Source organism: Delftia sp. WSY_7 (assembly GCF_043104845.1).
In the GTDB taxonomy this organism is placed as follows: domain Bacteria; phylum Pseudomonadota; class Gammaproteobacteria; order Burkholderiales; family Burkholderiaceae_C; genus Comamonas; species Comamonas tsuruhatensis.
Genome location: NZ_JBICLB010000017.1, coordinates 1 through 54,627, shown reverse-complemented (window position 1 = coordinate 54,627; position 54,627 = coordinate 1). Strand labels below are relative to the sequence as shown.

At 67.9% G+C, this 54,627-nt stretch carries 55 protein-coding genes (1 of these 55 only partly in view); 28 read left to right on the top strand and 27 right to left on the bottom strand.

Translation table 11 applies throughout. The features are described from left to right. On the top strand, positions 1–401 hold the 3' portion of the coding sequence (locus tag ACF8ME_RS08555; protein WP_012202277.1) for an NAD(P)(+) transhydrogenase (Re/Si-specific) subunit beta. 1,024 nt of this gene lie to the left of the window's left edge; 401 of the gene's 1,425 nt are visible here — the last part of the coding sequence; its start codon lies off the left edge, out of view; the stop codon is at positions 399–401. Between the two features lie 70 nt (positions 402–471). Here ACF8ME_RS08555 and ACF8ME_RS08550 read toward each other — a convergent pair whose 3' ends face one another. The 3 genes from ACF8ME_RS08550 to ACF8ME_RS08540 all read right to left on the bottom strand — a co-directional run bounded on the left by ACF8ME_RS08550 (position 472) and on the right by ACF8ME_RS08540 (position 1,804). Continuing rightward, a complete protein-coding gene (locus tag ACF8ME_RS08550) occupies positions 472–636 on the bottom strand; it encodes a CcdB family protein (protein ID WP_016448564.1) in 165 nt (54 codons plus the stop codon). Next, positions 633–908: a type II toxin-antitoxin system CcdA family antitoxin gene (locus ACF8ME_RS08545; protein ID WP_392416054.1), complete on the bottom strand. Its 276-nt coding sequence runs from the start codon at positions 906–908 to the stop codon at positions 633–635. Before ACF8ME_RS08545 ends, ACF8ME_RS08550 begins: the two co-directional genes overlap by 4 nt. Before the next feature lie 92 nt (positions 909–1,000). Further along, positions 1,001–1,804, bottom strand: a complete 804-nt coding sequence (locus tag ACF8ME_RS08540; RefSeq protein ID WP_016448562.1) for an exodeoxyribonuclease III — start codon at positions 1,802–1,804, stop codon at positions 1,001–1,003. 10 nt (positions 1,805–1,814) lie between these two features. Between ACF8ME_RS08540 and pyrE the strand changes: the two genes are divergently transcribed. The 3 genes from pyrE to ACF8ME_RS08525 all read left to right on the top strand — a co-directional run bounded on the left by pyrE (position 1,815) and on the right by ACF8ME_RS08525 (position 5,957). Further along, positions 1,815–2,516, top strand: coding sequence for an orotate phosphoribosyltransferase (pyrE, locus tag ACF8ME_RS08535; protein WP_026062245.1), 702 nt, complete (start codon positions 1,815–1,817; stop codon positions 2,514–2,516). 46 nt (positions 2,517–2,562) lie between these two features. Beyond that, positions 2,563–3,177 (top strand): DUF4124 domain-containing protein, encoded by a 615-nt coding sequence (locus ACF8ME_RS08530; protein WP_392416081.1) that lies wholly within the window; start codon positions 2,563–2,565, stop codon positions 3,175–3,177. A gap of 170 nt (positions 3,178–3,347) precedes the next feature. Next, the gene (locus ACF8ME_RS08525) at positions 3,348–5,957 is read left to right on the top strand and encodes a membrane-bound PQQ-dependent dehydrogenase, glucose/quinate/shikimate family (RefSeq protein ID WP_392416053.1); all 2,610 of its coding nucleotides are present in this window, start codon (positions 3,348–3,350) and stop codon (positions 5,955–5,957) included. Positions 5,958–5,972: 15 nt separating this feature from the next. On the opposite strand, the gene ACF8ME_RS08520 is transcribed toward ACF8ME_RS08525, so the two are convergent. The 4 genes from ACF8ME_RS08520 to ACF8ME_RS08505 form a co-directional block, all read right to left on the bottom strand. Continuing rightward, on the bottom strand, positions 5,973–6,326 hold the full coding sequence (locus tag ACF8ME_RS08520) for a hypothetical protein (protein WP_016448558.1): 354 nt from the start codon (positions 6,324–6,326) through the stop codon (positions 5,973–5,975). Positions 6,327–6,402: 76 nt separating this feature from the next. Then, positions 6,403–6,639: a hypothetical protein gene (locus tag ACF8ME_RS08515; protein WP_016448557.1), complete on the bottom strand. Its 237-nt coding sequence runs from the start codon at positions 6,637–6,639 to the stop codon at positions 6,403–6,405. A 121-nt stretch (positions 6,640–6,760) separates the two neighbouring features. Then, the gene (locus ACF8ME_RS08510) at positions 6,761–7,324 is read right to left on the bottom strand and encodes a nitroreductase family protein (protein ID WP_043791108.1); all 564 of its coding nucleotides are present in this window, start codon (positions 7,322–7,324) and stop codon (positions 6,761–6,763) included. Positions 7,325–7,373: 49 nt separating this feature from the next. Further along, positions 7,374–8,366, bottom strand: coding sequence for a hypothetical protein (locus ACF8ME_RS08505; RefSeq protein ID WP_392416051.1), 993 nt, complete (start codon positions 8,364–8,366; stop codon positions 7,374–7,376). 358 nt (positions 8,367–8,724) lie between these two features. On the opposite strand from ACF8ME_RS08505, the gene serA reads away from it, so the two are divergent. Beyond that, positions 8,725–9,954, top strand: a complete 1,230-nt coding sequence (gene serA / locus ACF8ME_RS08500) for a phosphoglycerate dehydrogenase (RefSeq protein WP_012202286.1) — start codon at positions 8,725–8,727, stop codon at positions 9,952–9,954. 64 nt (positions 9,955–10,018) lie between these two features. Here serA and ACF8ME_RS08495 read toward each other — a convergent pair whose 3' ends face one another. The 5 genes from ACF8ME_RS08495 to gatC all read right to left on the bottom strand — a co-directional run bounded on the left by ACF8ME_RS08495 (position 10,019) and on the right by gatC (position 16,014). Further along, positions 10,019–11,155: an HPP family protein gene (locus tag ACF8ME_RS08495; RefSeq protein WP_392416049.1), complete on the bottom strand. Its 1,137-nt coding sequence runs from the start codon at positions 11,153–11,155 to the stop codon at positions 10,019–10,021. A 163-nt stretch (positions 11,156–11,318) separates the two neighbouring features. Continuing rightward, entirely contained in the window at positions 11,319–12,542 is a 1,224-nt protein-coding gene (locus tag ACF8ME_RS08490) for a serine hydrolase domain-containing protein (protein WP_392416047.1), read from the bottom strand. A 157-nt stretch (positions 12,543–12,699) separates the two neighbouring features. After that, complete coding sequence (gatB, locus tag ACF8ME_RS08485) at positions 12,700–14,145, bottom strand: Asp-tRNA(Asn)/Glu-tRNA(Gln) amidotransferase subunit GatB (protein WP_373764064.1); 1,446 nt, start codon at positions 14,143–14,145, stop codon at positions 12,700–12,702. A 6-nt stretch (positions 14,146–14,151) separates the two neighbouring features. Beyond that, positions 14,152–15,648, bottom strand: coding sequence for an Asp-tRNA(Asn)/Glu-tRNA(Gln) amidotransferase subunit GatA (gene gatA / locus ACF8ME_RS08480; protein ID WP_016448551.1), 1,497 nt, complete (start codon positions 15,646–15,648; stop codon positions 14,152–14,154). Between the two features lie 66 nt (positions 15,649–15,714). Next, positions 15,715–16,014, bottom strand: coding sequence for an Asp-tRNA(Asn)/Glu-tRNA(Gln) amidotransferase subunit GatC (gatC, locus tag ACF8ME_RS08475; protein WP_016448550.1), 300 nt, complete (start codon positions 16,012–16,014; stop codon positions 15,715–15,717). Positions 16,015–16,226: 212 nt separating this feature from the next. On the opposite strand from gatC, the gene ACF8ME_RS08470 reads away from it, so the two are divergent. The 4 genes from ACF8ME_RS08470 (at position 16,227) to mrdA (ending at position 21,125) form a co-directional block, all read left to right on the top strand. After that, positions 16,227–17,270, top strand: coding sequence for a rod shape-determining protein (locus tag ACF8ME_RS08470; protein WP_012202293.1), 1,044 nt, complete (start codon positions 16,227–16,229; stop codon positions 17,268–17,270). A 183-nt stretch (positions 17,271–17,453) separates the two neighbouring features. Next, positions 17,454–18,551 (top strand): rod shape-determining protein MreC, encoded by a 1,098-nt coding sequence (gene mreC, locus ACF8ME_RS08465; RefSeq protein WP_392416044.1) that lies wholly within the window; start codon positions 17,454–17,456, stop codon positions 18,549–18,551. Then, on the top strand, positions 18,548–19,066 hold the full coding sequence (gene mreD / locus ACF8ME_RS08460) for a rod shape-determining protein MreD (RefSeq protein ID WP_016448548.1): 519 nt from the start codon (positions 18,548–18,550) through the stop codon (positions 19,064–19,066). Before mreC ends, mreD begins: the two co-directional genes overlap by 4 nt. A gap of 13 nt (positions 19,067–19,079) precedes the next feature. Continuing rightward, positions 19,080–21,125, top strand: coding sequence for a penicillin-binding protein 2 (gene mrdA, locus ACF8ME_RS08455; protein ID WP_392416042.1), 2,046 nt, complete (start codon positions 19,080–19,082; stop codon positions 21,123–21,125). 49 nt (positions 21,126–21,174) lie between these two features. Here mrdA and ACF8ME_RS08450 read toward each other — a convergent pair whose 3' ends face one another. From ACF8ME_RS08450 to ACF8ME_RS08420, 7 genes are all read right to left on the bottom strand, one after another. Beyond that, positions 21,175–21,594: a type II toxin-antitoxin system VapC family toxin gene (locus tag ACF8ME_RS08450; protein ID WP_016453587.1), complete on the bottom strand. Its 420-nt coding sequence runs from the start codon at positions 21,592–21,594 to the stop codon at positions 21,175–21,177. Further along, positions 21,591–21,839 (bottom strand): hypothetical protein, encoded by a 249-nt coding sequence (locus ACF8ME_RS08445; RefSeq protein WP_016453586.1) that lies wholly within the window; start codon positions 21,837–21,839, stop codon positions 21,591–21,593. Before ACF8ME_RS08445 ends, ACF8ME_RS08450 begins: the two co-directional genes overlap by 4 nt. A gap of 111 nt (positions 21,840–21,950) precedes the next feature. Then, entirely contained in the window at positions 21,951–22,709 is a 759-nt protein-coding gene (locus ACF8ME_RS08440; RefSeq protein ID WP_016448544.1) for an amino acid ABC transporter ATP-binding protein, read from the bottom strand. Further along, positions 22,706–23,488 (bottom strand): amino acid ABC transporter permease, encoded by a 783-nt coding sequence (locus tag ACF8ME_RS08435; protein ID WP_016448543.1) that lies wholly within the window; start codon positions 23,486–23,488, stop codon positions 22,706–22,708. The genes ACF8ME_RS08440 and ACF8ME_RS08435 overlap by 4 nt, the downstream gene beginning before the upstream one ends. 65 nt (positions 23,489–23,553) lie before the next feature. After that, complete coding sequence (locus ACF8ME_RS08430; protein ID WP_392416040.1) at positions 23,554–24,324, bottom strand: ABC transporter substrate-binding protein; 771 nt, start codon at positions 24,322–24,324, stop codon at positions 23,554–23,556. Positions 24,325–24,578: 254 nt separating this feature from the next. After that, positions 24,579–25,337, bottom strand: a complete 759-nt coding sequence (locus ACF8ME_RS08425; RefSeq protein WP_016448541.1) for a TSUP family transporter — start codon at positions 25,335–25,337, stop codon at positions 24,579–24,581. A 297-nt stretch (positions 25,338–25,634) separates the two neighbouring features. After that, complete coding sequence (locus ACF8ME_RS08420; protein ID WP_392416038.1) at positions 25,635–26,663, bottom strand: NAD(P)-dependent alcohol dehydrogenase; 1,029 nt, start codon at positions 26,661–26,663, stop codon at positions 25,635–25,637. A gap of 99 nt (positions 26,664–26,762) precedes the next feature. On the opposite strand from ACF8ME_RS08420, the gene ACF8ME_RS08415 reads away from it, so the two are divergent. Continuing rightward, positions 26,763–27,686, top strand: a complete 924-nt coding sequence (locus ACF8ME_RS08415) for a LysR family transcriptional regulator (RefSeq protein ID WP_279493990.1) — start codon at positions 26,763–26,765, stop codon at positions 27,684–27,686. Here ACF8ME_RS08415 and ACF8ME_RS08410 read toward each other — a convergent pair. Further along, complete coding sequence (locus ACF8ME_RS08410) at positions 27,683–29,410, bottom strand: GMC family oxidoreductase (RefSeq protein ID WP_016448538.1); 1,728 nt, start codon at positions 29,408–29,410, stop codon at positions 27,683–27,685. The two genes, ACF8ME_RS08415 and ACF8ME_RS08410, sit on opposite strands and share 4 nt — an antisense overlap. 326 nt (positions 29,411–29,736) lie before the next feature. Here ACF8ME_RS08410 and ACF8ME_RS08405 point away from each other — a divergent pair, with 326 nt between their 5' ends. From ACF8ME_RS08405 to ACF8ME_RS08375, 7 genes are all read left to right on the top strand, one after another. Further along, the gene (locus tag ACF8ME_RS08405) at positions 29,737–30,867 is read left to right on the top strand and encodes an ABC transporter permease (protein WP_016448537.1); all 1,131 of its coding nucleotides are present in this window, start codon (positions 29,737–29,739) and stop codon (positions 30,865–30,867) included. Continuing rightward, positions 30,867–31,670 carry an ABC transporter ATP-binding protein gene (locus ACF8ME_RS08400; protein WP_012202305.1) on the top strand — a complete coding sequence of 268 codons (804 nt, stop codon included), beginning with the start codon at positions 30,867–30,869 and terminating at the stop codon, positions 31,668–31,670. Before ACF8ME_RS08405 ends, ACF8ME_RS08400 begins: the two co-directional genes overlap by 1 nt. A 199-nt stretch (positions 31,671–31,869) precedes the next feature. Further along, positions 31,870–32,832: an MlaD family protein gene (locus ACF8ME_RS08395; protein WP_016448535.1), complete on the top strand. Its 963-nt coding sequence runs from the start codon at positions 31,870–31,872 to the stop codon at positions 32,830–32,832. A 13-nt stretch (positions 32,833–32,845) separates the two neighbouring features. Next, positions 32,846–33,514, top strand: coding sequence for an ABC-type transport auxiliary lipoprotein family protein (locus ACF8ME_RS08390; protein ID WP_016453581.1), 669 nt, complete (start codon positions 32,846–32,848; stop codon positions 33,512–33,514). A 523-nt stretch (positions 33,515–34,037) separates the two neighbouring features. Further along, positions 34,038–34,256: a CsbD family protein gene (locus ACF8ME_RS08385; protein WP_012202308.1), complete on the top strand. Its 219-nt coding sequence runs from the start codon at positions 34,038–34,040 to the stop codon at positions 34,254–34,256. A 146-nt stretch (positions 34,257–34,402) separates the two neighbouring features. Beyond that, entirely contained in the window at positions 34,403–34,990 is a 588-nt protein-coding gene (locus ACF8ME_RS08380; protein ID WP_016448533.1) for a hypothetical protein, read from the top strand. Between the two features lie 268 nt (positions 34,991–35,258). Continuing rightward, entirely contained in the window at positions 35,259–35,759 is a 501-nt protein-coding gene (locus ACF8ME_RS08375) for a hemerythrin domain-containing protein (RefSeq protein WP_392416036.1), read from the top strand. Between the two features lie 33 nt (positions 35,760–35,792). Here the strand turns inward: ACF8ME_RS08375 and ACF8ME_RS08370 are convergent, their stop codons facing one another. After that, positions 35,793–36,440: a MarC family protein gene (locus ACF8ME_RS08370; RefSeq protein ID WP_016448531.1), complete on the bottom strand. Its 648-nt coding sequence runs from the start codon at positions 36,438–36,440 to the stop codon at positions 35,793–35,795. A gap of 13 nt (positions 36,441–36,453) precedes the next feature. Next, entirely contained in the window at positions 36,454–37,206 is a 753-nt protein-coding gene (locus ACF8ME_RS08365; protein WP_017405497.1) for an SDR family oxidoreductase, read from the bottom strand. A 118-nt stretch (positions 37,207–37,324) separates the two neighbouring features. Between ACF8ME_RS08365 and ACF8ME_RS08360 the strand changes: the two genes are divergently transcribed. Then, on the top strand, positions 37,325–38,017 hold the full coding sequence (locus tag ACF8ME_RS08360) for a dienelactone hydrolase family protein (RefSeq protein ID WP_016448529.1): 693 nt from the start codon (positions 37,325–37,327) through the stop codon (positions 38,015–38,017). On the opposite strand, the gene ACF8ME_RS08355 is transcribed toward ACF8ME_RS08360, so the two are convergent. The 3 genes from ACF8ME_RS08355 to ACF8ME_RS08345 all read right to left on the bottom strand — a co-directional run bounded on the left by ACF8ME_RS08355 (position 38,018) and on the right by ACF8ME_RS08345 (position 41,752). Beyond that, on the bottom strand, positions 38,018–38,335 hold the full coding sequence (locus ACF8ME_RS08355; protein WP_160854770.1) for a hypothetical protein: 318 nt from the start codon (positions 38,333–38,335) through the stop codon (positions 38,018–38,020). A 154-nt stretch (positions 38,336–38,489) separates the two neighbouring features. Then, positions 38,490–39,134, bottom strand: coding sequence for a molybdopterin-dependent oxidoreductase (locus ACF8ME_RS08350; protein WP_392416033.1), 645 nt, complete (start codon positions 39,132–39,134; stop codon positions 38,490–38,492). Beyond that, the gene (locus ACF8ME_RS08345; RefSeq protein ID WP_392416031.1) at positions 39,131–41,752 is read right to left on the bottom strand and encodes a choice-of-anchor Q domain-containing protein; all 2,622 of its coding nucleotides are present in this window, start codon (positions 41,750–41,752) and stop codon (positions 39,131–39,133) included. The genes ACF8ME_RS08350 and ACF8ME_RS08345 overlap by 4 nt, the downstream gene beginning before the upstream one ends. Positions 41,753–41,970: 218 nt before the next feature. On the opposite strand from ACF8ME_RS08345, the gene ACF8ME_RS08340 reads away from it, so the two are divergent. Together ACF8ME_RS08340 and ACF8ME_RS08335 are read left to right on the top strand one after the other, a co-directional pair. Then, the gene (locus tag ACF8ME_RS08340) at positions 41,971–42,708 is read left to right on the top strand and encodes a response regulator transcription factor (RefSeq protein WP_043791103.1); all 738 of its coding nucleotides are present in this window, start codon (positions 41,971–41,973) and stop codon (positions 42,706–42,708) included. A gap of 19 nt (positions 42,709–42,727) precedes the next feature. Then, complete coding sequence (locus tag ACF8ME_RS08335; protein ID WP_392416029.1) at positions 42,728–44,686, top strand: ATP-binding protein; 1,959 nt, start codon at positions 42,728–42,730, stop codon at positions 44,684–44,686. Here ACF8ME_RS08335 and ACF8ME_RS08330 read toward each other — a convergent pair. Beyond that, entirely contained in the window at positions 44,683–45,900 is a 1,218-nt protein-coding gene (locus tag ACF8ME_RS08330) for a magnesium transporter CorA family protein (protein ID WP_392416027.1), read from the bottom strand. The genes ACF8ME_RS08335 and ACF8ME_RS08330 overlap by 4 nt on opposite strands. 4 nt (positions 45,901–45,904) lie before the next feature. Beyond that, the gene (gene hemB, locus ACF8ME_RS08325; protein ID WP_017405507.1) at positions 45,905–46,912 is read right to left on the bottom strand and encodes a porphobilinogen synthase; all 1,008 of its coding nucleotides are present in this window, start codon (positions 46,910–46,912) and stop codon (positions 45,905–45,907) included. Positions 46,913–47,035: 123 nt separating this feature from the next. Here hemB and ACF8ME_RS08320 point away from each other — a divergent pair, with 123 nt between their 5' ends. The 8 genes from ACF8ME_RS08320 (at position 47,036) to fusA (ending at position 54,442) form a co-directional block, all read left to right on the top strand. Beyond that, complete coding sequence (locus ACF8ME_RS08320) at positions 47,036–47,464, top strand: CopD family protein (RefSeq protein ID WP_016453572.1); 429 nt, start codon at positions 47,036–47,038, stop codon at positions 47,462–47,464. 31 nt (positions 47,465–47,495) lie between these two features. After that, the gene (locus tag ACF8ME_RS08315; RefSeq protein ID WP_016448520.1) at positions 47,496–48,650 is read left to right on the top strand and encodes a VanZ family protein; all 1,155 of its coding nucleotides are present in this window, start codon (positions 47,496–47,498) and stop codon (positions 48,648–48,650) included. A 10-nt stretch (positions 48,651–48,660) separates the two neighbouring features. Beyond that, on the top strand, positions 48,661–49,035 hold the full coding sequence (locus ACF8ME_RS08310) for a ferredoxin (RefSeq protein ID WP_016448519.1): 375 nt from the start codon (positions 48,661–48,663) through the stop codon (positions 49,033–49,035). Positions 49,036–49,115: 80 nt separating this feature from the next. Next, on the top strand, positions 49,116–49,751 hold the full coding sequence (locus ACF8ME_RS08305) for an alpha/beta hydrolase (protein ID WP_017405508.1): 636 nt from the start codon (positions 49,116–49,118) through the stop codon (positions 49,749–49,751). A 91-nt stretch (positions 49,752–49,842) separates the two neighbouring features. Continuing rightward, positions 49,843–51,012 carry a D-alanyl-D-alanine carboxypeptidase family protein gene (locus ACF8ME_RS08300; protein WP_016453570.1) on the top strand — a complete coding sequence of 390 codons (1,170 nt, stop codon included), beginning with the start codon at positions 49,843–49,845 and terminating at the stop codon, positions 51,010–51,012. A gap of 157 nt (positions 51,013–51,169) precedes the next feature. Continuing rightward, positions 51,170–51,547: a 30S ribosomal protein S12 gene (gene rpsL, locus ACF8ME_RS08295; RefSeq protein WP_003059441.1), complete on the top strand. Its 378-nt coding sequence runs from the start codon at positions 51,170–51,172 to the stop codon at positions 51,545–51,547. A gap of 160 nt (positions 51,548–51,707) precedes the next feature. Then, entirely contained in the window at positions 51,708–52,181 is a 474-nt protein-coding gene (rpsG, locus tag ACF8ME_RS08290; RefSeq protein ID WP_016448516.1) for a 30S ribosomal protein S7, read from the top strand. Between the two features lie 152 nt (positions 52,182–52,333). Beyond that, positions 52,334–54,442 carry an elongation factor G gene (gene fusA, locus ACF8ME_RS08285; RefSeq protein WP_016448515.1) on the top strand — a complete coding sequence of 703 codons (2,109 nt, stop codon included), beginning with the start codon at positions 52,334–52,336 and terminating at the stop codon, positions 54,440–54,442. The last annotated feature ends 185 nt before the right edge of the window (positions 54,443–54,627 follow it).

The following is a 54,627-nucleotide window of genomic DNA, read 5'->3' as shown; positions in this document are numbered from 1 at the left end:
CCGACAAGCTCACCGAGCGCGGCGTGACCGTGAAGTACGCCATCCACCCGGTGGCCGGCCGCATGCCCGGCCACATGAACGTGCTGCTGGCCGAGGCCGAGGTCCCCTACGACCAGGTCTTCGAGATGGAGGACATCAACAGCGAGTTCGGCCAGGCCGACGTGGCCATCATCCTGGGCGCCAACGACGTGGTGAACCCCGCCGCACACGTCAAGGGCAGCCCCATCTACGGCATGCCCATCCTGGAGGCCTACAAGGCCAAGACGGTGATCGTGAACAAGCGCTCCATGGCGGCCGGCTATGCGGGCCTGGACAACGAGCTGTTCTACATGGACAAGACCATGATGGTCTTCGGCGACGCCAAGAAGGTGGTGGAGGACATGGGCAAGGCGCTGGAGTGAGGCATGCGCCCGGGCTGAAGTCCGAGGAGGGCAGGGCCCAAGCCCTGGCCTCCTTGAAAACGATCTTGGGTCAGCCCCCGGACCGGGTCAGCAATTCGTCCAGCGCATCGGCGATGGCTTGGCCTTCATGCTCCAGTGAGGCCACCACTTCACCCAATTGATCCAGGGCGACTGAAACCATGTCCAGGGCATGCAGGACGACCGGCACGCCTTCAATGACAAACACGGGATTCATCCTCGCACCCACGGTTGGAGTGCCGCGCGGCAGCAGAGCTCGTCTGCGAACGAACCCACCGCGATGTTGACCGCGTTCCAGTCGCTGGCGCAGGCGTCGGCAAGCCGTTGGCGCTCACGCTGTGCGCCCTCCTGCCTGGCAACGTATTCGGCCAGCAGGGATTCCATGGTGGCCGAGAGATTGTCGGTATAGGCCTTGGCCTGCGTCACCAGATCTGCATTGATCGTGAGATGGATTGGCCGCTTGGCGCTGGAGACAGCAATGGATTTCATCTCGGAACCCTCAGATAAAGATCATGCGCACAGTGTCTGTATGAGAGCGCGACGAGTCAAACCGCCGCGACCCAAGGCCCTGCTTGAACGTCTCACAGCTTCATGTCGTAGCCGATGGTCACCGGCGCATGGTCCGAGAACTTCACATCCTTGTAGATGTTCTCGGTGCGGGCCAGCGCGGCGGTAGCGGGGGTGGCCAGGTGGTAGTCCAGGCGCCATCCCACGTTGTTGGCGTAGGCCTGGCCGCGGTTGCTCCACCATGTGTAGCAGGTGTCGGTGGTGTCGGGCTGGAGCAGGCGATAAACGTCCACCAGGCCGCCAGTCGGCTCAGTTTTGTTCAACAATTTTGTCATCCACTCGCGTTCCTCGGGCGTGAAACCGCTGTTTTTCTGGTTGCTGCGCCAGTTCTTGAGGTCGATCTGCTGGTGGGCGATGTTGATGTCGCCGCAGAGGATGAACTCGCGTTCGCCCTTCATGCGCATCAGGTGGGCGTGCATTTCGGCCAGGAAGCGGAACTTGGCCGTCTGGCGCAGTTCGCCGGAGCTGCCGCTGGGAAAGTAGGCGCTGATGATGGACAGCTTGCGCGATGGCGTGTCGAAGCGCGCCTCCACGTAGCGGCCTTCGGCGTCGAATTCGTGCGAGCCGAAGCCGACCACGACGTCGCTGGGCTCGTGGCGGCTGTAGACGCCCACGCCCGAGTAGCCCTTTTTCTCGGCGTAGTGGAAGTGGCCGCGCAGGCCGGCCAGCAGCTCGAAGCGTCCGGTCATGTCGGCGGCCTGGGCCTTGATTTCCTGCACGCAAATACAATCCGGCGCAGTGGCCTCGATCCAGGCTTCGACGCCCTTGGTCGAGGCCGAGCGGATGCCGTTGAGGTTGAGGCTGGTCAATTTGAACAAGGATGAATCCATGGTGGTGAGTAATCTGCAGGCCGAGGACGCAGGCCGTCTGGCGCAGGAATTTGTGCAATTCGCCGTTGACGCAGGGGTGCTGCGTTTCGGCGAGTTCAAGACCAAGGCCGGGCGCATGAGCCCGTACTTCTTCAATGCCGGCCTGTTCGATGACGGCGGCAAGATGGGCCGTCTCGCCGAATTCTATGCAAAAGCCATTGCGGCCAGCGGCATCGAGTTCGACATGATCTTCGGCCCGGCCTACAAGGGCATCCCGCTGGCGGCCACCGTGGCGGTGGAGCTGGCCCGCATGGGCATCAACAAGCCCTTTGCGTACAACCGCAAGGAAGCCAAGGACCACGGCGAGGGCGGCACCCTGGTGGGCGCGCCCCTCAAGGGCCGCGTGCTGATCGTGGACGACGTGATGAGCGCCGGCACGGCCGCGCGCGAGTCCATCGCCATCATCCGCGCCGCCGGTGCCACGCCGCATGCCGTGGCCATCGCGCTGGACCGCCAGGAAATGGCCACGGAAAATGGCCAGGACGTGCCCCACAGCGCCGTGCAGTACGTGCGCAACCAGCTGGGCATGCAGGTCTGCACTATTGCAAAACTGGCAGACTTATTGCTTTATCTTGAGATTCAAGGTGGCAGCGCAGGCAGCGGCCACCATGAGCGCGTGCTGGCCTACCGCCAGCGTTATGGAGTCAACGACAAGGGGTAAGCGGTTGATGAAGCGGGCGATGCATGCACGATCCTTGCTGTGTGCCATGGGCTTGGCCACGCTGGGCTGCGCCGTGCTCGCCCAGGATGTGCCCCTGGGGCCGGGCATCTATTCATGCACCGACGCCCGTGGCCGCCGCCTGACGGCCGACCGCCCGATTGCCGAATGCGTGGACCGCGACCAGCGCGTGCTGGGCAACTCCGGCGTGGAGCTGCGCCGCGTGGGCCCCACGCTGACCGACAACGAACGCGCCGAGCTGGACGCCCAGCGCCGCCGCGACCAGGCAGAGCAGCGCCGCATGCGCGAGGAGCGCTCGCGCGACAAGGCGTTGATCACGCGCTACCCCAACCAGGCCGCCCACGATGCCGAGCGTGCCGAGGCCATCTCCCAGGTCGATCAGGTCATCTCCGTGGCGCGCCAGCGCCAGCAGGAACTGCAGACGCGGCGCGCGGCCCTGAATGCCGAGATGGAGTTCTACAGGAAAGACCCCGCCAAGGCGCCGGCATCGCTGCGCCGCCAGCTCGACGAGAACACGGCCTCGCAGGAGGAACAGCAGCGCTTCGTCCAGCAGCAGGACCAGGAAAAGCGCCGCCTCCAGGAGCGCTTCGATGCCGAGCTGCAGCAGCTGCGCCAGCTGTGGGCTGCGAGCGCACGCCGCTGAGGCTGGCCCAACGCCGCGCCCGCCGCCGCGTTCTTTCTCCTTCCTGCCCCTCCTTTCCTTCCTCCTTCTCGTTGCACGCTTGCTGAGTCGAATTCGTCCTGCATGCGGCGCCCGCATGCAGGGCTAGGCTTTGCGCATCGAGTCTGCGGGCTGACATCAAGGGAGGCAGCATGACGGTGTGGCGTTGGTTGATGGCCTTGCTGCTGTGGGCAGCCGGGGCCTGGCTGTCCTGGGGCGGCGCCCAGCTCCTGCTGGCCGGCGGCAGCGGCTACTACGTGATCGCCGGCCTGCTGCTGCTGGTGGTGGGGTGGGGCGTGGCGCGCCGTTCGGCCATGGCGCTGTGGCTGTTTGCGCTGTGGCTGCTGGGCACCGCGCTGTGGGCGGTCTGGGAGATAGGGTTGGACTGGTGGCCGCTGGCGGGGCGCCTGGGGCTGCCCTGGTTGATGGGCCTGCTGCTGGTGCTGCCCTGGTCGGTGCGTGCGCTGCGCCATGAGCCCGACATGGGCCAGAACCGGGGCCTGGCCCCGGCCCATGCGGCGCTGGCGCTGGTGGTGCTGGGCACGGCCATTCTTGCGGGCCTGTCCTTCGGGCGCCAGCGCGATGCCCATGAAACCCAGGGCCAGTTTGCGGGCGCGGCCGCCGCTGCGTCGGACCTGCCTGCCGACGGCCAGGTCACGGCCGTGCAGAACATGTCCATGGTGGCCTCCGAGGCCGGCGGCCTGCGCAGCCCGCCGGTGCTGCAGGGCGATGCCACCGATGCCGTGCCCGATGGCGAATGGCATGCCTACGGCCGCACCGGAGCGGGCCAGCGCTATTCGCCGCTGCGCCAGATCGGCCCGCACAACGTGCGGCTGCTGCAATTGGCCTGGGAGTTCCGCACGGGCGATGTGCGCGGCAAGCCCGGCGATCCCGAAGAAACCACGTTCGAGGTCACGCCGCTGAAGATCGGCGAGCGCCTGTTCCTGTGCACGCCCCACCAGTCGGTGATTGCGCTCGATGCCACCACGGGCAAGCAGCTGTGGCGGCGCGACCTGCCCATGCCCAAGGGGCTGGCGCTGCAGCACCTGACCTGCCGGGGCCTGTCCTACCAGTCGGCGCAGGCGGCCGCGCAGTTCGATGCGGCGGCAGGGCAGACGCATTCGGCGGTGGCGCCGGCTGCAAGGAAGGCCGGCGCACAGGCGGCACAGGCGGTACAGGCTGATCCGGCTTCCTCGGTCTCCCCGGCCCCTTCCTCCGATGATGGCCGCTGTACCGCCAAGCTGTTCATGGCCACGGCCGACGGCAAGGTGGTCGCCCTCAATCCCGCCGACGGCCAGACCTGCGGCAACGTGGCGGGCGGCCAGGGCCAGATCGACCTCTGGCAGGGCATGCCCGAGCGCAAGCCGGGCTCGTACTACTCGACCTCGCCGGTGGTGGTGGCGCGCGACCGCATCATCGTGGGCGGCACGGTGCTGGACAACCATTCCACGCGCGAGCCTTCGGGGGTGATCCGTGCGTTCGACATCCGCTCGGGCGCGCTGCTGTGGGCCTGGGACCCGGGGCGGCCAGCGACCAGCACGCCGCTGCCCGAAGGGCAGACCTATGTGCCCAGCTCGCCCAACAGCTGGTCCATCTCCAGCGTGGACGAGACGCTGGGCCTCGTCTTCGTGCCCATGGGCAATGCGCCGCCCGACCAATGGGGCGGGCGGCGCAGCGCCGAGGCCGAGCGGTATTCGTCCTCCGTGGTGGCGCTGGACATCGCCACGGGCGCCGTGCGCTGGGTGTTCCAGACCGTGCACCACGATCTCTGGGACTACGACGTGCCCTCGCAGCCCAGCCTGATCGACCTGGAGATCGGCGGCCACAGCGTGCCCGCCCTGGTGCAGCCCACCAAGCAGGGCGAGCTGTTCGTGCTGGACCGGCGCACGGGCCAGCCGCTGCTGCCCGTCACCGAGGTGGCTGCGCCGCAGGGCGCGGCACGCGGCGACCGCACGGCGCCCACGCAGCCGCATTCGCAGCTGAGCTTCAATCCCCCGGCCCTGACCGAACGCGACATGTGGGGTGCCACGCCCTTCGAGCAGCTGTGGTGCCGGCTGGCCTTCCACCGGCTGCGCTACGAGGGGCGCTTCACGCCGCCCTCGGAGCAGGGCTCGCTGATCTATCCGGGCAACTTCGGCGTCTTCAACTGGGGCGGCGTGGCCGTGGATCCGCGCCGGCAGGTGGTGTTTGCCACGCCCACGCGGCTGGCCTTCGTCTCCACCCTGGTGCCGCGTGCGGACGATACCTCGCTGCTGGTGCAGGATGGCGGCCCGCCCAAGGACGGCCTGCCCGCGCTCAACGAAAACTTCGGCGCACCGTTTGCGGTGCGGCTCAAGCCCTTTGTCTCGCCGCTGGGCATTCCCTGCCAGGCGCCGCCCTGGGGCTTTGTGGCGGGCGCCGACCTGCGCACGGGCCAGATCGTCTGGCAGCGCCGCAACGGCACGCCGCGCGACCTGAGCCCGCTGCCGCTGGGCTTTCGCATGGGCGTGCCTGGCATTGGCGGCCCGGTGGTGACCGCTGGCGGCGTGGCCTTCTACTCGGGGGCACTGGACAACTATGTGCGCGCCTATGACGTGGACAGCGGCCGCCAGCTCTGGCAGGACCGCCTGCCTGCTGGCGGCCAGGCCACGCCCATGACCTACCTGGGCACGGACCAGCGCCAGTACCTGGTGGTGGTGGCGGGTGGCCATGGTTCGACCGGCACCAAGGCTGGCGACAGCGTGCGTGCCTATGTGCTGCCCAAGGAGGTGGCGGCGCCCTGAGCGCTCAGCGCCGGCTCATGCCGATCCGGCCCGGCCCAGCATGCGCAGCACGCGCGTGACCAGCAGCGCGGCCACCCAGGCCAGTCCGCCGATCAGCAGCGGCAGGCGCAGCAGCGCGCCTTGCTGGGCGAACAGCATCAGCGCGTCTGCCTTCCATAGCGCGGCATAGCCCGTGTACAGGCCGTAGGCCAGCCAGGCCAGCGCCCCCAGGGCGAACAGGGCCGCCATGCGCCGGGCGCTGCGGCCATCGCGCGAATCCGCGGGCAGGGCGCGCGTGCCGTGCCAGACCCAGCCGATGGAGGCGAGCACCAGCAAGGCACTGGCTGCCACGGACAGCTGCAGCCAGGTATGGGGGGAGAGTGAGGACATCAAAAGGAAACTGCGCGCCGACACCGTGCCGGCCGCAGCGAGTGTAGCGGCGCCGTGCTCTGCGCCGCCTGCGCGCTCAGGCCGGTTGCCAGACGGTGGCGCCGTGGCCCTGGCCGCCGCTGCCGGGGACGGAATGGATGCCCAGCACGGCTGCATGGCGCTGCAGCAGGGCGTCGAACTGCTCGATGCTTTCCGCCGTGGCCGGGGCGTCGTCGTATTCGCTGGCCACCTGGTCCGTGGTGAAGGAGCTGGCGCCGAACTTCTGGACGATGTTGCGCAGCTTGTCGAGGTTGGGGCTGGAGGATGGTGTCATGGCAACTCCTTGGGTCATGGACGCCTGCTGCGCCGCAGGCCTGTGGGCCAGTGTAGCCCCGGGGCCTGGAGCGGCCATCCGGGGCATCCCCGCAAAGCGGCGTAGGACTTGGAACCCGCCGTCAGCCGCCCGTGGCCACGGGGCCGGCGCTCAGCACTTCGGCCAGCGGCTTGCGCGGCGTGGGCACCTCGCGCTCGCGCAGATCGTCGGGCAGGGCGGCTGCATCGCCGCGCCAGCCCACGGCGATCACCACCTCGGGCTCCAGGTGCTCGGGCAGGCGCAGCACCTCGCGTGCGGCCTCGGCCGAGAAGCCGCCCATGGCGTGCGTGGCCAGGCCCATGGCGTGGGCCTCCAGCGCCAGGTAGCCCCAGGCGCAGCCCGCGTCGAAGCTGTGCTTGCCGGGCGAGGCCTGGCGGTCGGACATCAGCACGATCAGCGCGCCCGCCTCCAGGCACCAGCGGCGGTTGAACTCGTTGGGAATGGTGCTGAAGGCCTGCCAGTTCGCATCGCCGCGCAGCGCATAGGCAAAGTGCCAGGGCTGCTTGTTGCTGGCCGAAGGCGCCCAGCGCGCGGCGTCGGCCAACTGCTCGACCTGGGCCTGGCTCAGTGCCTCGGGCCTGAAGGCGCGCGGCGACATGCGGCCCAGGAACTGCGGATGGATGGGGGTGGTGGTGTTGCGTGTCATGCGGATAGGCGGCAAGCAGAAAGGAAAGCGGCAACGATAGCGCAAGGCCTCAGGGCTGGCGCGGTGCCTGGCCATGCTGTTGGCTGATCACGCGCAGGTGGCGCTCCATGCGGATGAAGACCAGCACCATCACCACCAGCACGAGGAATGACATCAGCATGCTCCAGAAGGCCGTCTCCACGGCGCCGAAGCGTTCCTTCCAGGAGCTGCTGCCGTGGCTGTCCTCGCCGCGCAGCGCGCGCGCCGCATTGTCCAGGGACAGCGTGTAGTTCAGCAGCACCGTGGACAGGATCTGCTGGGCCGTCTGCGCCTGCAGCCGCGGCTCCAGCGCGGCATTGCCGAAGACCTGCTCCAGCGCGGCGGGCAAGCCCTGCACATAGGCCGCATAGGCGCCCTTGCCGTGTTCCAGCTCGGCGGCCTGGGCACGCTCGTGGATGGCGGCGGCGGTATCCACGGGATCGACCATCCAGCTGTCTTCCTCGTCGGCGGAGGCGGCTGCGGCAGCCGCTGCGTCGGCAGCCGCTGCATCGGCAGCCGCTGCATCGGCCGCCGCATCCACGGCCCCGGCATCGCCTTCGCGATGGCCGCGCTCCTGGATGCGGCGCTGCACATCGGCCTCGGTCGGCAGGGCGTCGCCTTGCAGCAGCGGGTGCAGCGGTGCCAGGCCCCGGGCCTGGTGGTCCCGCTCGGTGCGCTCGCGCCGCGCAGGATCTTTGTTCACGAAGGCGCGCACCAGGGCGTCGGCCTTCTGGAAGGCGGGGCGCAGCGCCGGATCGGCCAGGCGCTTTTCCATGGCGGGTTCGCTGCCGCCCGCGCCCAGGTCGCGGCTGGTTTCGTCCACGACGAACTGCAGGTCGGGCCTGGCGTCCTTCCAGTTCAATTCCTGGGCCACGGCCTGGGGCGCCTCGGCCTTGCCGGGCCTGAAGCTCTCCCAGGTCCACAGTGCCATGCCCACCAGCACGAGCAGGGAGAACACCAGCAGCACCACGCGCACCACCTGCACCAGCAGGTCCTCGATCCTGCGCAGCATGTTTGTAATCATCGGATTCCTCGGTTGGTTCGTAAAACAAGGGCGCGTCCGGCCCGCCTGCAGGCCTGTTCTGTTGCTATTGATTTGAAAGCACCGGACGCAGACGCGCGAATTCTAGGAAGGCTGCCGCGCACGCGCGCACCGGTTCTCAATGTTTTACATTTCGCGCCAAACTCGAAGTGTGCATGTGCTCCCGTGGCATGCGCCGTCCTGCAATGGGTGTCTGCCGGATGGCGGGATGTTCATGGCCGCAGGGCGCATGGTTCTCCCGCTTGCGGGCGCGCTGGCTTTGGGCCTACCGGCTGTAGCGGCTTCCCGAATCCGCTGTAATGCTCGCTTTGATTTCTGACTGACTAGAGAGGGCTCGCCCATGACCAAAACGTCGCTGGATAAATCGAAGATCAAGTTCCTGCTGCTCGAAGGCATCCATCCTTCCGCACTCGAAGTGCTGCGCAATGCGGGCTACACCAATGTGGAGACCGTGACGGGCGCGCTGGAAGGCGAGGAGCTCAAGCGCAAGATCGCCGACGTGCACTTCGTCGGCATCCGTTCGCGCACGCAGCTGACGGCCGACGTGTTCGCTGCCGCGCAAAAGCTCGTGGCCGTGGGCTGCTTTTGCATCGGCACCAACCAGGTGGACCTGGACGCGGCGCGCGAGCGCGGCGTGGTGGTCTTCAACGCGCCTTACTCCAACACGCGCTCGGTGGCCGAGCTGGTGCTGGCCGAAGCCATCCTGCTGCTGCGCGGCGTGCCTGCCAAGAACGCCTCCGCCCACCGCGGCGGCTGGCTCAAGAGCGCCGAGAACTCCTACGAAATCCGCGGCAAGACGCTGGGCATCGTGGGCTACGGCTCCATCGGCACCCAGCTGTCGGTGATGGCCGAGTCGGTGGGCATGCAGGTGCTCTTCCATGACGTGTCCACCAAGCTGCCGCTGGGCAATGCGCGCCAGGCCGCATCGCTGGCCGATCTGCTGGCCGGCAGCGACATCGTCACCCTGCACGTGCCCGAGCTGCCCTCCACCCAGTGGATGATCGGCGCCAAGGAAATCGCGGCCATGAAGCCCGGCGCCATCCTGATCAATGCCTCGCGCGGCACCGTGGTGGAAATCGAGCCGCTGGCCGAGGCCCTGAAGGCCGGCAAGCTGCTGGGCGCCGCCATCGACGTGTTCCCCACCGAGCCGCGCAGCAACAAGGATGAATTCGTCTCGCCCCTGCGCGGCCTGGACAACGTCATCCTGACACCGCACGTGGGCGGCTCCACCATGGAAGCCCAGGCCAACATCGGCCTGGAAGTGGCCGAGAAGCTGGTCAAGTACAGCGACAACGGCACCACCACCTCGGCGGTGAACTTCCCCGAAGTGGCCCTGCCCGCCCACCCCGGCCAGAACCGCATCCTGCACGTGCACCACAACCAGCCCGGCGTGCTGTCGGCCATCAACCAAGTGTTTGCCGAGAACGGCATCAACATCGCCGGCCAGTACCTGCGCACCGACGAGAAGGTGGGCTATGTGGTGATCGACCTGGCGGCCCAGTCCTCGGGTCTGGCGGTCGAGAAACTGACCCAGGTTCCGGGCACCATCCGCTGCCGCGTGCTGTTCTGATGGCCAGGTTTCAGGATGCTGCGCTTGGGCGCACTTCCTGAAACTGGCGCATTGCCGGGTGGCCCTACCTGCCCGGCTGCAGCAGCAGCCGCATCAGATCCGTGCGCGTGATCAGGCCGGTCAGCCGGCCTTCGCGCATCACGGGAATGCAGGGCACGCTGTGCCGGGCCAGAGCGTCCAGCAACTGGCCCACGGGCGTGTCTTCGTCCACGCTGAGTTCCGGCGCATGAACCAGCTGGGGCAGCTCCGACAGGCGGGGCGCGGCCCGGGTCTTGCCGGGCAGGCGCTGGCCCAGCCAGTTCAACAAAGAAGGTTTTGCCGCAGATTCGGCCGGGCGCACGGGGCTCATCCACAGCCACTCGTACAGCTCGGCACGGGAGACCGTGCCGGCCAGGCCGCCATCGGCGTCCAGCACCGGCAGGCTCTTGGCCGGGTGTGCGCGAAAGCGTGCGGCCACGGCGTGCACGTCGTCGTCCATGGAGCAGCTCACGGGATCGCGCGTCATCAGCTGGGCGCAGCGCACGCCGCCCAGCCGGTGCTCGATGGCGGTTTCCTCGGCGGCGGCCAGCAGCTCGGCCAGGTCATCGGCTTCCAGGTTGTTTTCCTGGCCGAAGCGCAGCAGCAGCCCCTCCAGATCGGCATGGGACAGGCCCAGGCGCGAGGCATGGCGGTGGGCCGCATCGGCGGGCGATGCCTTGGGCGCCGTGTCGGCATGGTGGGGATAGCGCCGGCCCGTGGCGCGGTGGAGCGCCGTGGCCGCCAGGACCAGCGCCAGCGTCAGCGCGCCCACGGGCACGAAGGGCAGCATCCAGCCGGCGGCCAGCGAGGCCTTGGCGTTGAGCACCGTCAGCAGGGCCATGGCGCCACCCGGCGGGTGCAGCGAGCGCGTCAGCAGCATGCAGCCTATGGCGCCGCCCACGGCCAGCGCAGGGGCCAGCTGGGGAGGGCTCCACTGCAGCACGAACAGGGCCCAGAGCGCAGACACCGTATTGCCCACCACGCAGGACCAGGGCTGGGCCAGCGGGCTGGTGGGCACGGCGAACAGCAGCACAGCCGTGGCGCCCAGCGGCGCGAACAGGCGCAGGGGAAGATCCCAGGTGCCCGCATGCGCCAGCCAGACCAGGGCCGTGGCCATTCCCATGCCCACGATGGAGCCCATGGCCACGCGCCACATGTCCGCAGGCGCGGGGCGTGGCACCACCGGCCCCCATGCTTTTCTGTTCCAGCCCATGGCCTTGTTGTCTTGTTGTCTTTGCCTGCGCGGCCCTGGGGCAGGGCTGCAAAAGCGCGTCATTTTAGGAAGGGACGCCGCTCTTGCTGGCAGCATGGGCTTTGCACCCTTTCGGTGCAGCGCGCCTGCCGGCTCAGTCCACCACGGACTGGTACACGCCCTCGCGCATCACCCAGCGGTAGGGAATGCGCTGGGCCATGGACTGCATCATGAGGATGGCGAACAGGTCCTCCTGCGGATCGATCCAGAAGAAGGTGCCGTAGATGCCGCTCCATGAAAAGTCGCCCACGCTGCCCGGCAGCGGGTTGAGGCCCGGCGCCGTGCGCACCGCAAACCCCAGGCCGAAGCCCTGGCCCACCTCGGGCGAGGGCAGCTGGGCGCCGAAATACGCCATGTCCGGCCCCATGCGCACGCTGGCGGGCAGGTGGTTGGAGGTCATCAGCTCCACGGTCTTGCGCGAGACCAGGCGCACGCCGTCCAGCGTGCCGCCGTTGCGCCAGAACAGGCACAGCCGCGCGTAGTCGGCCATGGTCGAGACCATGCCGCCGCCGCCCGACTCGAACATCATGGCACGCGTGACCGGGGGGATGGGCGGCATCTGTTTCTGCGGCCCTTCGGGCTGGGGCCGCGCGGCGCGTGCGATCTCGCTGTCGGGCGCATGAAAGCCCGTGTCGGCCATGCCCAGCGGCCCGGTGATGTGCTCGCGCACGAAGGCGGCCAGCGTCTGGCCGCTGACCACCTCGACCACGCGGCCCAGCACGTCGGTGGACATGCCGTATTCCCAGGTCTCGCCGGGCTGGGCCACCAGCGGCAGCTGCGCGAGCCTGGTGATGAACTGCGCATTGGTGAACTTGCCGCTGAACAGGCCCGCATCCAGGTACATCTTCTTGACGGGGTGCTCGGTGCCGGCGAATCCATAGGGAATGCCGGAGGTGTGGCGCAGCAGGTCCTGCAGCGTGATGGGCCGCGCCAGCGGCGCGCGCTCCAGGCCCACGCGCAGCGCGGCCAGCTCGGGCAGGTACTGCTCCACGGGCTCGATGATGGACAGCCGACCCTGCTCGGCCAGCATCATGATGGCCAGCGAGGTGATGGGCTTGCTCATGGAGGCGATGCGGAAGATGGCATCGGGCCGCATGGCCGTGCCGGCCTCGGGGTCCAGCAGGCCGAAGCTCTCCAGATAGGCCAGCTTGCCGCGCCGCGCCACCAGGGCCACGGCGCCCGGGATCTCGCCGGTGTCCACGCCGCGCTGCAGCCGGGCCGACAGGCGTGCCAGGCGCGCGCCGCCCAGGCCCACGGCTTCAGGGGAGTCGGCCCAGGGCAGGCCGGGGATGTGCAGGCGGTCGGTGCTGGTGGTCATGCTGTCTCCTCAGGTGCGATGGCAGGGATTCTGGAGACATGCAGGCGCAGGCGCTGTTCGGTGCGGGACAGCCGGCGCGGAGCGTGCACACGAAAAAAAGCCCGCCACGGTGGGCGGGCTTGGCGGGCCTGGTGGGCCGGGTGGACCGGGCGTGTGGTCAGGCCAGCTTGGCCTTGAGCAGCTCGTTGACCTGCGCCGGGTTGGCCTTGCCCTTGGAAGCCTTCATGACCTGGCCGACCAGGGCGTTGAAGGCCTTGTCCTTGCCTGCGCGGTACTGCTCCACGTTGGCCGGATTGGCGGCGATCACCTCGTCGATGATCTTCTCCATGGCGCCCGTGTCGTTCATCTGCTTGAGGCCCTTGGCCTCGATGATGGCATCGACATCGCTGCCTTCACCGCTCCACAGCGCCTCGAAGACCTGCTTGGCGGCGTTGTTGGAGATGGTGCCGTCGCCGATGCGCTGGATCAGCGCGGCCAGCTGGGCGCTGGAGACCTTGGCGGCCTCCATGCCGATTTCCTCGGTGTTCAGGCGGCGCGAGATCTCGCCCATGATCCAGTTGCTGGCCAGCTTGGGCGCATTGCAGGCCCGGGCCGTGTCCTCGAAGTAGGCGGCCATGGCCTGGCTTTGCGTCAGCGTGGTGGCGTCGTACTCGGGCAGGCCGTATTGCTCGACAAAGCGCGCGGCCATGGCGCGCGGCAGCTCGGGCATGTCGGCCCTGACCTGTTCCACCCACTCGGGCGCGACCACCAGCGGCGGCAGGTCGGGGTCGGGGAAGTAGCGGTAGTCGGCCGCGTCTTCCTTGGTTCGCATGGAGCGCGTCTCGCCCGTGTCGGGGTCGAACAGCACGGTGGCCTGCTGGATGCGGCGGCCGTCCTCGATTTCCTCGATCTGCCAGCGGATCTCGTAGTCGATGGCCAGCTGCATGTTCTTGAAGCTGTTGAGGTTCTTGATCTCGCGGCGCGTGCCCAGCGGCTGGCCGGGCTTGCGCACGGAGACGTTGGCGTCGCAGCGGAAGCTCCCTTCCTGCATGTTGCCGTCGCAGATGCCGATCCAGGTCACGATCTGGTGCAGCGTCTTGGCGTAGGCCACGGCTTCTTCCGTGCTGCGGATGTCGGGCTCGGTCACGATCTCCAGCAGCGGCGTGCCGGCGCGGTTCAGATCGATGCCCGACTGGCCGATGAAGTCCTCGTGCAGCGACTTGCCGGCGTCTTCCTCCAGGTGGGCGCGCACCAGGCGGATGGTCTTCTTCTCGTCGCCGAGGAAGAAGGACACCTCGCCGCCCTGGACCACGGGAATCTCGAACTGCGAGATCTGGTAGCCCTTGGGCAGGTCGGGATAGAAGTAGTTCTTGCGCGCGAAGATGCTGCGCGGCGCAATGTGCGAGCCCAGCGCCAGGCCGAGGCGGATGGCGCACTCGACGGCCTTTTTGTTCATCACCGGCAGCGTGCCGGGCAGCGCCATGTCCACGGCGCAGGCCTGGGTGTTGGGCTCGGCGCCGAAGGCGGTGCTGGCGCGGCTGAAGATCTTGGACTGGGTGGCCAGCTGGGCGTGGGTCTCGAAGCCGATGACGACTTCATAGCCCTGGATGAGTTTCGCGGTCATGGGGTCTCAGATGCCCTTCGGAGCTTGAAGGTGGAAGTCGGTGGCCTGCTGGAAGCGGTGGGCGGCGTTGAGCAACTGGCCTTCCTTGAAGTAGTTGCCGATCAGCTGCAGGCCCACGGGCATGCCGGCCTCGCCAAAGCCTGCGGGCACGCTCATGCCGGGCAGGCCGGCCAGCGACGCGGGCAGCGTGAAGATGTCGGCCAGGTAGTTGGCCAGCGGGTCGCTCTTTCCGCCCAGCTGCCAGGCCACGGTGGGCGCGGCGGGGCCGGCGATCACGTCGCACTGCTGGAAGGCGGCCTGGAAGTCGTCGGCGATCATGCGGCGGATCTTCTGCGCCTGCAGGTAGTAGGCGTCGTAGTAGCCCTCGGACAGCACATAGGCGCCGATCATGATGCGGCGCTTGACCTCGTCGCCGAAGCCTTCGGCGCGGGTCTTCTTGTACATGTCCACCAGGTCCGTGTAGTCCTTGGCGCGGTGGCCGAACTTCACGCCGTCGAAGCGCGAGAGGTTGGACGATGCCTCGGCCGGGGCCAGGATGTAGTACACGGGAATCGACAGCTCGGTGCGCGGCAGCGAGATCGGCACCAGGCGGGCGCCCAGCTTCTCGTATTCCTTGAGCGCGCCATCCACGGCGGCGCGCACGTCGGCCGACAGGCCTTCGCCGAAGAACTCGGCGGGGATGCCGATGCGCAGGCCTTCGATGCCGTCGTTCAGGCGGGCCGTGAAGTCTTCGGCGGGCACGTCCAGGCTGGTGGAGTCGCGGTCCAGGTCGGGGCCGCACATCTCGGACAGCAGCAGGGCGCAGTCCTCGGCGCTCTTGCCCATGGGACCGGCCTGGTCCAGGCTGGAGGCGAAGGCGATCATGCCGTAGCGGCTGGCGCGGCCATAGGTGGGCTTGATGCCCGTGATGCCGCAAAACGATGCGGGCTGGCGGATGGAGCCGCCCGTGTCGGTGCCGGTGACGGCGGGCGCCAGGCCGGCGGCCACGGCCACGGCCGAGCCGCCCGAGGAGCCGCCGGGCACGCGGTCCAGGTTCCAGGGATTGCGCACGGGCGCGGGTGCGTCGAAGCCCACGGGCGCGACGGCCGAGTTCTCGTTGGCCGAGCCCATGGCGAATTCGTCGCAGTTGAGCTTGCCCAGCGTCACGGCGCCGGCCTCGGCCAGGCGGGTGACCACGGTGGCGTCGAAGGGCGAGCGGTAGCCGGCCAGCATCTTGCTGGAGGCCGTGGTCGGGAAGTCGCGCGTGACGAAGATGTCCTTGTGCGCAATGGGCACGCCAGCCAGGCGGCCGCCCTTGCCTTGGGCAATCAGGGCGTCGGCAGCGCGGGCCTGGGCCAGGGTGGCCTCTTCGTCGATGCTGACGAAGGCGCCCAGGTTCTGGTGCGCCTGGGCGCGGGCCAGGAAATGCTGGGCGGCTTCGACGGCGCCGAGCTTGCGCTCGCGCAGCAGGGCCGACAGGGCCGACACGCCGAGCGTGTGCAGATCAGTGGTTTGCTGGGTCATGTATGGGATGCGGAAAACGGGGACGGATGCCAGGGGACAGGAAGCAGGGCGAGCGACGCCCGGCGCTCACTCGATCACCTTGGGGACCAGGAACAGGCCGCGCTCGACGGCCGGGGCGCTGCGCTGATTGGCGTCGCGCTGGTCGGGCTCGCTGGCAATGTCCTCGCGCAGGCGCAGGGCAATGTCCTGGATGGCGGCGACCGGATGTGACAGCGGGCTGACGCCCGAAGTATCCACAGCCTGCATCTTCTCCACGATGCCGAAAAAATCATTGAGCTGGCCTAGCATGCGCTCACTCTCTGCGGAAGAGAGCTCGAGCCGTGCGAGGTTCGCGATGCGTGCGATGTCTTGTGCGTTCAGTGCCATAGGAATTTTGAAGGGGGCAACGGGATGTAAACCCGCATTTCAAGCCCCGGCAGTACAAGTTATTCACAGGGGATACGGTATTATCTCGGCTTTGCCGCAAGACCCTCTCCGAGCTGGTCATTGTGCGAAAAGCCAACCCCATCCAGACTCCCTAACTTTCATCCCGGCGATGGCAGGCCGACGAGCATGCCGTGCCTGAGAGGACTCTCGTAATGTTCGGAGCTTTCCGTCGGTATTTCTCCACCGACCTTGCCATTGATCTTGGCACAGCCAACACCCTGATTTTCGCCCGCGACAAGGGCATTGTTCTGGACGAACCCTCCGTTGTCGCCATCCGCCACGAAGGCGGCCCGCATGGCAAGAAGGTGATCCAGGCGGTGGGCCGTGAAGCCAAGGCCATGCTGGGCAAGGTGCCCGGCAACATCGAGGCCATCCGCCCGATGAAGGATGGCGTGATTGCCGACTTCGTCATCACCGAGCAGATGATCAAGCAGTTCATCAAGATGGTGCATCCGCGCTCGGTGCTCACGCCCAGCCCGCGCATCATCATCTGCGTGCCCTGCGGCTCCACCCAGGTCGAGCGCCGCGCCATCAAGGACGCGGCCGAGGCGGCAGGCGCCACCTCCGTCTACCTGATCGAGGAACCCATGGCCGCCGGCATCGGTGCCGGCCTGCCGGTGTCCGAGGCCTCGGGCTCCATGGTGGTGGACATCGGTGGCGGTACCACCGAAGTCGGCGTGATCTCGCTGGGCGGCATGGTCTACAAGGGCTCCGTGCGCGTGGGCGGCGACAAGTTCGACGAAGCCATCATCAGCTACATCCGCCGCAACTACGGCATGCTGATCGGCGAGCCCACGGCCGAATCCATCAAGAAGAACATCGGCTCGGCCTTCCCCGGCTCCGAAGTCAAGGAGATGGAAGTCAAGGGCCGCAACCTCTCCGAAGGCGTGCCGCGCAGCTTCACCATCTCGTCCAACGAGGTGCTCGAAGCCCTGACCGACCCGCTCAACCAGATCGTCAGCGCCGTCAAGAACGCGCTGGAGCAGACCCCGCCCGAGCTGGGCGCCGACATTGCCGAGCGCGGCATGATGCTGACCGGCGGCGGCGCGCTGCTGCGCGACCTGGACCGCCTGCTGGCCGAAGAGACGGGTCTGCCCGTGCTCGTGGCCGAGGAACCGCTGACCTGTGTGGTGCGCGGCTGCGGCATGGCGCTGGAGACCATGGACCGCCAGGGCAGCATCTTCACCAGCGACTGACGCGGCGCAGGCCGGGGCCCGTTGTCGCGGGCCCGGGCGGCAGCCGACCGACTGCAACGTTTTTCTTCTCCCTTCCGTGGTGACCTGCATGCTTGCCCTGCCTTCCTTCGCACCGGGCCCGGCCCGTGCTTTCCAGGCTGCAGCAAGTGCGGCAGGGCAGGCCCTGCCACGCGGGAGGGCGGCATGAATCCCAATACCCTGGACCACTCGGCGCCCTCGCTGTTCAAGCGGCGGCCCTCGCGGGTCTCGCAACTGGCCCTGTACAGCGCCCTGGCGCTGTTTCTGATGGTGGCCGATGCGCGTTTCAGGATCACCGATCCCGTGCGCGTGGCCGTGGCCACCGTGCTGTACCCCGTGCAATGGGTGATGCTCAAACCGGTGCAGGCCGTGCACGACGCCAGCCGCTACCTGGGCTCGCTGGACGATGCCCAGGCCCGCGAACAGGCCGCGCGCAAGGAACTGGTGGCCATGGCCCAGCGTGCATCGCTGGCCGACGAGCTGATCCAGGAAAACGACCACCTGCGCGAGCTGCTGCAGCTGCGCGATCGCCTCACCACGCCCGGCACCGCTGCCGAGGTGGTCTACGACAGCCCCGACCTCTATACGCGCCGCGTGGTCATCGACCGCGGCCAGGTGGATGGCATCGACCAGGGCTCGCCCGTGCTCGATGAAAAGGGCGTGGTCGGCCAGGTCACGCGCGTGTATCCGCTGCGTGCCGAGGTCACCCTGCTCATCGACCGCGACCAGGCCATTCCCGTCTTCAATCCGCGCACCGGCGCGCGCAGCGTGGCCTATGGCGATCCGTCGCCGCTGCGCACCGGCGGCATCGAGCTGCGCTTCATGCCCAGCAATGCCGATGTCCAGGAAGGCGACCTGCTGACCACCAGCGGCGTCGATGGCCTGTACCCGCCGGGCCTGCCCGTGGCCAAGGTGGTCTCGGTGGAGCGCCGCGCCGACTCGGCCTTCTCGCGCATCTACTGCGAGCCCGTGGGCCGCGTGCAGGGCGTGCGCCACGTCGTGGTGCTCAAGCCGCTGGACCGCGCCACCCACCCCGAGGCCGAAGGCGCCGCCGAACCCCTGCGCGCCGGCAAGGGCAAGGAAAAAGACAAGGGCAAGGAAAAAGACAAGGCCAAGGAAAAAGACAAGGCCAAGGACGGCAAGGGCAAGGAAGCCTCCAAGGACGGCAAGGCCGGCAAGACAGATGCACCGGCCACGCCTGCAGCACCTGCCGCTCCCGCTGCTCCCGCCGCACCCGCCTCCGCCAGGAAGGAGCCCGCATGATCATGCCGCGCGGCCAGCAGCTGCTGCTGCCGGTCAATCCCCTGTTCATCGTCGTCAGCCTGCTGGCGGCGCTGGCACTCAACATGCTGCCGCTGGGCCGCCAGGCCTGGCAGCCCGACCTGCTGATGGTGCTGCTGGCCTTCTGGGCGCTGAACCAGCCCCAGCGCGTGGGAATGGGCGTGGCCTTTTTGCTGGGCCTGTGCATGGATGTGGACCGCTCCTCCCTGCTGGGCCAGCATGCGCTGGCCTATGCGCTGCTGGTGTTCGCGGCCGGCGCCATGGGCCGGCGCCTGTCGTGGTTCTCCACGCCCGTGCAGGCGCTGCACCTGCTGCCGCTGTTTGCCGTGGTGCACGGCCTGCAGGTGCTGCTGCGCATGGTGGCCGGTGGCATCATGCCCGGCCCGCTGGTGGTCGTCGCGCCTTTGATCGAGGCCCTGCTGTGGCCCCTGGTCAGCGGCCTGCTGCTGGCGCCTCAGCGCCGCCCGCCGGACAGTGACGAGAACCGTCCCCTGTGAGGCTTGACGCGTGATGGAAATCCGCAATACAGAAGCCGAGCTGCAGCGATTCAGGTTGCGCGCATGGGTGATGAGCGTGGTGGTGCTGCTGGCCTTCGGGCTGGTGGTGGCGCGCTTGCTGGTGCTGCAGGTGCAGCGCCATGAGGAGCTGGCCGAGCGCGCCGAAAGCAACCGCACGGCCGTGGTGCCCATCGTGCCCAACCGGGGCCAGATCCTGGACCGCAACGGCGTGGTGCTGGCCACCAACTACTCGGCCTACACGCTGGAGATCATGCCCTCGCGCGCGGGCAACCTTGAAGAGACCATCGACAGCCTGGCCGAGATCGTCGAGATCACGCCGCGCGACCGGCGCAAGTTCAAGCGCCTGGTGGACGACTCCCGCAGCTTCGACTCCCTGCCCATCCGCACGCGCCTGACCGATGACGAGGTCGCGCGCTTCGCCGCGCAGCGCTACCGCTTCCCGGGCGTGGACATCAAGGCGCGGCTGTTCCGCACCTATCCCATGCAGGACACGGCCAGCCATGTCATCGGCTACATAGGCCGCATCAACCAGCGCGAGAAAGAGGCGCTGGAAGACTCCGACGACGCCGCCAACTACCGTGGCACCGACGTCATCGGCAAGCTGGGCGTGGAGCAGAGCTACGAAACCGACCTCCACGGCCAGACCGGCTGGGAGGAAATGGAAACCTCGGCCGGCGGACATGCCGTGCGCAAGCTCGGCAGCCGCCCCGCCACGCCCGGCGACAGCCTGGTGCTGTCGCTGGACATCAAGCTGCAGCGCATGGTGGAGGAGCTGTACGGCGACCGCCGCGGCGCCCTGGTGGCCATCGATCCGCGCAGCGGCGAAGTGCTGGCCATGGTCAGCCGTCCCACCTTCGACCTGAACCTCTTCGTCGATGGCATCGACCAGGAGAGCTGGACCACGCTCAACGAATCCATCAACCGCCCGCTGCTCAACCGCGCGCTGCGGGGCACCTATCCGCCGGGCTCCACCTACAAGCCCTTCATGGCGATTGCCGCGCTGGAGTCGGGCAAGCGCCGCCCGGACACCACCATCATGGACAACGGCAGCTGGACCTTCGGCGGCCACACCTTCCGCTCGGGCCACCCCAACGGGCCGACCAACCTGCGCCGCTCCATCATCAAGTCGTCCAACGTGTACTACTACATGCTGGCCAACGACATGGGCGTGGACATGATCCACGACTACATGAAGCCGCTGGGCTTCGGCCAGCTCACCGGCATCGATGTGCGCGGCGAGGCGCGCGGCGTGCTGCCCAGCACCGAGTGGAAGCGCAACACCTACAAGCGGCCCGAGCAGAAGAAGTGGTACGCGGGCGAGACCATCTCGCTGGGCATCGGCCAGGGCTACAACAACTTCACCATCCTGCAGCTGGCCAATGCCATGTCCACGCTGGCGGCCAAGGGCGTCAAGCACCGCCCCCACCTGGCCGTGGGCCGTGTCGATGCCGTCACGCAGCAGTTCTCGGCCATCAACAAGGACCCAGGCACCAGCATGGGCTACAAGCCCGAGAACGTGGAGGCCGTGCGCGCCGCCGTGGCCGCCGTGACGGTGGAGGGCACCTCGCGCGGCATCTTCGGCAACGCGCCCTACACCTCCACCGGCAAGACCGGCACGGCCCAGGCCGTGGGCGTGCGCCAGAACGAGAAGTACAACGCGGCACGCCTGTCCGAGTTCCAGCGCGACCACTCGCTGTACATCGCCTACGCGCCGGCCGACAACCCCACCATTGCCGTCGCTGCCATCGTGGAGAACGCCGGCTTCGGTGCCGCTGCCGCCGCACCGCTGGCACGCCGCGTGTTCGACTACTGGCTGCTGGGCCGCTACCCCAGCGTGGAGGACATGGCCGCCATGCGCAAGGGCCAGGCCGGCGTGCCCATAGGCACCCCGCGCCGCGTCTCCGAAATCACGCTGGATGCGGAAACCGTGAACCTGCCTGGCCTGCCGCGCTATGAGCCGCCCGAGGCGCCGGTCCCCGTGCCCGCAGGCCGCCCGGCGGTGCTGTCGCCGCCTTCGGCTGCCGAGCTGGAGGATTGAGGCACGCTTGTGTGCCGCTGCAAGCGGGTCTGAGCCCTGCGCGGCAGATTCAGTGCTGCCAGGGATCGATGACCGTGACCCCGCAGTCCGCAAAGTCCCGCACATTGCGGGTGGCAAGGCTGGCTCCCCTTGAGCGGGCGATGGCCGCAATCATGGCGTCGAACTGGCTGATGGGTCTGCCGGACTGCCTTCGGGCCGCAGCGATCTGCGCATAAGCGTCAGCGGCACCGTTGTCGAACTCCAGGACGCGGCCTGCCATATCGATGTCCAAGATGGCCTGCACTGCAGCCAGCAACCCATGCTTGCGCTGTCCCTGCGGCAACAGCAGGACGCCGTACAGCAATTCGCCGCGCGTGATGGCTGTGGTGAGCAAACTGGAGCGGGGCTGGCTGGCCAGCCATTCCATGGCGCGCCTGTCGGGATCGGGGCGCAGAGCCTCGGACAGGACGTTGGTGTCGAGAATGATCACCGGCTGGCACCCAGCGGATTGCGAATGGGCTCGCGCTGCGCAAGCACCAGTTCAACGCCGCCCAGGGGCTCGACCCGGGCCCGGATGGAGTCGAACAGTGAATGCCCCTCCGCCGCATTGGCTGCGAGTGCCGCGCGCAAGATGTTGCGGGCCTCTTCTTCCATGGAGTGGCCGTGCAGGTCCGCCTGCAGACGCAGCCGGGCCTGCAGGTCTTCATCAAGATCGTGGATCGTCATGGTAGTCATGGCCAGGCTCCTTTCAGGTCAATGACGAATGGTAGTCATGGACAGGCAAGGCGACAACGGCATGCCCCCTGCGCATGAGGGCACGCAAGGCGACGAATCAGGGCTTCGGCCTCAATGCCCCATGCGACCGATGAACGCCGCGATCCGCTCGCTGGCCGGGTTGCCGAAGAATTCGGCCGGTGGCGCCTCGTGGGCGATGCAGCCCTGGTCGAAGAACATCACGCGGTCGGCGACCTCGCGGGCGAAGCCCATTTCGTGGGTGACCACGATCATGGTCATGCCGCCGCGTGCCAGCTCGCGCATCACGTCCAGCACCTCCTGGACCATCTCCGGGTCCAGCGCGCTGGTGGGCTCGTCGAACAGCATCACCTGCGGCTCCATGGCCAGGGCGCGGGCAATGGCCACGCGCTGCTGCTGGCCGCCCGACAGCTGCCACGGGTACTTGTGGGCGTGGGCCTGCATGCCCACGCGCTCCAGCAGGGCCATGGCCTTGGCATTGGCCTGGGCGCGCGGCGTTTTGTGGATGCGGCGCGGCGCCAGGGTCACGTTGTCCAGCACCGTCATGTGGCCGAACAGGTTGAACTGCTGGAACACCATGCCCACTTCGCAGCGCTGCTTTTGCAGCGTGGCTTCGTTGTCGGTGACTTCGACGCCGTCGATGGTGATGCGCCCGCCGTCGTGCGGCTCCAGTCGGTTGATGGCGCGCAGCAGCGTGGACTTGCCCGAGCCCGAGGCGCCGATGATCACCGTCACCTCGCCCGTGCAGAACTGCGTGGAAACGCCCTTGAGTACCTGGTGGCTTCCAAAGGACTTGGTGACCTTGTCGGCCACGATGTAGGGCATGCCCCGTGCCAGCTTGTCGGCGCTCATTTGTGGCGGCCCTCCACGTCGAAGCGGTACTCCACGGCAGCCGTGACCTGGGTCACCAGCGTGGTCAGCACCAGGTAGGTCACGCCCACGGTGACAAGGGTCTCCACGGGCTGGAAGGTGGCCGACTGGATGCGGTTGCCCACATTGGTCAGCTCCACCACGCCGATGGCGTACGCCAGCGACGAATCCTTGAGCAGGGCCACGAAGTTGCTCACCAGCGGCGGCAGCGAGATCTTGAAGGCCTGCGGGAACACCACGTCCATGAAGACGCGGCTGCGCGGCAGGCCCAGCGCGCGTGCGGCCTCGGCCTGGCCGCGCGGCACGGCCTGCAGGCCGGCACGCACGGCTTCGGCGTTGTAGGCGCCCACGTTCAGCGCCAGCGCAATGCAGGCGGCGGCGAAGTCAGGCAGGTTCAGGCCCGGGATCAGCACCGGCAGCGCGAAGTAGATGAACAGGATCTGCACCAGCAGCGGCGTGCCGCGGATCGCCCAGACGTAAAAGCCTGCAGCCCAGCGCAGGGCGGCCGTGCGTGAGGTGCGCGCCAGCGCGGCGGCGATGCCCAGCACCAGGCCGGCGGCGCCGCTGGCCAGCGTCAGGTACAGCGTGGTGCGCGCGCCATCGGCGAAGGTGTCGGCATTGGAGCCTATGGGCTCGGGCAGCAGGGACAGCAACTGCCCCAGCAGCGAAACCACGAGCACCATCAGCAGCAGGGCCGTGACCAGGGTGGCGTTGCTGCGCTGCGAGCGGCTCCAGTGGGCGGGCCAGAGGACGGTAAGCATAGGTGGGCTAGAAACAAAAAGGCGCCCTGCAAGTGGGCGCCGGTCGGGCAGATCTGCCCGGGGCCTCAGTCAGGGCAGCGGATGTCTTCGTGGAAATATTTCTGCGACAGCTTGGCGTAGCTGCCGTCGGCCAGGGCGTCCTTGAAGGCCTTGTTCCAGGCGTCGGCCAGCGACTTGTTGTCCTTGGCCACGGCGGCGGCGATGCGCTCGACCAGCAGCATCTCGCCCTGCTTGAGCTGGGCATTGGGGTTCTTCTGCTGCAGTTCCTTGGCAATGAAGCGCTCGGTCACCCAGGCGTCCACCCGCTTGGACAGCAGCGCATTGCGCGCGGCCTCGTTCGTGGGGAAGTTGACCAGGCGCTTGATGCCGGTCACGTTCTTCTCCATGTACTGCAGATAGGTGGAGCCGGTCTGCACCGACACCGTCTTGCCCGCTAGGTCCTTGGCCGAACGGATGGCCGGGTCCAGCGACATCACGATGCCGCCCGAGCAGTAGTGGGGCTCGGTGAAGGTCACGGCCTTCTCGCGCTCGGGCGTGATGCCGTGCGAGGAAATCACCAGATCCCAGCGGTCCTGCTGCAGGCCGGTCAGCAGGGCGTCGAAGCTGATGGTCTTCCACTCGTACTTCACGCCCATCTTGCCGGCCAGCATCTGTGCCAGCTCGACTTCGAACCCGGTCAGCTGCTTGCCCTCGAAATGGGCAAAGGGCGCGTAATAGCCTTCGGTGGCCAGGCGCAACGTGCCTTCCTTCTGGATGGCGTCGAAGGGGCGGGCCTGAACGCCTGCGGCGGTCCACAGGGCCAGCGCGGCGGCGGCGATGACGGTAATGCGTTTCATGGAAGCTCCAGGAGGGCTGTCGCTCAGGACCTGACCCCGGCGCCGCAAGAGGGGGAAAGCGCCAACGCACGGATCGGTGCATGGCCATGGACGGCGGGGCCGATTGCGTGGCTGCGCGGCGGGTCGGGTGCAGCCGCTGGCAGGGGTGCGACATGCACCTGCCGCCGCAGCTCAAGGCGAAAAGTCGGCAATTATAGAAGGTTGCCGTCGCCGATGCCGATGGCAGGTGTTGCGGATGCCGCTGGCCTGCGTGCTCAGGCGATGAAGGCGTCGTAGCCGGTCTTGAGGATCAGCAGGCTCACCACGCCGATGAAGATGCCCCGCACGAAGCCCGTTCCATGGCGCAGGGCCATGTGTGTGCCCAGCATGGCGCCCAGCACGTTGGCCACCGCCATGGGGACGGCCAGGTGCCACCAGATATGGCCCTTGAGCGTGAACAGCGCCAGCGCCGCCAGGTTGGTGGCCATGTTCAGCAGCTTGGCCGAGGCCGAGGCGTTCAGGAAGTCATAGCCCATCAGCCGCACGAACAGGAACACGAAGAAGCTGCCCGTGCCGGGGCCGAAGAACCCGTCGTAGAAGCCGATGGCCAAGCCGATGGCGCAGGCGATCAGCGTCTCGGCGCGGCCCGAATAGCGCGGCGTGTGGTTGCGGCCCATGTCCTTGCGCGCCAGCGTATAGACCAGCACGCCCAGCAGCACCAGCGGCAGCAGCTGGCGCAGGAAGTCGGGGGAGATCTGCGTGACGGCCCAGGCCCCCGCAAAGGAGCCCGCCATGCCCACGCAGGCGGCCGGCATCATCGCGCGCCAGGGCAATTGCACCTTGCGGCCGTACTGCCAGGTGGACATGGCCGTGCCCCAGACGGAGGCGCTCTTGTTGGTGCCCAGCAGGGTGGCCGGTGGTGCGGTGGGGAAGGTGGCGAACAGCGCGGGCAGCAGGATGAGGCCTCCGCCGCCCACGATGGCGTCCACGAAGCCAGCCAGCATCGAGGCCAGCGAGACGATGATCCATTCCATAGGGCGGCGATTGTCGCACCGCCACGGTGCCGCATCAGGCTGGCCGCAGGCATAAAAAAAGCGCCGGACTTGCCGGCGCTCTGGGAAATGCATCTTGGGATGCTATTTATGAATGTTGATCTGGTTGTGTACGAGTTGTCTCCTCGGCCCCTCTTGTGCAGCACCGTGGTACCGCGAGAGTGGATGGACTTTAATGGCCGCACCTGGGTGGTGCATCGGGGATTTCCCGCAGTTGCCGCGAAAGTGCGGGATTGCACCAGCAAGGGGCTGGGACGACGATTGCCGGTTGCCGGACGTTCAGCGCATGCGCAGCACCAGCTTGCCGAAAGCACCCCGCTCCAGATGCTCCAGGGCTGCCGGCAGATCGGCCAGCGCGTATTCGCTGTCGATCACAGGTTGCAGCTTCAGCCAGTCCACGGCACGCACCAGATCCTGCAGCGCACGCCGGTGTGCCACGCCGATGCCCTGAACGGTGGCGCGCCCCAGCAGCAGCGGATAGACCGAGCCGCGCAGCTCGTCGCCCTGCAGATTGCCGATCACCGACATGCGGCCTCCCTGTGCCAGGGCCGATAGCGAGCGGCCGAAGTTATCCCCCCCGGCCAGTTCCAGCACATGGTCGGCGCCGCGTCCTCCCGTGAGGGCGCGCACCTCGGCGGCCCAGTCCGGCGTGCGGTGGCGGTGGATGCCGTGGTCTGCACCCAGCTGCGCAGCCCGCGCCAGCTTGTCGTCGCTGCCCGAAACCACCACCACGCGCGCACCCTGGGCATGGGCGATCTGCATGGCGAACAGCGCCACGCCGCCCGTGCCCATGATGACCACGGTGTCCCCGGGCCGCGTGGGCGCGGACTCGGCCAGCGCGAACCAGGCCGTTGCGCCCGCGCACGTCAGGGTGCTGGCCTGCGCAAAGTCCAGCTGACGGGGCGCGGCGACCAGGTTGTCTTCGCCCAGCACCACGTATTCCGACAGCATGCCCGGCCCGGGCGAGCCCAGCGGCAGGCTGGTGCGCGGCTGCACGCCGTCCTGCCAGCCGCAGAAGAAGGTGCTGATCACGGCGTCGCCAACCGCGAACTCCGCGACGCCCGGGCCGATGGCGACCACCTCGCCAGCCATGTCCGAGCCGGGCACCAGGGGCAGGGCCGGCCCCATGCCCATGCCGTCGCGCAGGATCAGCAGATCGCGGTAGTTCAGCGATGCCGCATGCACGCGCACCAGTACCTGGCCCTGCCCGGGCTCGGGAATGGGAACTTGCACCAGCTGCAGGTTTTCATGGCCCAGGGCGGGCAGTTGCCATTGCTGCATGAATGGGGAAGACGCAGGTACGGTCATGGAAGGCGGTCCTTTCGAGGCAGATATCAAACAGGACTTCAGTCTATTGATTCCTCCATAATTGCATTGATTCAATTGAGGCTATGGTTTGTAGAATTTATGGAACCAATTGCAAATGACAGGCTGGCAGGCGTCAGCGCATTCGTCGCCTCGGCCGAGGCCGGCAGCTTCGCCCAGGCGGCCGAGCGCCTGGGCCTTACGCGCTCGGCTGTTGGCAAGGCCGTGGCGCGGCTGGAAGAGCGCCTGGGCGCGCGGCTGTTCGTGCGCACCACGCGCAGCCTGGGGCTGACCGAGGACGGCCAGATGTTCTACGAGCGCTGCGCGCAGGCGCTGGAGGACCTGGACGCCGCCCGGCACATGCTGGAAGCCGGGCGGCGGGAAGTGGTGGGCCGGCTGCGCATCAGCGCACCCGTGGTCTTCGGCCGCCACCACGTGGCTCCCTTGCTGCTGGAGCTGGCGCAGCTGCATCCGCGCCTGCGCATCGAGGCCAGCTTCACCGACCGCCAGCTGGACTTCGCCGATGACGGCATCGACCTGGCCATACGCAGCGGGGAACTGTCTGACAGCGACTGGCTGGTTGCGCGGCGCCTTGGCATGCAAACCATGGTGCTGTGCGCATCACCCGCCTATCTGCAGGCCCATGGCGCGCCGCGCAGCGTGGCCGACCTGGCCGGGCATCGCTGTATTGCCTATATGCGCAGCGGCCGCGCCGCCCCCTGGAGGCTGGCCGGTGAGGATGGATCGCTGGCCGCGCCCGTGCTGGAGCCGGCGCTGGGCTTTGACGACATAGAAACCATCGCCACGGCCACGCTGCAGGGCGCGGGCCTGGCCCACATGCCGCTGTGGCGGGTGCGCAGCGCGCTGGACAGCGGGGCGCTGGTGCGCCTGCTGCCCGACGTGCCGGCCGCGCGCATTCCCCTGCATGTGCTGTGGCCGCGCACGCGCTTTCTGCCCTACCGGCTGCGCGTGACCATCGATGCGCTGTTGGCGGCGATTCCGCCGCTGCTGCAGGAGCAGTCCTAGGCGGCCAGCGCAACGGCCGGTTCCGTGCTCTGCCGTGCCGGCTCCTGGCCCCGGCCCTGCCTGTCCGCAAGAATCCAGCCGGCGGCCTTCTCCGCCATCATCAGCGTCGGGCTGTTGGTGTTGCCACTGGTGATGCGCGGCATGGCGCCTGCATCGATCACGCGCAGGCCCTGTACGCCGCGCACGCGCAGGCGGCTGTCGAGCACGGCCATGGGGTCGTCGGCGCGGCCCATTCGCGTGGTCCCCACCGGGTGGAAGATGGTGGTTGCAATGTCGCCGGCCAGGCGGGCCAGGTCCTCGTCGCTCTGGTATTGCACGCCGGGCTTCCATTCCTCGGGGGCAAAGCGCGCCAGCGCGCTCTGGCTGACGATGCGCCGCGTCACGCGCAGGCTGTCGGCGGCCACCTGCCGGTCCTCGGGCGTGGACAGGTAGTGCGGCGCAATGGCAGGCGCCTGGCGGAAGTCCCCGCTGCGGATGCGTACCGTGCCCCGGCTGGTGGGGTTGAGGTTGCAGACACTTGCCGTGAAGGCCGGAAAACCGTGCAGCGGCTCGCCGAAGGCGTCCAGCGACAGCGGCTGCACGTGGTACTGGATATTGGGGTGCGCCTGCTGCGGGCTGCTGCGCGTGAAGGCGCCCAGCTGCGAGGGCGCCATGCTCATGGGGCCGCTGCGGCGCAGCAGGTACTCCAGGCCGATGCCGGCCTTGCCCCACAGCGAATTGGCCATCGTGTTGAGCGTGCGCGCGCCCTTGATCTTGTAGACCGAGCGGATCTGCAGATGGTCCTGCAGGTTCTCGCCCACGCCGGGCAGGTCGTGGCGCACGGCGATGCCGTGGCCTTGCAGCAGCGCCCCCGGGCCTATGCCCGACAGCTGCAGGATCTGCGGGGAGTTCACGGCGCCCGCGCACAGCAGGACCTCCTGGCTGGCCTGCACATCGACCATTTCCGAGCCGGTCCAGACCTGTGCGCCGCTGCAGCGCAGGCCGCCGGCGGGCAGCGGCTCGAACAGCAGCCGGCTGACCTGGGCATGGGTCCACAGCTCGAAGTTGGGGCGGCCATAGCAGGTGGGCCGCAGGAAGGCCTTGGCGGTGTTCCAGCGCAGGCCGCCCTTTTGGTTGACCTCGAAGTAGCCCACCCCCTCGTTGCTGCCGCCGTTGAAGTCCTCGGTGGCCGGAATGCCGGCCTGCTGGGCGGCTTCGGCAAAGGCATCCAGGATGTCCCAGCGCAGGCGCTGCCGCTCCACGCGCCATTCGCCGCTGCCGCCTGTGCCCGTGCCGCCGTGCAGGGCGCGAAAGCGCGCATCGGCGTTGCCCCCGGCGTCCAGCCGCCAATGGCTTTCATGCTGGCGAAAGGCCGGCAGCACCTGGTCCCAGCGCCAGGCGTCGTCGCCGGTCAGCTCGGCCCAGCCGTCGTAGTCGCGGGCCTGGCCGCGCATGTAGATCATGCCGTTGATGCTGGAGCAGCCGCCCAGCGTCTTGCCGCGCGGATAGCGCAGGCTGCGGCCGTTGAGCCCTTCGTCGGGTTCGGTCTGGTAGAGCCAGTCGGTGCGCGGATTGCCGATGCAGTACAGGTAGCCCACGGGGATGTGGATCCAGTGGTAGTCGTCCTTGGCGCCCGCCTCGATCAGCAGCACGCGGCTGCGGCCGTCGCGCGAGAGCCTGTTGGCCAGGAGGGCGCCTGCCGTGCCGGCGCCGATGACGATGTAGTCGAAGGTGGTATTGCTCATGGAGATGGGCGGGCGTCCGCTGCGGGCCGGAACGTCCTTGGGAGCCGGGGTTGGTGCTTCGGCCCATTGTGCGGACGGCATGCGCACTGTCGAGAGGGAAAGCGCGCTGGACTCCTTTTTTCGCAGCAGCGCATGCAGCAGCGATGGCGGTCCCGCTGGTTTTTTGATAAAAATTGCACGCGTAGGGCAAAGCCGTCGCGCACACGGCGTTGCGGGGCAATCTGCGGGCCGCGCCGCTCGGTTATCCTGCGGTCTTGGCGGGCGTGCCACCGTGCCTGCCCACGCGCCTCGGCCTCGCCTTCGCAACCCCCAAGGACTTCCTGCACTTGTCTGCCCTCAACAATCCCCCCCAATGCAGCCTGCGCCGTGACAACGACGGCCAATGGGCGTTGCTGACCGGCTCCTGGGGCGCGGCCGAGCTGGGCCGGCGGGCGCAATGGCGCAGGCTGCGTGCACAGCTGGCCGACGCCAAGGGCGATGACCTGGGCTGGAACCTGCAAGGGCTGGACTGGCTGGACCACGTGGGCGCGCAACTGCTGTGGAACCACTGGGGCCGTCGCCTGCCCGCGCGTCTTGCGGCCAGCGACGCGCAGCGCGCCATGCTCGACCGCGTGGCCCGTTTTTCCAAGGAGCCTGCACCGCCGGCCCCGCGCCTGAGCCTGCTGGAGCACATCGACAGCCTGGGCTGCCTGGTCATCAACGCCTGTGGCCATTTCGCACAGCTGACGCGGCTCATCGGCCAGTTGCTGATCGACCTGGTGCGCTTTGCGCGTGCCCCGCACCGCGGGCCCTGGCGCGACATTTCCGGCCACCTCTACTCCATGGGCGCCACGGCCCTGCCCATCACGGCCCTGGTGGGCTTTCTGATCGGCGTGGTGCTGGCCTACCTGATGGCGCTGCAGCTGCGCCAGTTCGGGGCGGAATCCTTCATCGTCAACATCCTGGGCATCTCGCTGATCCGCGAGCTGGGCCCGCTGCTGGCAGCCATCTTGGTGGCGGGCCGCACGGGCTCGGCCATCACCGCCCAGATCGGCGTGATGCGCGTCACCGAAGAGCTGGACGCCATGCAGGTCATGGGCATACCGCACGGCTTTCGCCTGGTGCTGCCGCGTGCGCTGGCGCTGGCCATTGCCATGCCCCTGGTCTCGCTGTGGACCACGCTGGCTGCGCTGGCCGGCGGCATGCTGGCAGCCGACCTGACCATGGGCGTCACGGGTGCCTACTTTGCCGAGGCGCTGCCTGCCGCCGTGAAGATCGGCAACCTCTGGATCGCCATGGGCAAGTCCGTGGTCTTCGGCGCCCTCATCGCCTTGATCGGCTGCCACTGGGGCCTGCGCGTGGAGCCCAATACGCAGAGCCTGGGCAAGGGCACGACGGCCTCGGTGGTGTCGGCCATCACCATGGTCATCGTGGTGGATGCGATCTTCGCAATCCTTTTCAAAGATGTCGGAATCTGATGGCCATGGACACCGAAACCTCCTCCACGCCCGCAGCCGACGAGCCCATCGTGCGCATCGCCGGGCTGTGGAGCGTGTTCGGCGAAGGCGAGAACGCCTTTGCCGTGCACCAGGACCTGGACCTGGATGTGCAGCGCGGCGAGATGCTGTCCATCGTCGGCGGCTCGGGCACGGGCAAGACCGTGCTGCTGCGCCAGATGCTGGGGCTGCTGGAGCCCACCAAGGGCCGCGTCGAAGTGCTGGGCCGCCCGGCCAGCGAAATGGGCCGCGAGGGCGCTGCCAGCCGCGTGGGCATGCTGTTCCAGCACGGGGCGCTGTACTCGGCCTTCAGCGTGCTGGACAACGTGGCCTTCGCGCTGCGCGAGCAGGGCACGCTGCCCGACGATCTGGTGCGCGACGCGGCCCTGGTCAAGCTGCAGATGGTGGGCCTCAAACCCGAGCATGCCTCGCGCATGCCGGCCGATCTCTCGGGCGGCATGATCAAGCGCGTGGCGCTGGCGCGGGCGCTGATCATGGACCCGCCCCTGCTGCTGCTCGACGAGCCCACGGCCGGCCTGGACCCCACCAGCTCCGACGAATTCTGCGAACTGCTGCGCGAGCTGCGTGCCGAGCTGGGCCTGACCGTCATCATGGTCACGCACGACCTGGACACGCTGTTCGCACTGTCCTCGCGCGTGGCCGTGCTGGCCGAGAAGAAGGTGCTGGTCAGCGGCCCGCCGCGCGAGGTGGCCGAGTTCAAGCATCCGTTCATCGAGCATTTCTTCCAGGGCGAGCGCGGCAGGCGCGCGATGAGCACGGTATGAGAAGCCCCCCTGAGTCGCTTCGCGCCTTCCCCCCTCTCGCTTTGCGGGGGGGGACGACACCCTCGCGGCGGGGCGGCCCTTGCCCGGTGTCCCTCGCCTTCGGGCACGCCGGTTTTGAAGGCCTCGCCCTGAGTTGTGAATTGTCTGGGGGCCGCGGCCCCATGCCTTGTTTGCTGGGCTAACGTTATGGACCATTGATATGGAAAACAAATCACATGCCATGGCGGCCGGCATTTTCGTGCTGGTCGTGGCGGCCCTGCTGGCGGGGCTGGCGATCTGGCTGACGCGCGATACGCGGCAGTACAACGAGTACGAGCTGTCCACCAAGGATGGCATCAGCGGCCTGCAGGCCCAGGCCGCCGTGCGCTACAAGGGCGTGGCGGTGGGCAAGGTCACGCGGATCGGGTTCGATCCGCAGACCAATGGCAACGTGCTGATCCGCATCGCCATCGGTGTGAACACGCCCATCACGCCCACCACGTTCGCCGTGCTGGGCTACCAGGGCGTCACGGGCCTGGCCCATGTGCAGCTCGATGATGCGGACCAGCCCCAGCCCCAACTGCCCCCGGGCCCCAGCGGCCTGCCGCGCCTGCCGCTGCGCTCTTCGCCGTTGAGCATGCTGGCCGACCAGGGGCAGGTGCTGCTGGAGCGCGCCGATGAAATCTCGCGCCGCCTCAGCGACATGCTGGACACCGACAACCAAAAGCGCGTGAGCCAGGCGCTGGAGAACATTGCGGCCGCTGCCGCAGGCGTGCAGCAGCTCACGCAGAACCTGGACCGCACGCTGTCCACCCAGGTGCCGCAGCTCGCCGCCGACGCCCACAACACCCTGCAGTCGCTGGAGAAGGCCAGCAACGGAGCCGCCGCCGTGGCGTCCGAGCTGCAGCAGACCGTGCGCCGCGTGAACGCGCAGGACGGGCCGCTGGAGCAGATCGCCCAGAGCACGCGCGCACTGACCCGCATGGCCGATTCGCTGGGCCGCAGCACGGTGCCGCACGCCAACCGAGCGGCCGATGATGTCTCGCGCGCCGCGCGCCAGATGGGCACGGCCGCCAGCCGCTTCAGCGACAACCCGCAGGCCGTGATCTACGGGCCGGGCCAGGCCCGTCCGGGGCCGGGCGAGCCCGGCTTCGTCGCCCCGTCTGCAGCCACCCAGCCCTGACCGAGGAACCCGCATGTCCCCATCTCGCAAGACCGCCGTGGCCAGCGCTGGACTGGCCGCCGCCCTGATCCTGCTGGCCGGCTGCTCGGCCCTGCCGCAGCCCCCCGCCCAGCCCGCGCGCTATGACTTCGGTCTGGCGCCGCTGTCCACGCCCGCGCAGTCCGCCACATCCGCAGCCCCGCAGGCACGCACGCCGCTGGCGCTGGCCGATGTGGAGGCCCCCGCCCTGTCCGACGGCAGCACGGCCATGTTCTACCGCCTGGCCTATGCCAACGGCCAGGAACTGCGCCCCTACCAGCTGGCGCGCTGGAGCCAGCCTCCTGCACTGCTGCTGCAGCAGCGCCTGCGTAGCCAGCTGGGCCTGCAGCGCCCCGTGCTGGCCAGCAGCGAAAGCGTGGCCCAGCCGCGCCTGCAAGGCGCCGTGCCCACGCTGCTGCGCGTGGACATCGAAGAGTTCAGCCAGGTCTTTGACGCGCCCGGCTCCAGTGCCGGCGTGGTGCGCCTGCGCGCCACCCTGGTCGAGCAAAGCGGTGCTGTGGACCGCCTGCTCGGACAGAAGGTGTTCGAGGTGCGCAGTCCTGCAGCTTCGGGCGATGCGGCGGGCGGCGCCCAGGCCCTGGCCAAGGCCACGGATGCGGCCATTGCGCAGATCGATGCGTGGCTGGGGCAGCAGGGGCACTGAGCTGCTGCTGGATTTCCAGCCCATCCATTCTCTTGAGAACGGCTGGTGGGTGCATTGCATCCGCTGGCCGTTTTTTGTTTTCGGCAACTGGCTCTGCAAGCAAGTGGACTTTTTCTGCCCCTGCCGGATGGTTGCTTTTCGAGGCCGGGTCTCGGCCCGGCAGCCGACTGCCCTTTTCTTGATTCGCCAAGAAAGGCCAGATCACGAAGCAAGCCTGTCCTTCGGCAGGCTTGCAACCCCGCAACCGCCACGGCGCAGGTGCGGACATACGGGGAAAAGGCTGGGTACTCAGGGCAGGGGCGGGCCGCGCCTGACCCAGCGCTTCCCGCGCGTCCGTCAGGGGCTGTAGTCCCGATCCCACCGTCTCGGCTGCCCCTGGGACGACCGTCAACACTAGGTCCAGACTACGGCGCGCGGCGCGCAGGTTTTTTACAGTGGAACCGTCGCTGATGCAGATCGCGGCTTTGAAAAAACAAGGCCTGATTGCACGGCACGACTTCAACATCACTGAAAGGAACAAGCCATGAATGAAGACCGCATCAAGGGCAACTGGAAGCAATTCACCGGCAAGATCCGTGAGCAATGGGGCAAGCTCACCGATGACGATCTGGACGTGATCGCCGGCAAGCGCGAGCAATTCCTGGGCAAGCTGCAGGAGCGCCAGGGCCTGGCCCGCGACGCTGCCGAAAAGCAGCTGACCGACTGGCAAAAGCGCAACCCCGACTTCCGCTTCGAAGACTGACGAGGGTGGACCCCGCGGGTGGCACGGATGCCCTGGCCGGCGCCACCACCCGCTCCCCGACAGCCAGCGTGCCTGAGGGCACGCACCAATGGCCCGCCGCCGCAGGCACCAAGGGCCACCTCAGTACAAATACAAGGAGTTCCATCATGCAAACACCGCAACGCTTTCGCCACATGCTGTCCGCCGTCGCCCTGGGCCTGATGGCCTCCGGCGCCATGGCCATGACCAATGCCGAGCACACGGCCGCCAAGAACCAGATCGAGGCCGATTACAAGGCTGCCAAGGAACAGTGCAAGCCGCTCAAGGACAACGCCAAGGACGTCTGCGAGAAGCAGGCCAAGGGCCAGGAAAACGTCGCCAAGGCTGAACTGGAATCGCGCCGCAATCCTTCGCCCAAGAACAGCGAAAAGGCACTCAAGGCCAAGGCTGATGCGGACTACGACATCGCCAAGGAAAAGTGCGATGACCTCAAGGGCGACGCCAAGGATGTCTGCGTGAAGGATGCCAAGGCTGCCCATGTGCGTGCCGTCGAAGCCGCCAAGGTGAACAAGGCCCAGGCCGAACCTGCCGCCAACTCTGCTGCCAAGGCCGCCAACGTGGCCGAGACCCGCAAGGACGCTGCCGAGGAAACCCGCGAAGCCGACTACAAGGCTGCCAAGGCCCGTTGCGACACCATGAGCGGTGACGCCAAGGATGCCTGCGTGGCGGATGCCAAGCGTAAATATGGACAGTAAGCTAGTAGGCACCCCCTGAGGCGCTGCGCGCCTTCCCCCCGTGGCACGGCGCCTCTCTACTTGCTTCGCAAGGGAGGGGGACGGCACCTTCGCCGCGAGGCGGCTCTTGCTCGGTGCCCCTGGCCTTTTGGCCGCGCCAGTTTTATCCGCCTTGACCAAGCCCCGCTCGCGGGGCTTTGCTGTTTTCGGGTTGGCTGATGTGGGTCAAACGGGTTGGGCGGTGCTGTTCCTAAGCTGCAGGCTTTCACGATGAAGGCAGGAGAAGCATATGGCCGTGCTGGAATGGAGCGGAGCGCTGGCATTGGAGTTGCCGGCCATGGACGAGGTGCACCAGGAGTTCTTGCTGCTGCTGGCCGAGGTGGAGGCGGCCGATGATGCGCAGCTGTGCGCGCGCTGGGATGAGCTGATCGCGCATACGCAGGTGCATTTCGACCAGGAAGACCGCTGGATGCAGTCCACGCGGTTCACCAGCACCAACTGCCACAGCCTGCAGCACAAGGTGGTGCTGCAGGTGATGCGCGAGGGGGCGGCCAAGGCGGCAGCGGGGGATCTGGCCGTGATCCGCAGCATGGCGGGCGAGCTGGCGGCCTGGTTCGTGCACCATGCGCAGACCATGGATGCGGCGCTGGCCCTGCACCTGCGCAGCGCGGGCTTCGATCCCGCCACGGGCTCGCTGGCCCACCCCGAGGCCTTGCCCGAGCAGCCCATCACGGGCTGCGGCGGTGCCTGCGACGGCAGCGCCGACCGCGCGCGGGCCGTGCCGGCCTGATCCGGCGGGCCTTCAATCGGCCAGCCAGTCCGCTCAGGGCACGATCGCGGGCGAGGCCAGGATGGGGAAGATCTTCACCAGCCCGCCCGCCATCACCTCTACGGCCAGGGCCGCGAGGATCAGGCCCATGAGCCGCGTCATCACGTTGATGCCGGTCTTGCCCAGCACGCGCGCAATCGGGTCGGCCAGCGAAAAGCAGACCATCACCACCAGCGCCACCACCACGCCATAGCCCACCAGCGCCAGGTGCTGCCAGATGGTGCGTGCCTGGTCGGCATAGATCACCACGGTGGACATGGAGGCCGGCCCTGTCAGCAGCGGAATCGTCAGCGGCACCACGGCAATGCTGTTGCCCATGGCGGCCTTTTCCGCGCCTGCCGCCAGCGTGGGCGCGTTGGGCCGTTCCTCGGCCGGGCGGGCGTTGAGCATGTTCATCGCGCTGATCAGCAGCAGCAGGCCGCCGCCCACCTGGAAGCTCTGCAGCGAGATGTTGAAGAAGTCCAGCACCTGCAGCCCGATGATGGCGCAGGCCGCGATCACGCAGAACGAGGCCAGCGCCGCCGTGCGAATGGTCTGCTGGCGCTGCTGGGCGCTGAATCCCTCGGTGTAGTGGATGAAGAAGGGGACGATGGCCAGCGGGTTGATGATGGCCACCAAAGTGATCAGCGGTTTGAGGTCCATGGTTGCCTTGGAGCTAGAGGTTGCCGCCCGAGATATCGACCAGGCTGCCCGTGGTGTAGTGCGAGCCGTCGGACATCAGCCAGAGGATGGCGTCGGCCACCTCCTCGGCCCTGCCGCCGCGCTGCATGGGCACGTTGGGCGCCAGGCGCTCGACGCGGTCGGGCTGTCCGCCGCTGGCGTGGATGTCGGTCTCTATCAAGCCGGGCCGCACGGCGTTCACGCGTATGCCCTGGGCGGCGACTTCCTTGGACAGGCCCAGCGTCATCACGTCCAACGCGCCCTTGGCGGCCGCATAGTCCACGTACTGGCCCGGTGCGCCCAGCCGCGAAGCGATGCTGGAGACGTTCACGATGGCGCCACCCCTCCCGCCGTGGCGGGTGCTCATGCGCCGCACGGCCTCGCGCGCGCAGATGAAGCTGCCGATGGTATTGACGCGGAACATGCGCTCCAGCCGCTGCACGCTCATCTCGGCCACGGTCTGCGCGCGGTCCACCACACCGGCGTTGTTGACCAGGGCATCCAGCCGGCCGAACTGCGCATCCACCGCACCGAACAGGGCCAGCACCTCGGCTTCGTCGCCCACATCGGCCTGCACGGCCAGCGCGCGGGTGCCGGCCAGTTGCACGTCGGCCACCACGGCCTCGGCCGCATCGCGCTGGTGCTGGTAGCTGATCACCACGTCCCAGCCCCGGTGCGCTGCCATGCGTGCCGTTGCGGCGCCTATGCCGCGGCTGCCGCCGGTGATGAGCACGACTTTTCGTTCCATCGAATGTCTCCTGTGAAAGAATTGCCGCACGGGCCGGCCCGCCGCCATTACAGCATTGCGGGGCGCGTCCGCCCACCGGGAAATCACAACAGGTTCTCAGACAGAAAGGAACGCGGACATGGGCAGTTTTGTGCAGTTGACTTCATTGGATGGCACGTCTTCGCCGGCCTGGGTGGCCCGCCCCGACGTGCCCGCGCGCGGTGCCATCGTCGTGCTGCAGGAGATCTTCGGCGTCAACGCCCATATCCGCGCCGTGACCGACCGGCTTGCGGCGCGGGGCTATGTGGCCGTGGCGCCGTCACTGTTCACGCGTGTGGAGCCGGGTGTGGACCTGGGCTACGGCGACGCCGACCGTGCCAAGGGCATGGCGCTGAAATCCGCCGCCGAGGCGCTGCCCCAGCCCGGCGTGCTGCCCGAGATCGAGGCCGCCATCGCCCATGCCGCCACGCTGGTGCCCGGCGGCAAGGTGGGCATCGTGGGCTTTTGCTGGGGCGGCCTGTGGGCCTGGCGCGCGGCCTGCAACCTGCCCAGCCTGTCGGCTGCGGCCTGCTACTACGGCGGCGGCATGACCACGCCGCTGGAGATGGGCCGCGAGCCGCTGTGCCCCGTCATCGCCCACTTCGGCCGGCGCGATGCGCACATTCCCGTGGACGCCGTGCAGGCCTTTGCCCAGGCGCAAAAGCATGTGCAGGTGCACCTGTACGACGCCGACCACGGCTTCAACTGCGACCAGCGCAGCGCCTACGACGAGGCCAGCGCCCTGCAGGCGCGCGACCGCACGCTGGCCTTCTTCGACCAGCACCTGGCTTGATCAACCCCCGGGGTCCGGATCACATGCCGGCCCCGGCGTCGCCTTGTGCGCCTGCACGGTCTGCAGCGTGCCCCGCAGCGCGCGCTGCTGCGCGGTCAGGAAACTCATCAGCCCGCCCAGGTCGTTCAGCTGTTGGTCGGGGCCGGCCATGCAGCACAGGTCGATCACCAGGCCCATCTGGTGCATGCAGTCCTTGATGCGATAGACCTCGTATTCGGAAATGGGGTAGTACAGGCTGGTTTCTTGACCGGGCGTGCACACAGGGGCGAAGGGAAAGGCCGGGGTGATTGTTTCGCCGGGGACGGTGGTGTCAGCCATGGCGGCTCCTTTGCGACAGGTGTAGAACCTGCCTCCCCCCCGCCAAGAGGGGTGGCAGGACTGTGCAGGTTGGCGGACCGGGCAAAGGAGCCGGCACCCCCTTGCGGAGGTCCTGCACAGCCCCGCCGAAACGGAACCATGCGTAGCCTGGGGGTCAGCCCTGCGGCTGCTGCGCGTGCAGCCCAATGTGGTACAGCCCCCAGGGCGCCTGCGCAAAGCGTTCCTTCAGGGGCTTGCTGGCCAGCTCCGCAATGCGGTCGGCGTCGTACATGGCCCATTGCGGGCCCAGGCCGCCCAGGCCCAGGCGCCGGCCGTCCATGTGCGTGGCCAGCAGCATGCGCCATTGCAGGGCCTGCGCCAGCGGCAGCTGGGCGCGGTAGCCGTCGATGGCCTGCAGGGTGATCCACTGGCCCTTGGCCGCTGCGGCGGCGGTGTCCACGCCGGCCGCCTGCAGCACGGTGGCCAGCAGCGGGCCGCGCAGCCGGTGGGGCTGGCCGTCGTATTCGATATGGGGCGTGATCTCCACCGTGGGCAGGCGCTCCAGCGCACCGGCCCCTGTGGTCCAGGCCGTGTCGAAGGCCAGGCCATGGTTTTTCAGCAGCAGATCGGCTACCGGGTCCAGCGGCCCCCGGTTGCCGCGCACGCCGGGGCCGCTGATGGTGAGCACGGCGGCTTCGGTGCTTTTTCCGGGGGCGGCGGGGGCGGCCAGGGCGCTTTCGCACAGGGCCAGGCCGGTGGCTGCGCTGGCGGCCAGCAGGCTGCGGCGTGAAAGCGGGCTCCGGCTTGCGGATGCGGTCATGGGGAACTCCTGGGGGTGCGTGGCGATGTGCCATCGCCGATTTTCCGTGAAGTGCCCATCCTGCGCGACAACGCCGCGCCCGCTGCGGTCAGCAGGCTCAGCAGCGCAATCCCCCCGGCGCCCAGCGCTGGAATGGGCGCCGCAGATGGTGCGGGGGCCGCCGTGACGGTCACGGTGTTGCTGTCCGAGCCGGAGGTATTGCCATCACCGGGCACATAGCGCGCCTGCACCGTGGCCGTGCCCGGTGGCAGCCGGGGCACGCTGCAGCTGGCCTGCCCGCCGGTCACCGGAACGCTGGCGCACAGCACCTGCGTTCCGTTCAAGAAATCCACCGTGCCGCTGGCGCCGGCAGGCAGCGTGACCTGGGCGCTGAAAGTCACGCTCTGGCCATGGCCTGGCGCAGCGGGGGAGGCCGACAGGTGGGCGCTGGTGGCTGCCGGGCCGATCACCACGGTCACGGCTGCGGCTTCGGTGGTGGCGCCGTTGGCATCGGTGGCGGTCAGCGTGAAGCTGTAGCTGCCTGCCGCCTGCGTGGCTGGAGCCGAGAGGGTGCCGGCGGCCTGGCTGAAGCCTGCGGGCAAACCGCCCACGCTGTAGCTGAACGGCCCCACGCCGCCGCTGGGCACGGGCGCCAGCGGCTGGCTGTAGGCCGTGCCGTAGGTGCCGGAGGGCAGGCTTGCCGTGACGCTGAAGGCCGTGAAGCTGGCCTGCACGCTCCTGGCTGCATCGATGGTGACGCTGCAGGTGGGCGTGCTGCCGCTGCAGGCGCCGCTCCAGGCGGCAAAGGCATGGCCAGCGTCGGGCGTGGCGGCCAGGGTCACCAGGGTGGGCGCGCCTTCGAAGTAGCCATAGCCGGCCTGGCACAGGCCGCCTGGGCGGCCGCAGTCCTGTACGGCACCCGTGGCTGCAGGCGGGGAGGCCTGCGCCGATACGCCGCCCACGCCGCTGGTCAGAACAGTCAATGCCGCCTGGAAGACGTTCGCCTCCACGGCGCCGATGTCGCACCGCGCACCCTGTGGCCGGGCCACGCCGCGCTGGTCCGTGCCGGGTGCGGCAGTGCAGGCCACCCCGTCCAGTGCCGGGCTGCCGGTGGTGTTCAACATGGTCTGGGTGGGGCCGCCGTGGCTGGCCAGGGGGCCGAGCTGCGGGTTGCCCGTGGTGAAGGCCAGGGCGCTGATGTCGGCATTGTTCAGGGCCTGCGCCAGGCCCAGCAGATTGTTGCTGCCGCTGGCATCGCTGGTGCCGCCATTGCGCAGGTCCAGCACCACGTCCCTGCCAGCGGGCTGTTTGGTGGCCGGCTCGAACACGCTGTCCTGGGCAATGCTGGCCTGCATCTGCAGCGAGGCACCGCTGCGGGTGCAGCTGATGTTGCCACCCGCACTGCAGGCGGCCTGGGAATCGCCCAGGCTATAGATGGCGCCGCCTTGCGCGGCCGGGTTGTCGTCGCCATTGGCCTGCACGGTATTGCCGGCCAGGGTGGAGAAACGGATGGTGAGCACGCCGTTGTAGTTGAAAACGGCGCCACCCAGGCCGGCGCCGCCGCCGCTGCTGTTGCCCAGCCCGCCGTGTGCACCGTTGCCAGCCAGGGTGACCTGGTTCAGCGTCAAGGTGCCTGCGTTGTTGAAAATGGCCCCTCCCATGCCGCCTGCGCCACCGCCAGCGTCGAAGGGGCCGCCCCCACCGTTGCCGGCGCCGAAGCCGCCACCGCTGCCACGACGGCCACCACCACCGCCAAAGCCGCCACCGCCGGAGCCGCCGCCGCCACCACCGAAGCCGCCGTTCTTGCCGCTGGCGCTGCCACTGCCACCGCCCAGGCCGCCATCGTCCGGGCCGCCAGCGTTCGGCCCTCCCCCCGGGGACAAAGTCCCATCCTCGCCCACGCCGGCACCTGCAAAGGAGTTCAAGGAAAGCCTGCCTCCTTGCCCCCCTTGTGCGTGATTGCGCGTGAGCGTGCTGCGTTCGATGGTGAGCTGGCCCCGATTGAAGATGGCACCGCCCGCACCCAGCGCGCCGCCGCCAAAGCGGCTGGAGCCGCCTGTGGCCTGCCCCCCGGCCAGGGTCAGGCCGCGCAGGACCAGGCCACCCTGCGCATCGATGTCGAACAGCCGGAAGCCGGGTGCGGTACCGAGGCGCTGCACGCTCACGCCCTGGGGCGTCAGGCCATTGGCGGTGGCATCGATGGTGATGTGCTTGCCGCTGATGAAGAAGGCGCTGGGGCCGAACTGCGAGACGTAGCCAGGCCAACTGGCCAGCGGCAGGCAGGTGGCGCCGGCGGCCTGCCCGGTGTCCAGGCAGTTGGTAAAGCGGGTCAGCGAGATGGTTTGTCCATCCAGGGCCGCGCCGAAGACGATGGTGTCGCCATCGGCGGCATGGTTGATGGCGTCGCGCAGGGTGTCGCAGTTGCGGTCGCCTGCGGCAGGCGAGCATTGCGCACGAGACAGCGGCTCGGTGTCTGCAATCTCGCCGGCGGTGGTGACGGTGAGTGTGGCGGCCTGGGCCGCGGCGCCGGCAAGGGCCAGTGACAACCCGACCGTCAGGCCCGGCAATGTCCGGACCCAGGGGCTTGGCGTGGGCATGGGTGGTGCGTCGGCTGCAGCAGACGGGTGGATGATGGACATGGCGGACCCCCTCGGTAGGCACAGCATCTCGGTGATGTGCTGAAGAGGGCAAATCTATGGGGTGTCCGGCTTTCTGTATGTCCCCCGTTCGGGCTACATGGCCGATGAGAGGGGCGGGGTCGCCATGCCGCTCATGTCGCCCATGTCGCCTATCCGGGCGACATGACAGCGGTCTTGTTCCATGTGAACATGCGGCCCTCGCCACGCACTCCACCTCCATGGACACGCACACAGACCCTTCCTCTGCCGCCGCGACGGGTGGCGCCACACCCATCCGCGTGGCCGTGGTGGAGGACGACGCCGCCTGCCGCCATGCCCTGGTGGGCGTGATCAATGCCGCGAAGGACATGGTCCTGTGCTGGGCGGCAGCCAGCCGCACGGAGGCCCTGCACCAGCTCGGCCGGGCCGATGGGGCCGGTGCCATGGACGTGATGCTGGTGGACCTGGGCCTGCCCGACGGCAGCGGCCTGGAGGTGATTGCTGCCGTGCGCACCCGCCACCCCGGGGCGGCGGTGATGGTCAGCACCATCTTTGGCGACGAGCAGCATGTGCTGGCCGCCATCGAGGCCGGCGCCATGGGCTATCTGCTCAAGGACCTGGCCGCCGACGCGGTGCTGGAGGAAGTGCGCAGCCTGCACGCGGGCGGCAGCCCCATCAATCCCATGGTGGCGCGCAAGCTGCTGCTGCGCCAGCAGCGGGCCGGGGCGGTGGCAGGGCTGGAACGGCCTGTGGAGCCGCAGGCCGCCGCGCAGGCGCTGTCCACGCGCGAGCTGGAGGTGCTGCGCCTGGTGGCGCGCGGCCATACGCTGGACGAGGTGGCGCGCCAGCTGGGCGTGTCGCGCCATACGGTGCGCACCTTCGTGCGGCGCATCTACGGCAAGCTGCAGGTGTCCAGCCGCACGCAGATGATGCATGTGGCCTTGCAGCGGGGCTGGCTGGCCGAGGGGCGGCAATGAGCGCCGCGAGGGTGGGCAGATGACGCAGCCGCTGCTGCGGGGGAGGGTCTTGCTGGTTTCGGCGGGGCTGGTGGCGCTGGCGATGCTGCTGGCGGGGGCGTTCGGGCTGCGTGGCCCCGTCGCAGGTGAAGCGGTGCAACTGCGCCAGGCGCAGCTGTGGCGGTCGGACAGCCCGCACTGGGCGCCGCCTGCGGCGCTTGCGTCGGCCGACGACGCGGTGCTGGATGCATCGACGCCGTGGAGCGATGTGGACCTGCCCTATGGGGGCGACAGGGCCGTGTCGGGCAGCGGCGACCTGGCAGCGGCGCCGCCCGAGGTGCGCTGGTTCCGCGCCGTGGTGCCGCCCGAGGCGCTGGCGCCCACGCCGCAGGGCGCGCGCCTGTATATCCCGCGCTGGCAGACGGTGGGCACGGTGGCGGTGTATGTGGATGGGAAGCTGGCCTGGCAGACGCGCGGCAGCCGGGTGTGGAACAGTTTCAACCGGCCGGTGTGGCTGGACCTGGGCGGGCTGGCGCAGCCGGGCAGGCCGCTGCAGGTGCATGTGCGCATGGCCAGCCAGCAGGGCGTGGGCGGGGCGCTGTCCAGCCTGTGGGCGGGGCCGGCCGAGTCGCTGCGGCTGTCCTGGCGGCTGCGCAGCCTGCTCCAGGCCGATCTGGTGGTCTACACGGCGGGCTCCTACCTGGTGCTGGGCCTGTTCGCGCTGGCGCTGTGGACGCTGCAGCGGCGGCGCGGGGATGTGGTGTTCCTGCTGTTCTTTCTGATGTCGCTGTGCCAGTTGCTGGGCTCGCTGCAGTTCATGGTGGACGGCGAGGGGCTGGCCCTGTCGGACGGCTGGTTCTCCTGGCTGACGCTGGCCGGCCTCATGGGCGCCACGGTGGCGGCCTTCCATTTCCTGTGCCTGATGCAGCGCAGGCGCCGGCCCTGGCTGGCCCGGGTGCTGCAGGGCTATGTGGGCACGGTGCTGCTGGTGGCGGTGCCGCTGTGGGGGCCGGCGCACGAGACCATCCTGCCGCTGCTGCGGCTGCTGATGGTGCCGCCGGAGATCCTGGTGCTGTGCATGGCCGTGGCGGGCGCCTGGCGCATGCGCGATGGCGGCAGCACCATGCTGGCCGTGTGGATGCTGCTGTCGTTTCCCATCGGCTTCCATGACCTGGCGCTGCAAAGCTACCTGATCAGCATAGAGAGCATCTACCTCACGCCCTATGTGTACCTGGGGCTGTTCACGCTGTTCCTGCTGGTGGCCTACCGGCGCTACAACGGTGCGCTTGCCGTGGCCGAGAACGCCAACCTGCATCTGGCGGAACGGCTCAAGGCCCAGGAGGCGGAGCTGGCCCAGGCCCATGAGCGCCTGCTGGCCGTGGAGCGCGAGCAGACGCTGATGCAGGAGCGCCAGCGCCTGATGCGCGAGATGCACGACGGCGTGGGCTCTTCGCTGATGAGCGCGCTGCGCGTGGTGGAGTTCAACCAGGCCGGCACGGTGGACCTGGTGCAGCTGCTGCAGGAGTGCATCGATGACCTGAAGCTGTCCATCGACTCGCTGGAGCCGCTGGACTGCGACCTGCTGGCGCTGCTGGCCGGGCTGCGCTACCGGCTGGGGCCGCGCCTGGAGGGGGCGGGGCTGCGGCTGCACTGGGAGGTGAGCGACCTGCCCGCGCTGCCCTGGCTGGATGCGCAGGCCGCCCTGCATGTGCTGCGCATCCTGCAGGAGGTGCTGACCAACATCATCAAGCACAGCGGCGCGCGCGAGATTACGGTGCGCACGGCCCAGGCCCCCCTGGACGGCCGAGCCGGCGTGCAGGTGCTGGTGGAGGACGACGGCCACCCCTTCGACCGCGCCCAGGCACCCACCGAGGGCCGCAAGGGACTGGTGAACATGCGCACGCGCGCGCTGGCGCTGCAGGCGCGGCTGGACTGGGCGCCGCTGGCCGGCGGCAATCGCTTCACGCTGTGGATGCCGCTGGAGCGGGCGGGGCCCTAGCCCTGCGCCGTGCGCGCCATGTAGCGCTTGCGCCAGAAGAACATGGTCAGGCCCACGGCAATCGCCATCATCGAGCCCATGGCCCACCAGAAGCCGTCCTGCTTGTGCACCAGGGGGATGAACTCGAAGTTCATGCCGAAGATGCCGGCAATCAGGTTCAGCGGCAGGAACACGGCCGTCAGCGCGGTCAGCGTGCGCATGATGTCGTTGGTGCGGTTGCTCTGCACCGAAAAATGCATCTGCACCACGGTCTCGGTGCTTTGCTCCAGCCGCCGCACGTGGTGGACCACGCGCTCTATGTGTTCCAGCACGTCGCGGCTGCGCACCTTGAGCAGGTCCAGCTCGCGCAGCGCCGCCGCGCCCTCGGGAGGCGCCCAGGTCTCCAGCGCGTCCGTCCAGTCCTGCACGGCAGCGCGCTGGTCTTCGCAGACTTCGTCCAGCTCATGCAGGGCCAGCCGTGCGTCCAGCAGCGCCCCCCAGTTGGCAAAGCGCGTGCGCGGGCGCAGCAGCTCGGTCTGCCAGTGGTCCAGCTGGCGCGACAGTTCGCGGCGCAGGTCCAGGAAGCCGTCCACGATGAGGTTGACCACGCGCAGCATGAGGTCGGCCGGGCTGGCCGGCAGCCGCGTGCCGGATGTGGGGTTCAGCCGTCCCTCGCGCAGATCGCTGGGCATGGCGGCCAGCAGCCGCGCGGCATAGGCGTCGCGCACGGTGCAGTCGTAGGGGTGCACGGACAGCAGCACCTGGTCGAACATGGCAAAGCCCACGGGGCTGGTGTCAATGTTGCGCAGCACGGGCGGGCCTGTGCGGCGCACGGGAGGCGAGGGGGGCGCCGCCTGCGCCGCAGGCGAAGAGGCCGTGCCGGCCTGCGCGGCGGCACGCGCCTGCCCGCTGGCCAGGCGGCGAAAGACCAGCAGGTCGTACTGCGAGGTGTAGTCGTAGCGCGATGGCAGCTGGGCGTTGAGCAGGTCCGAGACATGCAGGTCCACCAGCTGCTGGCCCGACAGCAGCTGCAGCGTGCGCTGCACGTCGGCCAGCCGCTCCTGCAAGGTGGCGTGGGTGCAGGAGATCCAGACGAATCCCTGCGCGGGCGCCTGCCCGGGCAGGTCGGCCAGTTCGGTGGCGCCGCCCGGCTGCAGGTGGAAGATGCGCATGCTCCTGGCGTTCCCGGCTGGGGGAGCGGCTCCCGTGCCCGTGGGCGGCGTCACCGGCGGCATGCGCTCAGCCGCGCAGCTTGCGCGCGGCGTCGATGGCGAAGTAGGTCAGGATGCCGTCGGCACCCGCGCGCTTGAAGGCCAGCAGCGATTCCATCATCACCTGGTCATGGTCCAGCCAGCCGTTGGCGGCGGCGGCCTTGAGCATGGCGTACTCGCCGCTGACCTGGTAGGCGAAGGTGGGCACGCCGAATTCGTCCTTGACGCGGCGCACCACGTCCAGGTACGGCATGCCGGGCTTGACCATGACCATGTCGGCACCCTCGGCCAGGTCCTGGGCGACTTCGCGCAGGGCCTCGTCGGTGTTGGCGGGGTCCATCTGGTAGACGTTCTTGTCGGCCTTGCCCAGCGCGCCGCGCGTGCCCACGGCATCGCGGAACGGGCCGTAGAAGGCGCTGGCGTACTTGGCGCTGTAGGCCATGATGCGGGTGTGGATGTGGCCGTGGGCCTCCAGCGCCTCGCGGATGGCGCCGATGCGGCCGTCCATCATGTCGCTGGGCGCCACCATGTCCACGCCGGCCTCGGCATGGGTGAGGGCCTGGCCCACCAGGACCTGCACGGTCTCGTCGTTGATGATGTAGCCGGACTCATCCAGGATGCCGTCCTGGCCGTGGCTGGTGTAGGGGTCCAGGGCCACATCGGTCATCACGCCCAGTTGCGGGAACTCCTTCTTGAGCGCCCGCACCACGCGCGGGATCAGGCCGTCGGGGTTGAGCGCCTCCTTGCCGTCGGGCGTCTTCAGCGAGGTCTCGATGGCGGGGAACAGCGCCAGGAACGGGATCTCCAGCTGCACGCACTGCTCTGCCACGGGCAGCAGCAGGTCCAGGCTCAGGCGGTCCACGCCGGGCATGGAGGGCACGGCCTCGCGCTGGTTCGTGCCTTCGTGCACGAACACGGGGTAGATGAAGTCATGGGCCGTGAGCACGTTCTCGCGCACCAGATTGCGCGTGAAGGCATCGCGGCGCAGGCGGCGGGGGCGGTTGTGCGGGAAGGGGGTGGGGCTGGACAGATGCATGCCGAAAATTGTGCCCCATTCCCGCCGCAGGCCCCGCAACCCCGGCGACGACGCCGGCACGCGGGACTCGGCTTTTGCGCCTGCGCAGCCTGGCGCACCCCTGTACGCACGTACACTGCCCGCATGCTGTGGGTCAAAGCCTTTCATATCGTTTTCGTGGCAAGCTGGTTCGCGGGCCTGTTCTATCTGCCTCGCATCTTCGTCAACGTGGCCATGGTCACGCCCGGCTCGGTGGCCGAGCGCGAGCGCCTGCTGCTCATGGCACGCAAGCTGCTGCGCTTCACCACGCTGCTGGCCGTGCCCGCATTGGGCCTGGGCCTGTGGCTGTACCTGGGCTACGGCATCGGCAAGGGGCCGGGCAACGGCTGGATGCATGCCAAGCTGGCCGGCGTGCTGCTGGTCATCGGCTACCACCATGCCTGCGGGCGCCTGCTGCGCAAGCTGATCGACAACCGGGACCAGCACAGCCACCGCTGGTTCCGCTTCTTCAACGAGGTGCCGGTGCTGCTGCTGGCGGCCATCGTCATCCTGGTGGTCGTCAAACCTTTCTGAGAAACCGTTCCAACGAAGAGGGAGGCAGGGCGTGGTGCAAAGGACTTCGGCCTGGCCGCTGGCACTGGTCTATGCGGTGCTCATCGTTTTCGCCAGCCTGTTTCCCTTCGATGGCTGGCGTGCCCAGGGCATTGATCCGCTGGTCTTCCTGACGGCAAAGATCCCGCCGCCGTACTGGACCTGGTTCGACGTCAATACCAATATCGTCGGCTACGCGCCGCTGGGCTTTTTCCTGGCGCTGGCCCTGGTGCGCAGCGGCAGCCCGCGCGCGGCCGTGCCGCTGGCGGCGCTGGCAGGCACCCTGCTGTCGCTGTCCATGGAGTTCCTGCAGATCTACCTGCCGCGGCGCGTTCCCTCCAACCTGGATCTGGTGCTCAATGCGGGCGGCACCTTGTTGGGCGCGCTGGTGGCGCTGCTGCTGGAGCGCCTGGGCGCGCTGGCGCGCTGGAGCGCCTTTCGCACCCATTGGCTGGGCGAGGATGGCGGCGGCGCCATGGTGCTGCTGGCGCTGTGGCCCTGGGCGCTGCTCTTTCCCGCCGCCGTGCCCTTCGGTTTGGGCCAGGTGCTGGAGCGGCTGGAGCAGGGCCTGCTGGACCTGCTCGAAGGCACGCCCTTTCTCATGTGGCTTCCTCTGCGCGAGTCGGCCCTGACGCCGCTATCGCCCGTGACCGAGATGCTGTGCGTGATGCTGGGCCTGTGGGTGCCCTGCCTGCTGGCCTATTGCGTGATGCGCCACATGGGCCGGCGCGCCGTGCTGGCGGGCTCGGCCATCGTGATCGGCATCGCGGTCTCGGCGATGTCGGCTGCGCTGAGCTGGGGGCCTGCCCATGCCTGGGAGTGGGTGGACCTGCCGGTGCGCATGGGCGTATGGGGGGGCGTGGGCCTGGCCATGGTGGCCCTGCCGCTGCCGCGCCGCGCCTGTGCAGCCCTGCTGATGCTGGTGCTGGTGCTGCAACTGAGCATCCTGAACCAGGCGCCCACCAGTGCCTATTTCTCCGAGACGCTGCAGGCCTGGGAGCAGGGGCGTTTCATCCGCTTCTACGGGCTGGGGCAGTGGCTGGGCTGGCTGTGGCCCTATGCCACCCTGGTCTACGTGCTGCTCAGGGTGGCGCGCCGCGATGCAGGGCCGCTGCCGCCTGCACCTTCAGCGCCCCCGGCGCCTTCGGGGCAGCAGACGCAGGCCTAGAATCCGCTGCATGAGCGAAAACCCACGTCCCGGGGCCGAAGGCGGCCAGCAAGGCGCAGGCAACTACTATGCGCGCCACATCTTCTTTTGCCTCAACGAGAGGCCTGGCGGCGAGGACTGCTGTGCGCTGCACGGCGCCAAGGCAGGCTTCGACCACTGCAAGAAGCAGGTCAAGCAGCTGGGCCTGGCCGGCAAGGGCCAGGTGCGCGTGAACAAGGCCGGCTGCCTGGACCGCTGCGCGGGCGGGCCCGTGGCCGTGGTCTACCCCGAAGGCACCTGGTACACCTTCGTGGACGAGACCGATATCGACGAGATCGTCGAGTCCCATCTCAAGAACGGCCAGCCCGTGGAGCGCCTGCTGCTGCCGCCCGACGTGGGCCGCTGAGCACCGGCTGGAACTTTGGGCCTTTCCGGGCATCAGTGCTCTGTCAGCTTGGACTGGCTGCTACTACTAGGATAGCGATTGTGAATGCGCAGACCGAACGTTTGACCCTGACCGGCCTTGCCGGGGCCGTGGAGGCCCTGCGCGACGCGCCGGCCGCCGATGCGACTGCGCGCGGCGTGGCCATCATCGCCCACCCCCATCCGCTGTTTGGCGGCACCATGGACAACAAGGTGGTGCAGACCCTGGCGCGGGCCTTCGTGCAGTGCGGCTACACGGCCGTACGCTTCAACTTCCGTGGCGTGGGTGCCAGTGCCGGCGAGCACGACGCAGGCATCGGCGAGGCCGAGGACATGCTGTCCGTGGTCCGCCAGGTCGCTCCCGAAGGGCCGATCGCGCTGGCGGGCTTTTCCTTCGGCGCCTTCGTCACCAGCCATGTGCTGGCGGGCCTGTGGAATGAAGGCCGGGTGGAAAAGGCTGTGCTGGTGGGCACGGCGGCCAGCCGTTTCTCGGTGGCCCCCGTGCCGCCCGAAGCCCATGACCGGACATTGGTGGTGCACGGCGAGGCCGATGACACGGTGCCGCTGTCGGCCGTCATGGACTGGGCGCGCCCGCAGATACTGCCTGTTACCGTCGTGCCCGGGGGCGGTCATTTCTTTCACGGACAATTGCCGCTGCTCAAGAGTCTCGTGGTCCGCCATTTGCGCTCACTTCCCTAGCGGCCCGCGCCGCTGCTCAATAGGCCCGCCCCAGCCGGTGGGCATCTTCCGCCTTTCCTGCTTTACCTGCCCTTTAGCGAGAGTTTTCCTCATGAAGCCCATTTCCTCCACGCTGCGAGTCCTGGCACTGGCAGCGGCCATGGCGCCGGCCCTGGCGCTGGCGCAGATCACCCCGCCCCAGCCGCCCGAGATCGCGGCGCGCAACTATCTGCTGGTCGATGTCACCGCCAACCAGGTGCTGGGTGCCAAGGACATCGATGCGCCCATCGAGCAGGCCTCGCTGACCAAGCTCATGACCGGCTACCTGGTCTTCGACGCACTGCGCGCCAAGAAGATCACGCTGGAGCAGCGCCTGCCCGTCAGCGAGCGCGCCTGGAAGATGCCGGGCTCGCGCATGTTCATCGACCCCAAGATGCAGGTGCCTGTCGATGACCTGATCAAGGGCATGATCGTGCAGTCCGGCAACGACGCCACCATGGCCCTGGCCGAAGGCGTGGGCGGCTCGGCCGAGAACTTCGTGCGGCTCATGAACGAGCAGGCCAAGGCGCTGGGCATGAAGAACACCAGCTACAAGAACCCCGAAGGCCTGACCGAGCCCGGCCACCTGACCACGGCGCGCGACCTGTCCATCCTCGCGCAGCGTCTGATGCAGGACTTCCCCGAGTACATGCACTACTACTCGACCAAGAAGTACTTCTACCCGGGCACGCCGGCCTCCAACGGCACCAACCGCAACTCGCTGCTGTTCCGCGACCCGACCGTGGACGGCCTCAAGACCGGCCACACCGCTGCGGCCGGCTACTGCCTGGTGGCCACGGCCAAGCGCGATCTGCCCAACGTGGGCAGCCGCCGCCTGATCTCCATCGTGCTGGGCGCCGCCAGCGAGAACGCGCGCGCCAATGAAAGCCAGAAGCTGCTGAACTGGGGCTATGCGGCCTTCGACTCGGTCAAGCTGTTCGACGCCGAGCAGGCCGTGGCCACGCCCGAGGTCTGGAAGGGCAAGGCGGGCACCGTCAAGATCGGCCGCACCACGCCCATCGTGGTCACCGTGCCGGCCGGCAGTGGCGGCAAGCTGAGCACCGAAGTCGTGCGCCAGGACCCGCTGATCGCTCCGTTCACCAAGGGCCAGGCCATGGGCACGCTCAAGGTCAAGCTGGGGGCCGACACCGTGGCCGAAGTGCCGCTGGTGGCGCTTGAAGGCGTGGAGCAGGCTGGCTTCTTCGGCCGTGCCTGGGATGCGATCCGCCTCTGGATCAAGTAAGCCCCGCGCCTGTCGCGCAGGCCCTCGCGTACCGGCTTGAAGGGGGTGCAGTTGTGCGATCTCCTGCAAGCTGGTACAGTCGAGGGCTTTTCGGAATTTCCGAAGGGATTCACGTTTTCGCTTTTCGCAAGCAATTCACGTTTAGGGACGTTTATTAATGCCAACCATTAACCAACTCGTGCGTCAGGGCCGCACGGTCGAAGTTGTCAAATCCAAGAGCCCTGCTATGGAAAACTGCCCTCAGCGCCGCGGCGTGTGCACCCGTGTGTACACCACGACGCCCAAGAAGCCTAACTCCGCTCTGCGTAAGGTTGCCAAGGTGCGCCTGACCAACGGCTTCGAGGTCATCTCCTACATCGGTGGTGAAGGCCACAACCTGCAAGAGCACAGCGTTGTGCTGGTGCGCGGCGGCCGTGTGAAGGACTTGCCCGGTGTGCGTTACCACATCGTGCGTGGCTCCCTTGACCTGCAAGGCGTCAAGGACCGCAAGCAAGCCCGTTCCAAGTACGGCGCGAAGAAGCCCAAGGCCAAGTAAGCCCTGCGTTTTTTCGAAGAAGGTGCTGTATCCCGCGTGGCGCGAGATCCAGCGTAGTGACCCCAAACGCAAGTGTTTTGCGCGGGTCGAGTAAGTGGGAGTCCTGTTGGCTCTCGCGGTGTCTGAAAAGACGCCAACTGAAGCAAGATAGAGGTAAAAAATGCCACGTCGTCGCGAAGTCCCCAAACGTGAAATCCTGCCGGATCCCAAGTTCGGCAATGTCGAGCTGTCCAAGTTCATGAACGTGATCATGGAAGGCGGCAAGAAGGCGGTCGCAGAACGCATCATCTACGGTGCCCTGGACCTGATTCAAAAGAAGCACCCTGACAAAGACCCGCTGGAAGCCTTCATCGTTGCCATCAACAACGTGAAGCCCATGGTCGAAGTGAAGTCCCGCCGCGTCGGCGGTGCCAACTACCAGGTGCCCGTCGAAGTGCGTCCCGTGCGTCGCCTGGCCCTGTCCATGCGTTGGCTGAAGGAAGCTGCACGCAAGCGCGGCGAGAAGTCCATGGCCCAGCGCCTGGCCAACGAGCTGCTCGAGGCCACCGAAGGCCGTGGCGGCGCCATGAAGCGCCGTGACGAAGTGCACCGCATGGCCGAAGCCAACAAGGCATTCAGCCACTTCCGCTTCTAAGAGCGCTTCGCTCCTGATCAGACGGGCCGCATGCATTTTTGCCTGCGGCCTTGTCTCGATTAGGAGCATCCCCAGATAAGACTGCTGTCCGTCTGCACCATGAGGCTGGAACGGGCAGAGACTCCCTCCATACGATCAATCAAGGATCCATCATGGCTCGCAAGACCCCCATCGAGCGCTACCGCAATATCGGTATCTCCGCCCACATCGACGCCGGCAAAACCACCACCACCGAACGTATCCTGTTCTACACCGGTGTGACCCACAAGCTGGGCGAAGTGCACGACGGCGCTGCTACGACCGACTGGATGGAGCAAGAGCAAGAGCGCGGCATCACCATCACTTCCGCTGCAGTGACCTGCTTCTGGAAGGGCATGGACCTGTCCTACCCCGAGCACCGTTTCAACATCATCGACACCCCCGGCCACGTGGACTTCACCATTGAGGTGGAGCGTTCCATGCGCGTGCTGGACGGCGCCTGCATGGTGTACTGCGCCGTGGGCGGCGTGCAGCCCCAGTCGGAAACCGTGTGGCGTCAGGCCAACAAGTACAAGGTGCCTCGTCTGGCCTTCGTGAACAAGATGGACCGTACCGGCGCCAACTTCTTCAAGGTCGTCGAGCAGATGAAGCTGCGCCTGAAGGCCAACCCCGTGCCCGTCGTGATCCCGATCGGTGCCGAAGAAAACTTCAAGGGCGTGGTCGACCTCGTCAAGATGAAGGCCATCATCTGGGACGAAGCCTCGCAAGGCATGAAGTTCGAATACCACGAAATCCCCGCCGAGCTGGTGGAGACCGCCAACAAGTGGCGTGAAAACCTCGTGGAAGCCGCTGCCGAAGCCAGCGAAGACCTGATGAACAAGTACCTGGAAGAAGGTACTCTGTCCGAAGAAGACGTGAAGGCCGGCCTGCGCGCTCGTACGCTGGCTACCGAAATCCAGCCCATGCTGTGCGGTACCGCCTTCAAGAACAAGGGTGTGCAGCGCATGCTGGACGCCGTGATCGACTACCTGCCGGCGCCTGTGGACATCCCTGACGTCACCGGTACTGATCCCGAAAACGAAGAAACCAAGCTCAGCCGCAAGGCAGACGACGGCGAAAAGTTCTCGGCCCTGGCCTTCAAGCTGATGACCGACCCGTTCGTCGGCCAGCTGACCTTCGTGCGCGTGTACTCGGGCGTCCTGACCAAGGGCGACACCGTGTTCAACTCGGTCAAGGGCAAGAAGGAGCGTATCGGTCGTATCGTGCAGATGATGGCCAACGAGCGCGTGGAAGTCGAAGAAATCCGCGCCGGCGACATCGCTGCCTGCGTGGGCCTGAAGGACGTGACCACCGGCGAAACGCTGTGCGCCGTCGAAGCTCCCATCGTGCTGGAACGCATGGTCTTCCCCGAGCCCGTGATTGCACAGGCCGTGGAGCCCAAGTCCAAGGCCGACCAGGAAAAGATGGGCATCGCCCTGTCGCGCCTGGCTGCTGAAGATCCGTCCTTCCGCGTGCGCACCGATGAAGAATCGGGCCAGACCATCATCGCCGGCATGGGCGAGCTGCACCTGGAAATCATCGTTGACCGCATGAAGCGCGAATTCAACGTGGAAGCCAACGTGGGCAAGCCCCAGGTGGCCTACCGCGAAACCATTCGCCAGAAGGTTACCGATGTGGACGGCAAGTTCGTTCGCCAGTCCGGCGGCAAGGGCCAGTACGGCCACGTCGTGCTGACCCTGGAACCCCAGGAAGCCGGCAAGGGCTTCGAGTTCGTCGACGAAATCAAGGGCGGTGTGGTTCCTCGCGAATACATCCCTGCGGTCGAGAAGGGCGTGATCGAGGCGCTGACTTCCGGCGTGCTGGCCGGCTACCCCGTGGTGGACGTCAAGGTGCGCCTGACCTTCGGTTCGTACCACGATGTGGACTCGAACGAAATGGCCTTCAAGATGGCTGCCATCTTCGGCTTCAAGGAAGGCGCCAAGAAGGCCAGCCCCGTCATCCTCGAGCCCATGATGGCCGTGGAAGTCGAGACGCCTGAAGACTACGCCGGCACCGTGATGGGTGACCTGTCCTCGCGTCGCGGCATGGTCCAGGGCATGGACGACATGGCCGGCGGTGGCAAGTCCATCAAGGCCGAAGTGCCGCTGTCGGAAATGTTCGGCTACGCCACTTCGCTGCGTTCGCAGACGCAAGGCCGCGCTACGTACACGATGGAGTTCAAGCACTACGCCGAAGCTCCCCGCAACGTGGCCGAAGCCATCGTGGCTGCTCGCGCCAAGTAAGGCTTTTTGTATAATCGAAGGCTTTTGAGTCGCAGCCCCTGAAAAGGGGCTGCGATTTTTGCCGGTCTGCGATCCCATGCCGTCCTGTCACCTGTGCGGGGCGACCAAGCAATGGGATGCAGACCTTAAACATCACACAGGTTTTGCTCTTTCGGAGAAATCATGGCAAAGGAAAAATTCGAGCG

Bases quoted from the DNA above. Each gene is read 5' to 3' on its own strand.
- ACF8ME_RS08440 (WP_016448544.1), bottom strand. From the start codon at position 22,709: ATGAGCGCCGACAAGCTGGCACGGGGCATGCCCTACATCGTGGCCGAC.
- ACF8ME_RS08445 (WP_016453586.1), bottom strand. From the start codon at position 21,839: ATGACTACCATGACGATCCACGATCTTGATGAAGACCTGCAGGCCCGG.
- ACF8ME_RS08490 (WP_392416047.1), bottom strand. From the start codon at position 12,542: ATGACCACCAGCACCGACCGCCTGCACATCCCCGGCCTGCCCTGGGCC.
- rpsG (WP_016448516.1), top strand. From the start codon at position 51,708: ATGCCACGTCGTCGCGAAGTCCCCAAACGTGAAATCCTGCCGGATCCC.
- gatA (WP_016448551.1), bottom strand. From the start codon at position 15,648: ATGACCCAGCAAACCACTGATCTGCACACGCTCGGCGTGTCGGCCCTG.
- ACF8ME_RS08425 (WP_016448541.1), bottom strand. From the start codon at position 25,337: ATGGAATGGATCATCGTCTCGCTGGCCTCGATGCTGGCTGGCTTCGTG.
- ACF8ME_RS08360 (WP_016448529.1), top strand. From the start codon at position 37,325: ATGGGCAGTTTTGTGCAGTTGACTTCATTGGATGGCACGTCTTCGCCG.
- mreC (WP_392416044.1), top strand. From the start codon at position 17,454: ATGAATCCCAATACCCTGGACCACTCGGCGCCCTCGCTGTTCAAGCGG.
- ACF8ME_RS08430 (WP_392416040.1), bottom strand. From the start codon at position 24,324: ATGAAACGCATTACCGTCATCGCCGCCGCCGCGCTGGCCCTGTGGACC.
- mrdA (WP_392416042.1), top strand. From the start codon at position 19,080: ATGGAAATCCGCAATACAGAAGCCGAGCTGCAGCGATTCAGGTTGCGC.
- ACF8ME_RS08415 (WP_279493990.1), top strand. From the start codon at position 26,763: ATGGAACCAATTGCAAATGACAGGCTGGCAGGCGTCAGCGCATTCGTC.
- ACF8ME_RS08400 (WP_012202305.1), top strand. From the start codon at position 30,867: ATGGCCATGGACACCGAAACCTCCTCCACGCCCGCAGCCGACGAGCCC.
- mreD (WP_016448548.1), top strand. From the start codon at position 18,548: ATGATCATGCCGCGCGGCCAGCAGCTGCTGCTGCCGGTCAATCCCCTG.
- serA (WP_012202286.1), top strand. From the start codon at position 8,725: ATGACCAAAACGTCGCTGGATAAATCGAAGATCAAGTTCCTGCTGCTC.
- ACF8ME_RS08340 (WP_043791103.1), top strand. From the start codon at position 41,971: ATGGACACGCACACAGACCCTTCCTCTGCCGCCGCGACGGGTGGCGCC.
- pyrE (WP_026062245.1), top strand. From the start codon at position 1,815: ATGGTGGTGAGTAATCTGCAGGCCGAGGACGCAGGCCGTCTGGCGCAG.
- ACF8ME_RS08515 (WP_016448557.1), bottom strand. From the start codon at position 6,639: ATGACACCATCCTCCAGCCCCAACCTCGACAAGCTGCGCAACATCGTC.
- ACF8ME_RS08320 (WP_016453572.1), top strand. From the start codon at position 47,036: ATGCTGTGGGTCAAAGCCTTTCATATCGTTTTCGTGGCAAGCTGGTTC.
- rpsL (WP_003059441.1), top strand. From the start codon at position 51,170: ATGCCAACCATTAACCAACTCGTGCGTCAGGGCCGCACGGTCGAAGTT.
- ACF8ME_RS08435 (WP_016448543.1), bottom strand. From the start codon at position 23,488: ATGCTTACCGTCCTCTGGCCCGCCCACTGGAGCCGCTCGCAGCGCAGC.
- fusA (WP_016448515.1), top strand. From the start codon at position 52,334: ATGGCTCGCAAGACCCCCATCGAGCGCTACCGCAATATCGGTATCTCC.
- ACF8ME_RS08530 (WP_392416081.1), top strand. From the start codon at position 2,563: ATGGGCTTGGCCACGCTGGGCTGCGCCGTGCTCGCCCAGGATGTGCCC.
- ACF8ME_RS08330 (WP_392416027.1), bottom strand. From the start codon at position 45,900: ATGCCGCCGGTGACGCCGCCCACGGGCACGGGAGCCGCTCCCCCAGCC.
- ACF8ME_RS08380 (WP_016448533.1), top strand. From the start codon at position 34,403: ATGCAAACACCGCAACGCTTTCGCCACATGCTGTCCGCCGTCGCCCTG.
- ACF8ME_RS08355 (WP_160854770.1), bottom strand. From the start codon at position 38,335: ATGGCTGACACCACCGTCCCCGGCGAAACAATCACCCCGGCCTTTCCC.
- ACF8ME_RS08365 (WP_017405497.1), bottom strand. From the start codon at position 37,206: ATGGAACGAAAAGTCGTGCTCATCACCGGCGGCAGCCGCGGCATAGGC.
- gatC (WP_016448550.1), bottom strand. From the start codon at position 16,014: ATGGCACTGAACGCACAAGACATCGCACGCATCGCGAACCTCGCACGG.
- ACF8ME_RS08420 (WP_392416038.1), bottom strand. From the start codon at position 26,663: ATGACCGTACCTGCGTCTTCCCCATTCATGCAGCAATGGCAACTGCCC.
- ACF8ME_RS08350 (WP_392416033.1), bottom strand. From the start codon at position 39,134: ATGACCGCATCCGCAAGCCGGAGCCCGCTTTCACGCCGCAGCCTGCTG.
- ACF8ME_RS08545 (WP_392416054.1), bottom strand. From the start codon at position 908: ATGAAATCCATTGCTGTCTCCAGCGCCAAGCGGCCAATCCATCTCACG.
- ACF8ME_RS08510 (WP_043791108.1), bottom strand. From the start codon at position 7,324: ATGACACGCAACACCACCACCCCCATCCATCCGCAGTTCCTGGGCCGC.
- gatB (WP_373764064.1), bottom strand. From the start codon at position 14,145: ATGACCGCGAAACTCATCCAGGGCTATGAAGTCGTCATCGGCTTCGAG.
- ACF8ME_RS08390 (WP_016453581.1), top strand. From the start codon at position 32,846: ATGTCCCCATCTCGCAAGACCGCCGTGGCCAGCGCTGGACTGGCCGCC.
- ACF8ME_RS08385 (WP_012202308.1), top strand. From the start codon at position 34,038: ATGAATGAAGACCGCATCAAGGGCAACTGGAAGCAATTCACCGGCAAG.
- ACF8ME_RS08310 (WP_016448519.1), top strand. From the start codon at position 48,661: ATGAGCGAAAACCCACGTCCCGGGGCCGAAGGCGGCCAGCAAGGCGCA.
- ACF8ME_RS08470 (WP_012202293.1), top strand. From the start codon at position 16,227: ATGTTCGGAGCTTTCCGTCGGTATTTCTCCACCGACCTTGCCATTGAT.
- ACF8ME_RS08370 (WP_016448531.1), bottom strand. From the start codon at position 36,440: ATGGACCTCAAACCGCTGATCACTTTGGTGGCCATCATCAACCCGCTG.
- ACF8ME_RS08395 (WP_016448535.1), top strand. From the start codon at position 31,870: ATGGAAAACAAATCACATGCCATGGCGGCCGGCATTTTCGTGCTGGTC.
- ACF8ME_RS08520 (WP_016448558.1), bottom strand. From the start codon at position 6,326: ATGTCCTCACTCTCCCCCCATACCTGGCTGCAGCTGTCCGTGGCAGCC.
- hemB (WP_017405507.1), bottom strand. From the start codon at position 46,912: ATGCATCTGTCCAGCCCCACCCCCTTCCCGCACAACCGCCCCCGCCGC.
- ACF8ME_RS08505 (WP_392416051.1), bottom strand. From the start codon at position 8,366: ATGATTACAAACATGCTGCGCAGGATCGAGGACCTGCTGGTGCAGGTG.
- ACF8ME_RS08410 (WP_016448538.1), bottom strand. From the start codon at position 29,410: ATGAGCAATACCACCTTCGACTACATCGTCATCGGCGCCGGCACGGCA.
- ACF8ME_RS08375 (WP_392416036.1), top strand. From the start codon at position 35,259: ATGGCCGTGCTGGAATGGAGCGGAGCGCTGGCATTGGAGTTGCCGGCC.
- ACF8ME_RS08300 (WP_016453570.1), top strand. From the start codon at position 49,843: ATGAAGCCCATTTCCTCCACGCTGCGAGTCCTGGCACTGGCAGCGGCC.
- ACF8ME_RS08525 (WP_392416053.1), top strand. From the start codon at position 3,348: ATGACGGTGTGGCGTTGGTTGATGGCCTTGCTGCTGTGGGCAGCCGGG.
- ACF8ME_RS08550 (WP_016448564.1), bottom strand. From the start codon at position 636: ATGAATCCCGTGTTTGTCATTGAAGGCGTGCCGGTCGTCCTGCATGCC.
- ACF8ME_RS08335 (WP_392416029.1), top strand. From the start codon at position 42,728: ATGACGCAGCCGCTGCTGCGGGGGAGGGTCTTGCTGGTTTCGGCGGGG.
- ACF8ME_RS08345 (WP_392416031.1), bottom strand. From the start codon at position 41,752: ATGTCCATCATCCACCCGTCTGCTGCAGCCGACGCACCACCCATGCCC.